The sequence below is a fragment of the Nocardiopsis sp. CC223A genome (genome assembly GCF_030766825.1).
Lineage (GTDB): Bacteria > Actinomycetota > Actinomycetes > Streptosporangiales > Streptosporangiaceae > Nocardiopsis.
In genome coordinates this window covers 1-55,338 of sequence record NZ_JASFDV010000040.1, presented here as the reverse complement: position 1 = coordinate 55,338, position 55,338 = coordinate 1, and the positions used below count along the sequence as shown (strand labels likewise).

The window sequence follows — 55,338 nt, the reverse complement described above, 5'->3', positions numbered from 1 at the left end:
CGCGGGTGAGTCGTCCGGTGTCGCTCACAGCGCCATCTCCCGTCGCTCCTCGGACCGGCCCTGGGCACCGCGTACCGCCCGGACCAGGCACAGGGCGTGGAAGCGGGACCGGGCGCCGTCCGGCAGGCGGCGGACCAGGCCGCCGGACACCAGGGACATCAGGGCCCGGCCGCAGTCGGCGAGGCCGAGTCCGGCGCGCTGGGCGAGCGTGTCCGCGGGCTCCCCGTCCGGGGCCTGGCACAGGACCTCCAGCACCGCCTCCTCGTGGGGGTCGCGGTCGGCCAGGGCGCGGCGGAGGGCGGCCGCCAGGTCGTCGCCGCTCCCGGGGTCCAGCGGGGCCAGCAGGGGCAGCGGGTTCTCGCGCAGGCTCTCCAGCAGGGTGGCCGTCCCGTAGACGGCGGCCCACGACGCCACCGTGCGCAGGGCGCCGGGCAGGTGGTCGAGCAGGGCACAGATCCGCGCGGGACCGGGGTCGCCGTCGGGGGTGTCGGCCCCGGCGGCGGCCAGGAGTCCGCGCAGCAGTTCCACGGCGTCCTCCTCCCGGAGCGGGTCGACGAGGAACACCTGCTCCCCGGGGACGCGGTGCGGGCGGTGCGCGGTGGACAGCACGCGCAGGCCGGGGCAGTCGGCGAGCAGTTCGGCCAGGGCACGGGCGTCGGGCGCGGTCGGCCGGGGGGAGTCCAGGACCAGGAGCGCCTCCGCGTCCCCGATGGAGCCGGTCAGGGCCCCCAGGTGCTCGCGGGCCTCCCGGCCGCCGGCTCCGTACAGGGCCTCCGGGACCGCGGGGTGCCCCGCCCCGCCGGGGCCGACCCACAGCACCGGCAGGTCCGACCGGCGGTGCAGGCGGCCGGCGACCTCCATGGCCAGGGTGGTCTTGCCCGCCCCGGGGGCGCCGGTCAGGGTGATGATCCGGCGGCCCGCGGTGCCCAGGTCGGCGGTCAGGGTGTCCGCCTCGTCGACCCGGCCGACCGGCACGGCGCCGGCCGGGGGCGGGACGGCCGCACCGGAGGCGCCGATACGCAGATCGGTGCCGGAGGTCCGGCCCGCGGCCGCCTCCAGCCGGCCGCGGTCCCGGTCGTTGAGCCGCAGGGCGTCCGCGAGCAGGCGCACCGTGTCCCGCCGGGGCCGCTGCGCCCGGCCGTGTTCCAGGTCGCGGATGGCGCGAACGCTGATGGTGGAGAAATCGGCCAGTTCCTGCTGTGTCAGGCCGGCTCTGGTCCGGTACCGCAGGACCAGGTGGTCGAAACCCCGGTCCTCTTCCAAGCCTTCCATCGGCGTTGTCCTTTCCGCTCCGCGATACTCCGCCGTCTACGGGGACCATGGTGCGGACGGGCGTTATCGCGGCCGCACCCGTGCGGCTAACCGGGTCGGGGAAAGGGGATAGCGGCGTGATAGCGGGAACGGTCCCGCGGGGATGCCGCGCGTTCCTACCTTCGGATTCATCGAAAGAACGAACTTCCGGAGAGGACTCCCCCGATGAACACCATCCTGAAGAGCCTGGTCGCCGCCGCCGTCGCCGCCACCGCCGTCTTCGGACCGATCGTCCTCACCGGTTCCGCCGCGGCGGCCGGGACCACCGGGACCACCGCGGCCACCGCCTGCGAGAGCGGGCAGGAGAACTGCACCGCCAGCGACCCCTGGGACGCGTGACCACCCGGACACGGAACAACGGGGCCGCCCGCGGGCGGCCCCGTTCCGCGTGTACGGGGAGGGGAGGGGGCCGGCTCAGCGCGCCGCGGCCACCGCGCCGCCGCCCTCGCGCCCGGAGGTGAAGCGCGCCGCGCGCGCCTCCAGCTCGGCCGCCTGCTCGGTCTCCCCCAGGTCCGCCAGCAGCCGGGCCAGGTCCATGCTCACCTGGGCTCCGCCCTGGCGGTCCATGATCTGCTCGCGCACGGCCAGCGCCCGGCCCAGCAGGCCGCGGGCCTCCTCGGCGCGGCCGAGCCGGACGTTCGCCCGGCCGAGGTCGTGCAGGAGATAGCCCTCGCCGATCGGGTCGCCCAGGTCGCGCACCAGCTCGAACGCCTCCGTCAGGATGCGCAGCGCCCCCCGGTCGTCGCCGCGCGCCTGTGCCACCTGGCCCATCCGTCGCAGCACCTGGGCCCGGCTGCGGGGATCGCCGGTCCGCTCGTACAGCGCCAGGGCGCAGGACAGGTCGGCCTCCCCGGCGTCGACGGAGCCGGTGACCGTGTGGATGTGCCCGCTCAGGGTGAGCACGCGCCCCATGCCGACCAGGTCGTCGATGGACTCGAAGTCGCGGAAGGCCCGCGCGCACAGGGTGAGGGCGTTCTCGTAGTCCCCGTCGAACTGGTCCAGGTAGGCCAGCTCCCGGGTGCACTGGGCGCGGCCCTGCACGTCGCCCAGTTCCTCGAACGCGGCCAGTGCGTCCCGCATGGCGCCGCGGGCCTCGGCGAACCGGCGCTGGTCCAGGTAGAGGAAGCCGTAGGAGGAGATCATCGCGGCGATCCCCGGGCGGTTGTCCGCGGCGCGGACCGCGGCCATGGCCCGCTCGTTGGTCCGCTCCCAGGCCTCCGAGTAGCCGCGCCGGTTGTACATCAGGACCAGGGCCAGCGCCAGGTTCCAGCACAGCTCGTCCAGGCCGTGGTCGGCGGCCAGGCAGACGGCCGCGAACAGGTTGGTCTGCTCCGACTCCAACCAGCCCATGGGGTCGCGCAGGGCCGTCTCGGCCAGGGCCCCGGGAGGCCGCCAGCGCGGGCCGGTGCCGTGGTGGAAGAGGTGGTCCCCGCCGCGGATGCGCACGTTGGCGTCGTCGGCCAGGGCCAGCCAGCCGCCGACCAGGCGGGCGGCCGCCGCCGTGCGCTCGGGTCCCGCCTCCTCCTCGTCCAGGCGTTCGCGGGCGAAGAGGCGGATGACGTCGTGGAACCGGTACCGGGGCTCGCCCCCGGCGTCGAACCCGGTGACGTCGAGCATCTGCACGTCGACCAGGGGCTCCAGCAGGTCCGACGGGTAGCGCCGGCGGTCGTCCAGCAGGGCCCCGGCGATCCACCCCGGCTGGCTGGGGCCGTCGGCCAGGGCGAACAGCCGCAGGGCCCGGCGGGTGGCGGCGTCCATGCCGTCGTAGCTCAGCGACAGGCTGGCGCGCACGGTGAGGTCGCCGTGGGAGAGCTCGTCCAGGCGGTGGCGCTCGTCGGCGAGCCGGTTGACCATGGAGGCCAGGGACCAGTGGCGGCGGGCCGCCAGGCGGGCGGCGACGATCCGCAGGGCCAGGGGCAGCCGCCCCACGGTGCGCAGCAGCGCGGCGGCGGCCGCCGGCTCGGCGGCCATCCGCTCGGGCCCCACCACCCGGCGCAGCAGGTCCAGGGCCTGTTCCTCGGGGAGCACGTCCAGCTCGACCAGGTTGGCGCCGGGCACCCCGGTCAGCCGGGAGCGGCTGGTGACGACCAGCGCGCAGCCGGGCCCGCCGGGCAGGAGGTCGATGACCTGCCGTTCCGCGGCGGCGTCGTCGAGGACCACCAGGACGCGCCGGTCGGAGAGCAGGCTGCGGTACATCTCGGCGCGCTCGTCGCGGTGCTCGGGGATCGTCTGGCCGGGGATGCCCAGGGCGCGCAGGAAGCGGGCGAGCACCTCGGAGCTGTCCAGCGGGTCGTCGCGGCTGCCGCGCAGGTCGCAGTAGAGCTGCCCGTCGGGGAAGTGCGTGTCCGCCAGCCGGTGGGCGATGTGGGTGGCCAGGGAGCTCTTGCCGACCCCGGGGCGGCCGACGATGACGGCGACGCCGACCGCGCGCCCCCGGTTGCCGGGCCGGGTGAGGGTGGTCTCCACGGAGGTGATCCACTCCTCGCGGCCCACGAAGTCCGCGGTGTCGGCGGGCAGCTGCCGTGGGTGGGCCTCGCGGGGTTCGGACGGCGCCGCGGGGGTCCGCTCGGGTTCGGCGGCGGCGGGTGCGGGCCGGGCGGGGGGCGCGGGCCCGGGTTCGGGCCCCGGCGCGGAGAGCGGTTCCCCGGCCAGGATCGCGGCCTCCAGGGCGCGCAGCTCCTTGCCGGGTTCCAGGCCGAGTTCGTCGATGAGCAGCTCCCGGCCCCGCCGGTAGACCTCCAGGGCCTCGGCCTGGCGGCCGGAGCGGTAGAGGGCGAGCATGAGCTGCCCGCGCAGCCGCTCCCGGAGGGGGTGCTGCCGGACCAGGCCGTCGATCTCCCCGATGAGCCGGTCGTGGCGGCCCAGCCCCAGCTCCAGTTCCAGGTACGACTCGATGGCGGAGACCCGGTTCTCCTCCAGGCCGGCGGCCTTGGGGCTGAGCAGCGGGCTGGACAGGCCGCTCAGCGCGGGACCGCGCCACAGCCAGGCGGCGCGGCGCAGCAGCGCGACGGCGTCCGCACCGCGGCCCTGCGCGGCCGCCTCGTCGGCCCGGCCGACGAGGAGTTCGCACAGGTGGACGTCGACCTGCTCCCGGTCGGCCCGCAGGAGGTAGCCCGGGGGCGAGGTGACCAGGGCGACGTCGGTGGCGGCCAGGCTCTTGCGCAGCCGCGAGACGCAGATCTGGACCTGGGTGCGGGCGGTCTCGGGCGGGTCCTCGTCCCAGATCGCGTCCACGAGATAGTCCGTGGAAACGATCCGGCCCGCTTCGAGGAGGAGTGCGGCGAGGATGACCTGTTGTCTGCCCGGAGGAATACGGACCTGCCCGGAATCCACCTCGACCTGAAGAGGTCCGAGAAGGCGGAAGAAGACGCGGGGGAGGTCGCCTCCATCGCTCACGAGATTGATCCGAGCCCTCCGTCGTCGGGTTCCGTCATCAGGGTGATCCTAGGGGAGGGCGCTTTGGGGCCGCCACACTCCGTTTACCGGCCGCGAAAAACGCGAACACGAATACCGATCACCCGAACACGGATAGTGAGAACTGCGGGGAAAAGTCATCCGACGAATTTCGGCCCGCGCTCCCCGGCCGGAAAAACGGCCCGGCCGACCTCAATGTTCACGGGACCGCAATTTTCACGGTAAACCGGATCCCATACGCACCACGACGGAACGCACTTCCCCGCTGACCGGTTCCGGCCACGGTCCCCGGCCCCCCGGACCGCGTTCGACCGGGACGTTGGATAAAGTTCCGGGCACGGTCCCCGTTCCGACGGTCACCCTCCCCCGAGAGCCGCCGGGGACCGGACGGACACGAAGGAGCGTGACCCGCGTGGGGCTGTTTCTCAGCACGGCCTTCGGCTTCCCGACCGTACTGTTCACCCCCATGCTCCTCGTCATCGTCGTCTACTGGATCGTGGCCGCCGTCGGCCTGGCCGACGCCGAGATGCTCGACTCCGTGGACGCCGACGGCGATCCGGTGGGCGTGAGCGCCGCCCTGGGGCGGGTGGGGCTGGGCAAGGCCCCGGTGGCCGTGGAGATCACCCTGCTGGTGCTCTCCGCCTGGTTCGTGAGCATGATGGGCGGGATCGTGACCAGTCTCCTCGACCCCGACGGCGCCTTGCTCTGGGCGCTCGGCGCGGTCGTCCTCGTCATCGCCGTCGTGGCGGCGTGGGCGTTCACCAGCGGCGCGGTCATGGCCGTGCAGCGGTTCCTGCCCAAGCCCAGGGGTTCGTCCGAGAACGAGCTGGTGGGCCGGACCTGCGTGATCCGGATCGGCGCGGCCGACGGGGGCTTCGGCCACGCGGAGATCACCACCGCGGGCGGGGCCGCCATCACCATCCCGGTGCGCACCATCGGCGGCGAGGTGCTGCCGCCGGGCAGCACCGCACTGATCTTCGACCGCAGCGACGACCAGGACGTCTTCCTGGTCACCCGCTTCGACCCGGCCCTGGACCCCGGCCAGGACTGAACGCGCGCCTCAGTGCGGGGGGGCGGCCGTGGTACGCGGTGAAGACCTCCGCGTGGAGGCCGTCGGCCGCCCGCGTGCGCTCATGGCCGGGACCCCGGCGGGTGTGCGCCTCGCGGCGCAGCCCGTCCAGGAAGGCCAGCGCGCCGGGGGCCTCGTAGTAGGCGATCACGCGGGCCGTCTCGACCCGGAACCCCGCCCGGGCCCCGAACCGGGCCGCCCACCGGCGGAAAGCCATCGTAGTGAGACCCTTCACCGCGGGTCGCGAAGCGACCACCGGACGTGATCCCCCCGGGGACCCGGAACCGTCGGCCGGGGTTCCGCGTCCCACCCCACGAACCCTCCTCCCGGGAGCACCGCGGACTCCGCGCACCCCGCTCCCACCGCCCCGCCCGGCCACTCGGCCCCGCCCGGTCGATCGCAGAAAGGCCCCCATACGTGTTGCTGAGCGCCCCGTCCACCGGAGAGGCCGCCGACGCGGCGTTCCTCACCGTCGGCATCTCCCTGGGTATCGCCCTCCTCGTCCTCGTCCTCCTGCTCTTCTTCATCCTGAAGATGTTCAAGAAGGTCAAGCAGGGCGAGGCGCTGATCATCTCCAAGACGCGCCACGTCCAGGTCACCTTCACCGGTGCCGTGATCCTGCCGGTCCTGCACAAGGCCGAGTACATGGACATCTCGGTCAAGACCCTGGACCTGGACCGCCGCGGCCGCGACGGTCTGACCTGCAAGGACAACATCCGCGCCGACATCAGCGTGAAGTTCTTCATCAGGGTCAACGAGACCGAGGAGGACGTCAAGCGGGTCGCCAAGGCCATCGGCACCGAGCGCGCCAGCAACCCCGAGACGCTCCAGGAGCTGTTCAACGCGAAGTTCGCCGAGGCCCTCAAGACCGTCGGCAAGCGCTTCGACTTCGAGGAGCTGTTCACCCAGCGCGAGGAGTTCCGCCAGCAGATCGTCGAGGTCATCGGCCAGGACCTCAACGGCTACGTGCTGGAGGACGTGGCGATCGACTACCTGGAGCAGACCCCGCTGCACCAGCACGACGCCAACAACATCCTCGACGCGCAGGGCATCTCGAAGATCACCGAGCGCACCGCCACCGAGCACAAGCGCACCAACGCCTTCGAGAACGACCGCAAGAAGGAGATCGACCGCCAGAACACCGAGACCTCCGAGACCCTCGCCGAGCTGGAGAAGCGGCGCGAGGAGGCGGCGGCCAAGGCCAAGCGGGAGATCGAGATCATCAAGGCCCGCGAGGAGGCCGAGACGGCCCGCGTGCAGGCCGAGGAGCGTCTCAAGTCCGAGACCGCCAACATCCGCACCTCCGAGTCGCTGGGCGTCCAGCACCAGAACCAGCAGCGCGAGATCGCGGTCGCCGAGAAGAACCGCGAGCGCGTCATCGCCATCGAGACCGAGCGCATCGAGAAGGACCGGATGCTGGAGGTCATCGGCCGCGAGCGCGAGACCGAGCTGAGCCGGATCTCCAAGGACAAGGAGGTCGAGGCCGAGAAGCGCGAGGTCGCCGACGTCATCCGCGAGCGGGTCGCCGTGGACCGCACCGTCGCCGAGCAGGAGGAGGCCATCAAGCGTCTGCGCGCGGTCGAGGAGGCCGAGCGCCAGCGCCAGGCCATCATCATCCACGCCGAGGCCGAGGCCCAGGAGCGCCTGGTCAAGGACATCAAGGCCGCCGAGGCCGCCGAGGCCGCGGCCAAGCACAAGGCCGCCGAGGAACTGACCCTCGCCGAGGCCCGCCAGCAGGCCGCCGAGCTCGACACCCGCGCCAAGATCCGCCTCGCCGAGGGCATCCAGGCCGAGGCCGCCGCCCAGGGCCTGGCCGACGTCCAGGTCCGCGAGCAGGACGCCGCGGCCATCGAGAAGGTCGGCACCGCCGAGGCCGAGGTCTCCCGCCTCAAGGCCGAGGCCGACGCCAGGGCCGTCCAGGCGAAGATGCTCGCCGAGGCCGAGGGCATCGAGGCCAAGCTGCGCGCCGAGGCCGCGGGCCTCACCGACAAGGCCGGGGCCATGGCCGCCCTGGACCAGGTCAGCCGCGAGCACGAGGAGTACCGCCTGCGCCTGGAGGCCGAGAAGGAGGTCCGCCTGGCCGGGATCGACGTCCACCGCCAGGTCGCGGAGGCCCAGGCCACCGTGCTGGCCACCGGCCTGGAGAACGCCGACATCAACATCGTCGGCGGCGACGGCGTGTTCTTCGACCGCATGGTCAACTCCATCGGCCTGGGCAAGGCCGTGGACGGCTTCGTCGGCAGCTCCGAGACGATGCAGACGCTGGGCGGCAGCTGGCTGAACGGCGAGGGCGACTTCGTCCGCGACATCAAGAAGGTCGTGGCGTCGCTGGACACCGAGGACGTCAAGAACCTCACCGTGTCCGCCCTGCTGCTCAAGCTCATCAACGGCGGCCAGGGTGACAGCGGCAGGCTCAACGGCCTGCTGACCACGGCCCGCTCCATGGGCCTGGACCAGCTGCCGGTGACCGCACTCGCCCCCGCCAACGCCGTGAAGCAGTGAGGTAGCCGTCCGTGACCGAGGCCCCCGAGACCGCAGGCCCCGGGCCGGACACCGTCGACGAGCAGGCGCTGGACGCGGGCACCTACGAGGTGCTCCGCGCCCGGCTCCGCGAGCAGACCGGTGAGCTGGCCCGCCGTACAGAGGAACTGAACACCCGCCGGCTGGAGGTGTTCGGCGGGACCGAGCTGACCCTGCTCGGCACCGAGCGGATCCGCACCGAGCACAACTGCACGCCGCGGGACATCGTCAGCGTGGGCGGCTCCCTCGGGGGCCCCGACGGGGCCGGTGGCAGCGGCGACACCATCCTGTTCGGGTACAACGTCTTCATCGGCATGCAGCGGGAGACGCACGTCTCCGACGTGTTCTCGCTGCACCGCTACGAGCACGACGGTGACGGGTTCTCCTTCACCGACGCGCCCGCCGGGACCCTCCCGGGCCTGCTGGAGGACGCGCGGTTCCGGCAGGACTTCGGTCAGCTCTACCGCTACTACCGCGACGCCCGCCTCCTCCAGCTGCGCAAGGTCGAGGACCGGCTGCTGGCCGTGTTCCAGATCGGCCCGCAGACGGAGGACGTGCGGGTGCTGCGGTGGACGGTGTCCCCCACCGGTGAGATCGCCTACCTCGACGAGCGCGGCGAACGCGACCACGTGTTCCCGCCCTCGCACGAGTTCTCGTGGGTGGAGACCACCCGCGAGGACCACGTGCCGGGCCGCCACCCGCACATCTCGATCCTCGACGAGCTGTTCGTGGAGACGGTCGGCGGCGACCTCACCATCAAGATCGAGAACAACACCGAGGTCGGCGAGGGCATCTACAGCGAGCCCGTCGACGAGGCGTTGCAGAGCCTGGCCGACGCGTCGGTGTTCTACGCCGAGGTGGGCCCGCTCATCCTGCTGCGGGTCCGGCCCTACAACGAGACCGAGTGGCGGCACCTGGTCTTCAACCGGCACACCAAGGACGTCCTGCGCCTGGACGGGATCGGGCAGTCCTGCCAGCGGCTGCCCGACGACCAGGGCCTGATCTTCCCCGGCGGCTACTACCTGGCCACCGGGGTGGCGCGGACGTTCGACACCGACGTCGCCGACCTGGAGTTCGAGCGGGTGGTGCGCTCGCCCAACGGAGAGGACGTGCTGTACGTCTTCCACTCGCGGGCGGACGGCCGCAGCCTGCTGCTGTCGTACAACACCATCCGCAAGGAGGTCGCGAACCCGATCGTCTGCCACGGGTACTCGCTGTTCGACGACGGCACCATGACGGTGTTCCGGGAGGCGTCGGGCGAACCCACCCGGGTCCACCCCATGCAGGTGTGGCAGACCCCGTTCGTGTCCGACGAGTACGCGGCCGCCCAACCCGTGGGCAACGGCCCGCTGGAGCGGGTCGGCAACGCCGAGCTGGTGCGGGGCGTGTCGGACTGCCTGTCCGTGGCGCGGATGGCCCAGGACATGAGCCCCTCCACCGAGGTGTTCGAGGCGCTCATCGCCGCCTGCCGCCGGGTGTCGGACCGGTTCCACTGGCTGGGCGAGGAGGAGCTGGGCGACCTGGCCGGGCCGCTGGCCCAGGTGCGCGCCACCGCCGAGCGGGTGCTGGAGGAGTTCGAGACCGTCCAGGCGCTCACCGCCCAGGCCGCGGAGGCGCTGGCCGCGGCGCAGGAGAAGGCGACCGCGCTCATCCGCACCTCCCGGGGGGAGGCCCCCCGGTCCGCGGAGGGCTGGATCAGCCGGCTCACCGAACTGCGCCGCTCCCAGGGGCAGGCGGCCACGCTGGGCGAGATGCGCTACGTGGACGCCGACCGGCTCGCCGAGCTGGACCGCTCCCTGGAGGAGGAGATCGGCTCCGTGGGCCGCCGCACCGTGGCGTTCCTGGAGCAGGAGGACGCCTTCGACGGCTACCACTCCGAGGTGGAGCGGCTGGTCGAGGAGGCCGAGACCATCGAGGCGGTCAGCGCGGCCACCGCCGTGGGCGAGCGCATCGCCGCGCAGACCGAGGGGCTCCAGACGGTCACCGAGGTCATCGGGTCGCTGGAGATCGGCGACGCCCAGGTGCGCACCCGCATCCTGGAGCGGATCAGCGAGGTGCTGGCCGGGATCAACCGGGCCCGCGCCACGCTGGAGGCCCGGCGCAGGGAACTGCTGGCCCTGGAGGGCCGGGCCGAGTTCGCGGCCGAGTTCGCGCTGCTCGGGCAGGCCATCACCGGGGCGCTGGCGGCCGCCGACTCCCCCAAGCGCTGCGACGAGCAGCTGGGGCGGATCATGCTCCAGCTGGAGAACCTGGAGTCGCGGTTCGCCGAGTTCGAGGACTTCCTCGGGGAGCTGTCGGACAAGCGCGAGGACGTGTACGAGGCGTTCTCCACCCGCAAGCAGTCGCTGGTGGACGAGCGGTCCCGCCGCGCCGACCGGCTGGCGGCCTCCGCCGAACGCGTGCTGGAGGGCGTGCACCGCCGGGTGGCGTCGCTGTCCACCCTGGAGGACGTCAACACCTACTTCGCGTCCGACGCGATGGTGGCGCGGCTGCGCCGCACCGCCGACGAGATGCGCGAGCTCGGCGACACCGTGCGCGCCGAGGAACTCCAGGGCCGCATCCTGGCCGCCCGGCAGGAGGCGGGGCGGGCCCTCCAGGACCGCACCGACCTGTACGACGGCGAGACCATCCGGCTGGGCAGGCACCGGTTCGCCATCAACACCCAGCCGATCGACCTCACCCTCACCCCCTTCCAGGGGGAGATGGCGGTGGCGATCACCGGCACCGACTTCCGCGAGCCGGTGACCGACCCGGAGTTCGCGCGGACCCGGCACCTGTGGGACCGGCTGCTGGTGTCGGAGAGCCCCGAGGTGTACCGGGCCGAGTACCTGGCCACGTCGATGCTGGCGGCGGCCGAGGAGAGCGCGGACGGGCTGGCCCGGCTGCACGAGGCCGAGCTGCACGGCGAGAACGGGTCCTCCCTGTTGGCGCTGGTGCGCGAGGCGGCCGAGTCCCGCTACGACGAGGGGTACGAGCGGGGCGTGCACGACCACGACGCCGCGAAGATCCTGTCGTCGCTGCTGCGCCTGCACACCGGTGCCGGGCTGCTGCGCTACCCGGGGCACGCGCGAGCGGTCGCCCAGCTGTTCTGGGCGTTCGGCGCCGACCCGCAGCGGCAGACCGCCTGGGCCACCCGGGCGGCGTCGCTGGCCCGCGCCCGCGCGGTGTTCGGGGCGCGCAGGTCGTCGGCGATCGACGCGCTGCGCACCGAGATCGCCGGGGCCGTGGACGCGTTCCTCACCGACACCGGGCTGTACCAGGACGCCGACCTGGACCTGGTCGGCGACTACCTGTTCGAGGAGCTGGCCGCCGACGGGCCGACCGAACGCGGCTTCGTGTCCGGGGCGGGTGCGCGCACCCTGCTGGACCGGTTCTCCCGGGCGCTGGGCAGCACCCGCGAGACCACCCGCAAGTCCTTCGAGGAGGACCTGCGCAGGCTCGGCGACGACCTGGCCGCCCGGCACCAGCTCGTCGGCGCGTGGCTGGAGGCGTACGCGGCCACCCGCGACGACGTCGACCCCGGCGACCTGCCCGAGGCGACGGCGATCGCGCTCGCCAAGGTGGACCGGTACGAGTCGTCCGCGGCGGTGCACGAGACCGTCACCGGCCTGCTCGGCTCGCACCCCCGGGTCCGGGACCGGTCCCTGGACGTGCGGCTCGACGAGATCCTGCCGCGCACCCGCCGGTTCCGGCTGGAGGAGGTGCCCGCCTACCGGGACTTCCAGAAGCGGCGCAACGCCCTGGTGGCCGCCGAGCGCGACCGGCTGCGGCTGGAGGAGTACAAGCCCAAGGTGATGAGCGGGTTCGTCCGCAACAGGCTGCTGGACGAGGCGTACCTGCCGCTGATCGGCGACAACCTCGCCAAGCAGCTCGGCGCCGCGGGCGACGACAAGCGCACCGACCAGAGCGGCCTGCTACTGCTCATCTCCCCTCCCGGTTACGGCAAGACCACCCTCATGGAGTACGTGGCCAGCCGCCTGGGGCTGGTGTTCGTCAAGGTCAACGGGCCCGCCCTGGGGCACGGGGTCACCTCCCTGGACCCGGCGGAGGCGCCCGACGCCACCTCCCGGCAGGAGGTCGAGAAGATCTCCTTCGCCCTGGAGATGGGCACCAACACCCTGCTGTACCTGGACGACATCCAGCACACCGACCCGGAGCTGCTCCAGAAGTTCATCTCTCTGTGCGACGGGCAGCGCAAGATGGAGGGCGTCTGGAACGGGCGCACCCGCACCTACGACCTGCGCGGCAAGCGGTTCGCGGTGTGCATGGCCGGCAACCCGTACACCGAGCAGGGCAAGCGGTTCCGCATCCCGGACATGCTGGCCAACCGCGCCGACGTGTACAACCTGGGCGACGTGCTGTCGGGCAAGGAGGAGCTGTTCTCGCTGAGCTACATCGAGAACGCGCTCACCTTCAACCCCACCCTGGCGCCGCTGTCCACCCGGGACCGGGAGGACATCTACCGGTTCGTGCGGATGGCGCGGGGGGACGAGTCGGTGACCGTCGACCAGATGAGCCACCCGTACTCGGCGGTCGAGGTCGAGCGGATCGTGTCGGTGCTGCGCAAGCTGCTGCGGGTGCAGGAGGTGGTGCTGGCCAACAACCAGGCGTACATCGCCTCCGCGGCGCAGTCGGAGGACGCCCGCACCGAGCCGCCGTTCCGCCTCCAGGGCTCGTACCGGAACATGAACCGGCTGGCGGAGAAGATCGTGCCGGTGATGAACGACGCCGAGGTGGAGGCCGTCATCGACGACCACTACCTGGGCGAGGCGCAGACGCTCACCTCGGGGGCGGAGGCCAACCTGCTCAAGCTCGCCGAGCTGCGCGGGACCATGACCCCGGAGCAGAAGGACCGGTGGGCGCAGGTCAAGGCGGCGTTCCGCCGCAGCCGCGCCCTGGGCGGGGCCGAGGACGACCCGATGACCCGGGCGATCGGCGCGATCGGCCTGCTCGCCGACCGCGTCGGGGAGATCGGCAGCGCCCTGGACCGGGACTGACCCGGACCGGTGGTGGACACGGCTGCGGGGCCGGGCACACGCCCGGCCCCGCGGCGCGTCCGGTCGCCGCTCCGGGACCGGACGCGGCGACCGGGGTGCGGGCGGTGCCCGGACCGACCGCGGTGGGTGGACCAGGCGTTCCGGGACCGTGTCCGGGAGGGGCTCGCATGAAGGCGGTCGTGGACCGGGACTCGGTGTCGATGGGCGACGACGTCCACCCGCACGCGCAGGTCCGGGAGCTGCCCGACGACACCCGGGTCGGCGAGGTGGTCGCCCGCACGGCCGAGGAGTACCCGCCCCGCGGCCGCCCGGTCCCCCTGGCCGACTACCGGTCCGGCATCCACACCCGGACGCCTTGAAGGCACAAATGCCTTCATGCCTACTCCTACGCCGTGCTCACACGACGCCTACGAGCCCGCCTTGGCCGACGCCGTGGAGGCGGCCCGCCGCACGGCCCGGGCCGACGCCACCGTCTCCGACGCCCTGGACGCCGTCGACGAGGGCCGGGCCGGGCGCTGATCGCCGCGGCGGCCTCCCTCCCCGGAAGGCACGGGTCGTTCGGCCGCGTTCGCGTGCGCGCCGACCGCTGATTCAGCGTGCGGGGGTGGAGGCGGCCCGGGTGCCGGGATCACCGAAGGGACCGGCGCCCACCTCGTCACCTCATCGCCGCGTACAGCCAGTCCAGCGACCCCTGCTCCAACACCGCGTCCGCCAATGCCTTCCCCGACGCGGTCTTGATCCGCCCCAGACTCCCGTCGATCCAACGCTGCGCCGCCGTGTACCCCTGTGCTCGATACTCCACCCCTTGCAACAGGCACTCCAGTTTGTCGGCGTCCTTGGCACAGCGCGCCTCCGGAGAGTCCTGCTCCTCATAAGCGGCGACAGCGGAGCGCACCACCTCCCCCACCCGCCCGGGCAGCCCCTCCGTCTGGTCGACAGCGATGCCCCGAGGGTCGGGCTTGGACTCCAAGTACCTCTGCCCCAGATGGTTGATGTCCCCTGAGCGGGTCTCCCCGGTGTCGTGCCACACCGCGATCAGCGCGGCCTTCGCCGGGTCGGCGCCCTCCATCGCGGCGATCACCGAGGCGATCAGCGCGGTCCGCCAGGAGTGCTCGGCCACCGACTCCGGATCGCGCACACCCGCCATCCACCAGCCGGTCCGGCGCTGGTTCTTCAGGGTGCCCACCTCGTAGAGAAGGTGAGCGGCCCGGGTGGTCTCATCGCTCATGATCCTGTCCTTCTACGCCTTCGCGAGGCGGATCGCATACCGGATGCCGTCCAACTCCCGGCGTGTCTGCGCCGAGGTATCAGAGCCATCCAACAACACCCCGACGGCGACGGCCAGGCGTTCCGATGAGCCGGGTTCGGAGGCCAGCAGGCGGGGACGTGCGGCCAGCAGAGACCACAGGGTGTGCGCGTACAGATCCAGGTACCCGTGGCCGGGAGCGAGCCGGTCCATCAGATGCCGCAATAGGCGACGGCCCTCCCAGGCACCGGTGCGGCCGGACGCCATGAAGCCGTCGGAAAGTTCCAGGTCGGTTTCGCCGACCCAGTACGCCCAGTAATTGAGGTTCGCGGCCTCTCCTCGGTCGTCGTCCACCAGGGTGGAGCCGATGAAGTGGGCGAGCCGGTCGGTGTCCCCGTAACGGGTGGCGACAGACGCCACGGACCGGGAGGCGAGCCAACGGGACAGCCAATCATCGGGGGACGGACGGCGCTGCTGCTCGGCAAGCCAGAAGGCGGCATCGGAGCTGTGGTCATATCCGGCCAGGTAAAGGGCTTGGCGGCGCAGTAGAAAGTCGTGATCGGTGGCGTTCTCGGCGGCGCGGCGCAGGTTGGCGAACAACCGTTCTCTATCGGTTCGAGTGATCTCAGGCCCGCCGGGGACCGGTCCCCGGCGCGGCCGTCGTGGAGGAGGGACGTCGCGCAGCGGTTCCGGTGGGATCCCAGTGAGCGGCCAGGCAAGTATCTCCACGAGGTCACGCTGCATCACCCACGCACCCAGGGGTGAACCGTTCGTGTCTTCGTCGATGGCGCTGGCGAGGAGGACGTCCGCCTCCATCGCTTTGTCCAGTACATCGACGAAGGTCGGTCGCGCACCCATACGGAGAAGTCGGTGGCGGTGAACGAGCATCTGCCCCACGGGGACTGCGGTCAGTGCACGTCGCCCGGTTTCCCATCCGGAAACGGTGTCGGTGGAGACACGCAGGCGCTCGGCCATCTCGTCCTGGGACAGGTCGAGTTGTTCGCGGACGACCCGGAGGACATACCCGGAGATGATGCCGCCGCGCGGCTTTCCCTGACCGGTGGTCGGGGTCCGGGTAGGGGGCATCGGCATCGGAGCCTCCTCGCGGGCGGGATACCCGTACTGGCGGTCACTACTGGCGTGCGAGTGCGGTGCGTAGCGTCGTATCCACAGTACAGAAGGGGCTTCGTGGTGAGAGATGCAAGAGCGGAACCGACGTCGGTCGTCAGACGCCGCCCGATCGGAAGCTCTCGAACGGACTTGAGGAGCAGTTGTGAACGCCGACGAACCCCTCACCTGGGCCGAGTTCCTCCGCCTCACCCGGCCTCGTACGCCGCAGACCCCCCGGCCCCGCCCTGCGGAACGACCCCCGCTGCCCTGCCGCAGCCGAACATCCGAACACCCCGAGAAGGAAACCGTGATGACCGCCCCACACGGGTACCCGTCCACTATCGAGATCGCGGCCGACCACCCCGACTGGGAGATCAACCGCGACGGGCACCGGCACGGCCCCTGGCACGCCACCCGCGGTGAGACCGAACTGGCGGCCAAGACCCCGGCCGGGCTGCCGGCCGAGCTCGAATCCCAGGAACTCGCGCGTCTCCAAGCGGAGTTCATCGGCAGGTGGCGGGTGTGGCGGACGGAGCAGTACTGGATGGCCACCTCCCTCCTCGACGGTGTCAAGCCGCCCCTGTTGGAGGAGACGCCCGGAGCACTCGAAACCCGGATGCGCAACCCCGAAGGCTGGGACGGTCGGCCGTTGAAAGGCCAGGAGGACGCTCGATGAGCAGCGCCCGGTACACCGACCCGGCCGACGACCCCGTTCCGGACGACCTCACCGAGGAGGAGAAGGCCGCGGTCCGCCGCCAGGGTGAGCGCATCGCCGCCCAGCGCGCCGCCGGGGTGCCGCTCCTGGGAGACCGGCGCCGCGGCATCGACTACGACTTCGGCGACTGACCGACCCCGCCCACGCGAAAGGCCGACGACCATGACGACCCCCCTCGAAACTCCTACCCCGGCCGTTCCGCCGCCTCTGCGGTTCGTCTGGTTGGAGATCACCGGGAAGTGCCAGCTGGCGTGCACTCACTGCTACGCCGACAGCGGCCCCGAAGGTACCCACGGCGCCATGACCGCCGACGACTGGCGGCGCGTGATCGGCGACGTCGCCGACGCGGGCGCGAGCCTGGTGCAGTTCATCGGCGGCGAACCCACCCTGCACCCGGACCTCGCCGACCTGGTCGCCCACGCCCTCGATCAGGGACTTGAGGTAGAGGTGTTCAGCAACCTCGTCCACGTCCCCGAACGCCTGTGGGAGGTGTTCGCGCGTCCCGGCGTTCGATTGGCGACGTCCTGGTACTCCGACGACCCCGCCGAACACGCGGCCATCACCAAGCGGCCCGCACATGCACGCACGCTCTCCAACATCACCGAGGCGCGTAACCGGAACGTCCCTTTGCGGGCCGGTGTCATCGGTGTCCTGGAGTCTCAGCGCAGCGATCGGGCACGCGCCCAACTCGGCGCTCTGAACCTCGGCGAAGTCCGGTACGACGACCTGCGCGGGGTCGGCCGCGGCGCCTCGGCCGGCACCGAGCCGGACACCTCGGTTCTGTGCGGCCGATGCGCCCATGGCAACCTGGTCGTGGCCCCGGACGGACAGGTGTGGCCGTGTGTCTTCACCCGCTGGCTTCCGGTGGGGAACGTGCGCGAACAGTCCCTCGGCGAGATCATGGCCGGCGACCGAATGGTCGCCGTCGTGGGGCGGCTCCAGGTGGACTTTCGGACCATCCCGTGTGTACCGAACATGTGCGACCCTCAGTGCGGGCCCTCATGCAGTCCGGCCTGTACTCCGACCGGCTGTACCCCGACCGGCGGTTGCGCGCCCGATTACCAGGGATGAGGAATACGCGTGTTCGTCCAAGGCATCGACATCCCCGAAGGACCCGACCCTCAGGATCCGAACGTCTGGCCCTACACGGTTCCGGCCGTCGGCCGCCTGCTCTCCGAACCCCTGGAGTTCCGAGCACCGGTGACGTTCCTGGTCGGCGAGAACGGGTCGGGTAAGTCGACCCTGGTCGAGGGGATCGCCGAAGCCTACGGTCTGGACGCGCGTGGTGGCCGCGCCGGGCGGAAGTACGCCAACAACCGTCCCAAGACGCCCTTGGGCGAGCGGTTGCGCCTGGACCTGACCCATCGCGGTGCCCGGCAGATGAGCGCCGGGCGCCGCGCCCGCACGGGCTACTTCCTCCGAGCGGAGACGACGTTCGGGTTCGCCGAGGCGGTCTCGGGCATGCACGGCTACTGGGACGAGGACCTTGCCGAGCACAGCCACGGTGAGGGCTTCCTGATCATCCTGAACGCCATGTTCGACAAGCCGGGCCTGTACCTGATGGACGAGCCGGAAGCGGCGTTGTCGTTCATGTCGTGCCTGCGGCTGGTCGGGCTCATGCACGATCTCGCCGAGTCCGGATCACAGATCATCTGCGCCACCCACAGCCCGATCCTGTCCGCTCTTCCCGGTGCGGACGTGGTCGAGGTCGGCGAGCACGGCGCCCGTCGGGCGAAGTGGGAGGACCTGGAGATGGTCGACCACTGGCGCCGTTACATGGCCGACCCGGGGCGGTACCTGCGTCATATCGTCGACCCATGACCACAGCTCTGGAACTCGCCGACCAGCGCCATCGCGACCATATGCGGACCCTGCTCGCGCAGGCGGTCGAGAGGTTCGGTCTCGATCCGGTCGGCGAAGCCGTGTTCGGGTGGCGTGATCGCACCATCGGCGCAGCCGCGCGCGGCCCGCACGGCGACCTGTGGGTACGGGTCACCACCGAGTTCCCTCGTTGGGCGCACGGGCGGGTCTGGACCGGCAACGCCGATGCCTCGGCCCTCTCCGGGGTTCCGCGACCCGAAGTCGTCGAGGTCGCCGAATGGGACGACCCGCCCCGACGGGTGCGGGCCGAGGCGGCCACACTGCTTCCGGGACACGTCTGCTCACCCACCCCGTTCCTCCACCGACGACCCGAGGTGGGAGACGGCTGGTGGGCGGACCTGCTCGGCGCACTCGACCGGTTGGCCGAACAGGACACGACCCGGGTCGCCGTCGACCAGGACACCGTTACGCGGCGCCTGTCGGTGTTCTTCGGTGACGCCGTCGACCCGACCGTCAACCATTGGCGGACCGCCCACGCGGACCTGCACTGGAACAACCTCCTCGGCCCCGAACCGGGCATCCTGGACTGGGAGCTCTGGGGGCGCGCCCCGGCCGGACTCGACGCCGCGACGTTGTACTGCCACAGCCTCACCCATCCCGAGACCGCCGAACAGGTGTACCGAGTGTTCGCCGATCAACTCGACACCCCCGACGGGGTGCGAGCGCAGTTGTTCGTCATCGCCCGTTCGCTGCTCCGGATCGAACGCGGGGACGACCTCGCGGTCGCACCCCTGTTGCACCAGCGGGCGCGAGAACTCCTGGGTCGAACCACGGCTCACCCCGGATGATCAGGAACGATTTCACGTCGGCGGCACCACGCCCATGTGCCCGGCCGCCCTACTCGAAGCGGTTCCGTACGCGGTCCACGCCCGGATCCGGCAGTGCGGAACCGGGTGCGCGGACCGGCCGTCACAGTGGACACCGGCCCCCGCACGCGAGGAGCGACCGTGCCCCTGAACGGTTCGACCGACGAGCACCGCCACACCCCTGAGGAGACCGCCGCACCGCGGCGGGGACACGCGACCGGCCCCGGCCGCGCCGCGGGGAGCGGCGACCCGGGGGCGGGCGGATCCGGCGGGACGGCGTTGGCCGGACGAACGCAGCTCGCCGGGCTCCGGCGGGCGGTGGCCGCGCACCGGCTGGTCAACCTGACCGGCCCGGTGGGCTCGGGCAAGACCCGGCTGGCCGCCCGGCTCGGCTCCGTGGTCCGCGTCGAACTGGACCGCCCCGGCGCGCTCGACGACCTCTCCCGTGCGCTCGCCGAACCCTCTGCCGACCTCCTGGTGGTCGACAACGCGGACCGGCGCGGCGACCTCGGTGCGCTGCGCGACACCCTCGACCGCCGGACCGGCCACCACCCGCCCGTGCTCGTGCTCAGCCGCAGACCGCTGCTCGCTCACCCGGCCTGGACCGACTCCGAGACGGCCGCCGTCACCACCCGCCCGCTGCCGGACACCGAGATCGAGGCGCTGGCCACCGCCGCGGGGATCGACGACCCGGCCGGGCGCGCCCTGGTGACCTCGCTGGCCGCCGGTGTCCCGCTGCTCGCCGCGGCCGCCTGCCGCGCCCTGCACGACGGGGCGCCCGCCGAGGTGCCGGGCGCGGTGGCCGACCACGTCACCGGCGAGATCCTCCAGCGGCTCGGCCGGGAACTGCCGGGACGCCGCTGGCAGCACGCCCTGCGGCTGCTCGCCACCGTGGGCGCGGGCGACGAACGGCTGCTGAACACCGGGCCCGAGCTGTTCGGCGCACTCGCCGGGCTGAGCCTGGTCCGGCGGACCGTCCTCGGCCTGGCCCTGCCCGACCCCTACCGCGAGGTGATGGAGCTGGCCTACCGGTGGCGCCGCCCCGTGGACCACGGCGCCCTGCGCGGCCGCGCCGCCGGCTACCGGGCCGCCCAACTGCGGGCGGCGCGCACCCCGGCCGAACGCGCCCACCTCGTGGAACAGGGCCTCTTCCTCGCCGACGACCCGTCCGTGCGCCGGACCCTGCGGCCGATGGCGCCGTCACCGGCCGTGATCCGGCCCGCCGGGGCCGCCGACGCCGACGACGTCGGGCGGCTGATGCACCAGTGGGCGCTGCACAGCGGCTTCGACACCCGCCGCTCCGACCGCCTGGCCGAGCGGTGGCTCGGCGAGGGCACGGCCGACTTCGTCATCGCGCGGGACGACGAGGGCCGACCGGTCGGGGTCGCGAACCTCACCGTGATCGGCGAGCGGACCCTCGCCGGTGTCGAGCCGCTGCTCCAACAGCACGCGGAGGGGGCGCTGGGCGACGGGGAGCCCGCTGGCCTGTTCGTAGGCGCGGCCTTCTGCCCCGATCCGATGGTCCACGCCCAGCTCCTGCGGCACACCCTGACGCTGGGCGTCGAGCACGGCCGGGTCGTCGTCTCCACCGCCAGCCCCGACTACCGGCGGCTCCTGGGCGGTCTGCGGTTCCGTCCGCACGGGGCCGTCCGCGACGACATCTATGGATGCGGACAGCACCCCCGCGTCTTCAGCAACGACATGGCCGCCGAGGACCTCCCCATGTGGCTCGACCGGCTGGCCGACCAGGGCGCGGCGGCCCCGACCGCCGCGCCCCTCCCCGATCCACGGCTCATCGGCCGTGCCCTCCGGCACATCGGCGACCCCGTGGCCCTGGCCCGCAGCCCGCTGCTCGCCGCGCCGCACATGGCGGACGCCGCGGGCCTGCGCGCGTGGCTGCACGAGGCCGTGCGGGCGCTCACCGAGAGCCCCTCGCCCACCGACGCCGAGGCCGGGCGGGTGCTGCGGACCTACTACCTGGAGCGGTGCGACGGACACGTGCAGGCCGCGGCCCGCCTGCACCTGAGCCGGGCCACGTACTTCCGGCGGCTGCGGCACGGACTCGCCGTCCTGGCCGCCGGGTTCGCCGCGCAGGCGGCGTGACGGGGGTCAGGCCGCCGACTCCGCGATCATCCAGCCCGCACCCGCCGAGTTGGAGCAGAGGTGGATCCAGATCATGCTGTCGGCGCGCCGGATGACGTAGGTCTGCACCGGGTCGTTGTAGATGTCCCCGAAACCGTCGACGTAGTCGACCCTGAGGTCGTCGGGGATCGTCTCGACGAGGGTGCCGGGGATCGGGGAGTCGGCGACGAGGACACCGCCCAGCTCGTCGACCGCGGACTCGACCGCGACCAGCAGGTTCGGCCGGGAGAACTCACCGCTCCCCTCCCCGAAGATGGGTGACTGGTAGACCTTGCCCTCGACCCACTCCAGGTCGTCGCCCGTCCAGAACGGGACGCTGTCGGAGACGGAGATGGGGATCTCCGTGTTCGTGTTCTCGAAGCCCTCCGGGATCTCCAGGTAGGGGAACTCCCCCAGGGGGACGTCGGAGACGGGTATCGCCTCCGGGTCGAAGGCCGACATGCCCTCCGGCGCGGCGGGGGGCGAGCTCTCGGCGATCTCCTCGGGTGTGCCGGTGTCCCGGGCCACCCCGGGGGGCGAGGACGCCGCGGGGGCCGATGCCGCGGTGTCGTCGGCCGCGTCCCCCGTGCCGCAGGCGACCGCGGCGGGCAGGAGGAGTGCGGCGACCGCGGCGGCGCGCACGGTGAGGGTGAGGCGGTGGAGCGTCAACGGTTCTTCCTTCTGCGATGGCTCGGTGTCCGGGTGGTGGGGTCCGGGGTCAACTCGGCGGGGCCTCCGGCATCTCCACCGGCTCGCCCCAGTCCTCGTAGTCCTGCTGGCCGGTCTGGGTGACGCCCATCATGGTCACGGTCGCGACGATGCGGGTCGGCAGGTAGTCGTCGTCGATCCATATCTCGTAGGAGTCGAAGGTGACCTCCCCGAACACCGGGTCGCCGGAGTAGCGGATGGCCTGGAGTCCGTTCACGGTCTCCGGGTCGGCGGTCACCGGCTCCCACTCCGTGGTGGCGAAGAACTGCTCCTGCACGCGCGGGTCGGTGAACCCCAGGTACGCCTGCACCACGGCGTCGGCCATGACCTGCTCCGGGGTGCCGCCGGCGTTCGCCTCGACCCAGCCGCCGCCGGGGACCTTCATCCAGCCCTGCTCATCCCTGATGAAGACCTCCGCCCCGTCGGTGGCGGTCAGGTACACCTCGAAGGTGTCGCCCATCCTGAGCGGCCCGGTGGCGGAGGAGTCCGGGTACGTCGTGGTGTACCGGGAGGTCTGCGCCACCCTGGTGGCGTCCACCAGGCACTCGGCGAACACCTCCCCCGGGATCGGCTCGTCCGGCTCCACCAGCCGTTGCGCGCACGCACCGGACGGTTCCGGTGTTCCCGCCTCCCCGCCCCCGGCGGGGGAGGCGGACACCCCGGCGTCCGGGGTGTCCGGGGCGGTTCCGGGTTCGCCCGCGTCCGCCGAACACCCGGTCACCGCGCCGACGGCGACCACGGCCGCCGAGGCGAGCGCGGTCAGACGCGGTGCGCGTCGCCTGCCCATGTGGATTCCCCTCCGCTGATCACGACTCGGTCCCCCGTGTGCGTCCCGCCCACGGCGATTCCCGAAGGTATCCGCCTTTCCCGCGCCGGGAGTCTCAAAAGCGTCTCAACCCGGTGGGCGGGCGGTCGGCCTCCCCGGAAAGGGACACGACCTCGCGGACCGCCCCGGGACGACATCGGGCAATGCGGCCGGGACCACGTGACCGGAGTGGGAGAAACGTGGGCTGCAAGGGGAGAACCGAAACACGAATTCCGTAGCCGCTTTCTTCACATCCGCCGAACCTCGGCGAGAACGCGAAGCAGCCGGTCGCCGCTTCCATGCCCTACAGGATTTATAGGCCTGCCGAACGAGCGCTACCAGGCGACCTCCGCCAAGCTCCAGGGTTTCCATGCCCTACGGGCTTTATAGGCCTGCCGAACAGGCGGATGAATTCAAGACGCTCTACGAGGACTGTTTCCATGCCCTACGGGCTTTATAGGCCTGCCGGACTCTTTCGAGGCCTTCGGCCGCACCGACAAAGAACTGACCGCACACGTTACGGTTTCCATGCCCTACGGGCTTTATAGGCCTGCCGAACCCCTCCCTGTTTTCAGGGGTCGTGACCTGCGACGACACACCCCCTCCGCACGCAACCACCCCCCTTGGCGCGCTCCAACCTATGACCCAGGCCACTTTCAACCCTCACAGGCTTTTGACCAGAACGAACACTCTGCACGCAATCCGGGGTTCCCGCACCCGAACCAGATTCGGTGTACACGCCCCCGCTCACACGGTTCAAAGACCCTCTCGTTTCTCCGACCTACGCTCCCTCAACACCACCGCCCTGTCCAGATCCGGAACCCGCATCCGAGGGCGGGTTCCGGCTGCTGGGGCGCAGCCTCCCCAAGGAGCTGGACCTGCTCGCCGCCAAGCGGGACGGAGACCTCGTCACCGTCAAGGACGACCCACACCCTGATGCTCTTGGAGGAGCGCCGGACTGCCTCCCGGGCAATGTCCGCCACCCTCACTCCGGTCATGACCGGGAAGGGCAACGACTACGACTTCCGGGGCTGAGGGCGCGCGGGCTCCCCGGCACGCCGGGGAGCCCGCGCACGGGGTCACCGTGCGAGGGTGAAGGCGGCCCAGGTGTGGGTGCCCAGGTCACCGAACGGACAGACGGGCGAGTATCCCCAGGCTGTGGACAACTCCTGGACCATGAGCAGCCCGCGCTGCCCCTCGGCGGTCTCCCAGTCGCCACGGGTGCGCTCCGTCGGGATGCTCGGAACACCCCCGCCGAGCCCGTCGTCGGTGAACCCCAGGATCAGCGAACGGCCATCCACCGACCACAGGGTCCGGACCACCTGCCCCGTCTCCTGGCCCGAGGCGGTGTACTTGACGCAATTCGCAAAGAGCTCACTGCCGCAGAGGATGAGGGTGTCGGCGAGGTCGTCGTCGAACCCGGCCAGGTCGGCGCGCAGGTCCCGGCGCACGGTGGACAGGCGGGACAGGTCGCCGGAGTAGAGGCGGTGGGTCCACAGCCGGGTCGGGGTCATCATGCGCCCACCCCCGCCGTCTGTTTCTGCTGCTGTTCCTGCCAGCGGCGCACGGCGTCGGCCAGGTCCTCGAACGTCACGGGCGGCGGGGTGGGGGCGAGCAGGTCGCCCTCCCCGAGACGCGGCTTGGGGATGCGGGGCGCGGTCCACTGCTGAAGGCGTGCGGTGGCGGCGGCCTGGATGCGGGCCTGTTCGTGGGCGGTGTAGTAGGGCCGCACGAGCGCGATGTCGTCGGCGGGGAAGGTCTCGCGCGGCTCGGCCAGGCGCGGGGCGGCGGGCGACAGGGGCCGGACGGCGGGTGCGGGGTTCGCGGCGTAGCGGCGGACCCGGGAGGCACGGCGCCGGTGGTGACGACCGCGCGGGGAAGTGAACAGCGCTCGCAGCAGGGCGAAAGCAGCCCTGAAGAGCGCGGCAGTAAACTGGCTCACGCTGGCATTCCTTGTGTCTAAGGGTTGGATGCTGGCCACGACCCCGGGCGCTGGACAAGCGTCGCGGGGTCACGAGTTTTTTCGGTTGTGGGGCCAGGATAAGGCAATCCGAGGGCTGCGTGCACATTTTTCGGACGGATCTCCGAAGAAGATCCACACCCGCATGTTTCGCCAGGTCAGGGCGTTGGAAATGGAGAAGTCGAGTGGCTTTTCCAGGAAAAAGAACCATAAGTTCGATTTGGTGGATTTGGTGCGATCAGCGGAGTTCCGTGCCCGTGTTTCTGCATGACGAAGGCCCCGAGCGACGCCCGGAGCCTCGTGCGGTCAGGGTTACTTCTCGGTCGCCAGGGCCGCGACCCACTCCGAGGAGGAGAAGGTCAGGTGCCCGGCCTCGCGGTTCTGGGTGTCGCGGACGTCCGTACCAGAAGTGTGCTCGCGGGTCTCCACGCAGTTCGAAGACGAGCCACTGTAACTCGACTTGTGCCACTCAGTCGAGATGGTCATCACCACTCCCAAGGTGAAGGGTCATGCGGAACTGTCCGGAGCCTTCCCTCCCCGGCGGACGCCCACGCATAACAAAGGCTCTGGGATGCCGTCCGGGGTCTTGTGCGAATGTGGTTACTTGGCGGTCGCCAGGGTCGCGATCCACTCGGAGGAGGAGAAGGTGAGGCATCCGGCGTCCTGGTACTGGGTGTCGCGGACGTCGACACGCTCGGGGGACTCGCGGACCTCCACGCAGTTCGCGGAAGCGCCACTGTAACTCGACTTGTGCCACTCGGTACTCACGACACCATCTCCCGGAGACGCTGCATGCTGATCATCGGTGGCAACGATACCGACAGGGCATCCCTTAAAAGTTCTCGTGCCCGGCCGAGAAGCGCATCGTTGTACACCTGGTTTCCTTCTAGCTGATCGGCTGCAACTATCTCCTGACCGTCGTGGAGGCGGAAGAGCATCATCGGACCGGGGATGCCCATCAGCAGGGTCCCCTCCGGGAGTAGGTGGACGGCCACCCGCTCCGGAAGGTTCAGCAGGTGCTCGACCTGCTCCGTCCGGACCGGCTCGGGCACACAGGTCAGCGCCGTCACGGGGAACACCGCCGCGACGGCCGCGGAGATCTGGCCCAGCTTGTTGGAGCGCATGCGCGCCAGGCGCTCCACGTCGACGACCTTCCGGCCCGCCCGGTAGACGGCCTCCGCATAGCCCGGGGACCAGAGCAGGCCGGGCACGACCACGGGGGACACCAGGTCGATTCGCGTCGCTTCGCGTTCGAGGTAGTCCACGTCCCGCAGGAACGGCGGCAGCTCCTCGTTGACGGAACTCTTCCACGCCTCCAGCAACAGCCCGTCGGTGCCGAGCGCGGCGTCCAGCGCGTCCACGGCAGGGCGGGAGGGGCGGGTCTTGCCGGAAAGGTAACGGGACAGGGACGCCTGCGAAACCCTCGAACGCGCGGAAAGCGACTTTTGCGTCATTCCCGACAGTGTCAGGTGGGTTGCGAGCACCTCACGGAAAAGAGGGGAAACCATGAAACAGGTTGTACAACAAGTTCCCCGCTCGTGTCCTCGGTATTCGGAAAGTCATCCTCCGCTGGCGCATAAATCAAGGGTGGGCGCACTCTGGGGGCATGCACGATTCGACAGAGTTGCAGGAGACCGAAACCGCAGTGTTGGCGCTGCACTCGGCCCTGCGCCGCCGGGGGGTGGCTGTGGTGGACGGCGACCTCCCCGGCTCGGTGCGGGCGGAGCACGCGGGGCGGCGGATCACCGTCCGCCTTGTGGACGGGCAGTGGTGGCGGCCGATGCCCGGCGAACCGCACGCCGCTGTCCCCCTCGCCCGCCAGGGGGGCGAGGATCTGCTCGCCCGGCAGTTGGTCTGTGAACTCCTGGGGCGGTTGTGACCGGCGACGGCCCCCTCACCTGGGCCGAGTTCATCCGCCTCACCCGGCCCCGCACACCCCAGGTCCCGCGGCCCCGCCCGGCACAACCGCCTCCGCTGCCCCGCCGCCGCTCCCGCACACCCGAACACCCCGGAAAGGACACCGCGATGCCCACCGCCCCCGACACCCGCCCCGCCCGGTGCGGCCGACCCGCCACCCGCCTCCAGCGGGAACGGGCCGACGAACTCTTCGACCTGCTCTCCTCACTCCTGCGCGAGGCCGCCGACCCCGACGCCGACACCGCCGCGCTGCTCCGCGCCGCCGACCGGGCCTTCGAGGCCCTGCACCGCCACCTCACCCGCGGCGGTGCCCTGCCCCAGCCCTGGCGCGACGCCCGCCACTGAACCCGGGCAGCCATGGCCCCGGTCCACTGAAGAAAAGGGATGAGAACTATTCCTTTACAGGCAGCAATTCCAAGAATACTCTCGAAGAGACGCGCTCCTTCTCTCCCTGAGGAGACCTCTTGGAGTTCACCAAGATCAGTGGCGGCTGCGAGGACGACCAGTGTCCCGCCGTGTACACGACCGATCGGAAGAGCTACATCGTGCAGGGATACGCGATCAGTGACCCGGACGTCCTGAAAAAGCTGGGACTCCCGCCGGGCGAAGGCGCCGTCGAGATTCCCCACGCCCTTCTGGAGGGGCTTCGTGGCGAAGCTCGATGACGACCGGTTCGAGGCCCTGTTCACCTCCTCCGTCAAGAGTGTGTTCCGCCTGGAGACCCTGCCCGTCTACAACCCGGTGTCAGAAGGGGGGAAGCTCCGCGCCTACATGGCCGGTGAACCCTGCCCCCGGGTGGGCGTGGTCACCCCGTACATGCGGAGGATCATGGATCATGTCGCGCAGGGCGTTCGCCGCTACCGCGTCCATGTCGTCCACAGTCCCCTGACGGACTACCTGCGGTACGAGATGGAGTGGGGGTACTCGTTCAACGCCCGGGCCGGGGAGGAGATCCTCATCCTCGACACCGCCGAGCACGGCCGCCCGGACGGTCTCCTGAACGAGGATTTCTGGTTCTTCGACGAATCCCACGCGGTGCGGATGATCTACCGCGAGGACGGCGAGTACCTGAGAAGCGAGCTCGTGGAGAACCCCGATCTGGCGCATTACCGCGCCCAACGTGATCTCGCTCTGGCCCAGGCCGTACCCTTCGACCAGTATTGGAGTGCCCACCCGCAGTACCACCGGGACTGATAGCCATATCTGAGTCGTTCCAACAGGACCGCGCCGAGCTGGCCGACCGCCTCCGCCGGCTTCGCGCGGTTTCCGGCCTGTCCGGGACACGTGTCGCCGAACTCCTGGACTGGAGCCAATCCAAGGTCTCCAAGATCGAGACCGGGCGGGTCACCCCCTCCGGCGACGATGTGCGATCGCTGCTGAACCTCTACCGCCCTCAGCAGGATGAACACGCCGAAACGGAGCAACTGGCGCGTGCGCTGAACGACCGTTACAGGTCCCTGAGGATGCTGCGCAAACGCGGCCTGCACCGGACCCAGGAGGACATCGGCCGAAGGACCCGACAGGCCGAGACGATCCGTTCGTTCCAGCCCACGATGGTCCCCGGCCTGCTCCAGACCCCCGAGTACGCACGCGCTGTCTTCAGCCAGCCCCTGTCGAGCGGCGGGGCCGACGTGGCACAGGCGGTGCGTGCGCGTATGGAGCGCCAGACCATCCTGTTCGATCCACGGCACTCGTTCCATTTCGTGATCACCGAGGCCGCCCTGCGCTGGCGCCTGGGCAGCGCCGCGGCCATGCGCGCCCAGATGGACCGCTTGGCCAACCTCTCCACGGCGGAGAACCTCCGCATCGGCGTCCTGCCCTGGAATGTTCCCGTCCCCCAAGTACCGAAGAACGGGTTCGTCCTCCTCGATGAGGAAGAGGTCTCGGTGGAGAGCTTCACGACCCATCGGAACATCACCGAGTCCCGCGACGTCCGCTTCTACCTGGACGTCTTCCAACTGTTCGCGGACGCCGCCGTCTACGACGACGAGGCCCGGGCGTTCCTGGCCGAGCTGGCACGCGACCACACCTGACGGCCTCTCATCGGGTTGATCTCACCGAACCGCCACAGAACTATTCCTTGATCATCTAAAGTTCCAGGAATAGTCTTCCTTCATGCGGGAGCGAAGGCCCTCGCCTCGCCCTCACCCTCTCGGAAGGACGCCCTGTGGAGCAGCAGACCGCTTACGAGCCCCCGACCGTCACCGACCTCGGTGACGCCCGCGAACTCATCCTCGGCACCGGCGCGCACGACACCGCCGACATGAACACCGCCCGGTACAACTGATCCGCACGATGACGACGGCGTCGAGCGTGGAACACGCGCTGACCGCCCCCGCCGCCCGGCACCCCGCGGTGCCGGTGCGGCACGTCGGCGACGAGCGCCGCGGGGCGATCCTGTTCGGCGAATGTCTCGCCGACCCCGCGGACGTGGAGAAGGAGTTCGCCGCCACAGGGACCGCCCCGCCCGCCAAAGCCCTACAAGCGCTTCGGGCGTTCCCCGGCCGCTACGGGGTCGTCTGCCACGACACGGACGAGACGGCGGTGACCGGTGACCTCGCAGGGGTTCTCCGGGTCTGGTTCAGAGAGGCCGGTGTGAGCGCCCCGGCCCGCTTCGCCCTGACTCCGACGGCACTCCTCAGCACGGACCGGCCCCGAATCAATTCGGGCGGCCTCGCTGCACGGTTGTTCGCCCCCGATGCCGTGGGCACCCTGCCCGGTGGCGGTCCGTTCCAGGGGATCACCGAACTCCCCCAGGACCACATGCTGGTCCTGCGCGGCGGTGCGGCGCGGGTGGAGCGGCTCCGATTCCCCTTCCGGTCGGCACCGGATGTCGATCCTGTGGAGGCGGCCCGGACCCTGGCCGCCGCACTGACCCATGCCGTGACCGCACGGTTTCCCCGTTCCGGCCGAGTGACCGCCGATCTCAGCGGGGGCATGGACTCCTCGTTCACGGCCCTGCTCGCGGCCCGGCACCACGGTGACGGCGACGTGCAGGCGATCACCTACACGGACCGGTTCGCCGACAACACCGATGACCTCGCCCACGCCTCCCGCCTGGCGAGCACGGTCCCCGGCCTGCGCCATCAGGTCGTCCACGGCGGCCCGGACACCCTGCCGTTCTCCCTGCTGGACCGTGCCTCGTTCACGGACCTGCCCAGCGCCGACGTCGTCCTGCACGCACGTACCGCGCACCGGCTGGCCCCGGCCGGCGGAACAGAGGTCCATTTCGCCGGAGACGGCGGGGACGCGGTCGTCGGCGCCCCGATGACCTACCTGGCCGCGCCCGCACGCACCCGGGAGTTCCTCCGGGAGTGCCGGGGCTGGGCGGCGCTTCGCCAGCGCCCGTTCCATCGGGTTCTCCGAGCGGTGTGGGCGACCTCCCGCCGGTCCTACGCAGAGGCTCTCCTGGATGCCGCAGAGCGCTTGTCACACCACGCCACCGCAGACCGGGCCGATGCGGTACCGCCCTGGGAGGCGGCGATCGGTTGGACGGCGATAAGCCCTCTGGCGGCCTGGGGCGCACCCCGGGCCCGGGGAGAAGCGGCGGAGCGGCTGCGCCAAGCGGCCGTGTCGGCGCACAAGGAGAACGACGGCGCCGACGCCCATGCGCTGCGGGCCGTGCGCTGGCACGCGGCCACCAGCCGGTCCTTCCTACAGGTGGCCCACGCGTGCGGGGTTCGAGTGGCGCTGCCGTTCTTCGACCACCAGGTGCTCGCCGCCTGTCTCTCCGTCCCCGCCCGGCACCGCGTGTCGACGGTGCGGGCCAAGCCCCTCCTGGCTCAGGCGTGGAGAGCGGCGTTCCCCGGCGAGCGGTTCGAGCGAAGCACCAAGGGCGACTACGGGGCGTGCGAGTACCACGGGGTGCGCCGCAACGCCAACCGGCTGCGGGCGCTGTTCCGGGAGTCCCGTCTGGGCGACCTGGGGGTGATCCGCCCCGCCCTCGTGCTGGCGGCGCTGGACGCGGCGGTCGAGGGCCGACGGGTGGCGATGGGCGCGCTGGCCGACGCGGTGGCGGCGGAGGTGTGGCTGCGCGGTCTCGACGACCGCACGGCGCCGGACGAGCACGGGGAGCGGGCATGACGGTTCGGTGGAGTGTCGCACCCGGTGTCCACTTCACGGGCACCGATGACGGTGCGGTGCTACTGGATCTGGCCTCGGGAAGGTTTCTGGCACTGAATCCGACAGCCGCAGTCGTGTGGAGAGGACTCACGTCCGGTTCCACCATCGAAGAGGTGGCGGGGGAACTGGCGGCGACCTGGGGCGTGGACAAGGAGCGGTCGCTCGACGATGTCCTGCGCCTGACAACCGACCTGCGGGAACGGGGAGTGCTCGTGGACGCGGAGACGGACGGATGAGCACGCACATGGCACTTCCACCGCTGCCCCCAACCCGCTGCGGGCCCCTACGACTGTCGGCCGGTCTGATCGGTTTCACCGTCGCGGTCACCCTGTCGGCCCTGCCGATAGGACGCGCGGTGCGGGTCGTCGGGTGGCTGCGCCGCCTGGTGCGCCGCCCCGCAGGCTTCGATGAGGCGATGGTCGCCGTGGTGGCGGCGCGCCGCGCCGGGGTGTGGTTCCCGGGGCGGGCGGCCTGCCTGGAGAACTCGTTGGCGGCGGTGTTCACCGCGGCTCTGCTGGGGCGTCGGGTCGACTGGTGTGTCGGGGCGCGGATGATGCCCTACACCGCCCACGCCTGGGTCGAGGCAGAGGGGCGGCCGGTGGGAGAAGCGGCGGCACCGGATCGGCCCTACCTGTTGATCATGCGCGTGTGACCGCGCGAACAAGAGACACAAGGGGAGACATGGAGTACGGATCCGCCGTGCGGGCGGCGTTGGCGGCCGTGGACGAGGACTTGTACACCCGCAGGCCCGATGGGGGACTGGTCACCCAGTCCACGGCGGCCTCCGCGATCACGGAGGCGCTGGCCCGGCTGGACGTGAGTCCGGGGATGCGGGTACTGGAGATCGGCACCGGGTCGGGGTTCTCCGGGGCGCTGCTGTCGGAGCTGGCGGGGCCGGCGGGCGAGGTGGTGTCGGTGGAGGTGATGGCGGACCTGAGTGCGCGGGCCGCCGACCTGCACCGCGGGCAGGGCCGGCGCAACGTGGTGCCGGTGGTGGGCGACGGGCTGCTCGGGGCGCCGGGGCACGGGCGGTTTGACCGGGTCGTGGCGTGGGCGCGGCCGGAACTGGTGCCCGGGGCGTGGGCGGCGCAGGCGGTTCCGGGCGCGCTGCTGGTGCTGCCGGTGGACGTGACGGCGCGGGCCAAGGCCGGGGCGATGCTCCGGGCCCGGGTGGACGCGGACGGGGTTCCGCACGGGGAGGCGCTCTTCGAGGGTGGCTACGTGGAGCTGCACGCCGAGGTGCTCGATCAGTGGTGGATACCGCCCCGGGGCGTGGGCGCCCTGGTAGAGCACGGGGCGACGGCGTGGTGGCTGTCCGCCGGGTGGGCGGCCGGAGACCGGGAGACGGCCGAGCGCGTGCTGCGGGAACTGGCGGCGGAGGGTACGCGAACGCCCGTGCTGGCACAGGGCGAGGGGCCGCGCGGCATCGCTCCGTACCTGTACGCGACCCGGGCCGAGGAACTGTGCACGGTGGGCGCGCAGGGCCTGGGCTGGGGGCTCGGGTACGCCGACCGGCAGGGGGCCGCGGTGTTCACTCCGGGAACGGGCGAGGTGCTGCACGCGGGTGACGGGTCGGCACTGGCGCGGCTCCGGGGGTGGGCCGCGGACTGGCGCGGGGCCGGGCGGCCCGGGTACGCGGAGCTGGTCCCCGTACTGAGCCGGGTGGGGAACGGCTGGCGGGTGCGGGCGACGATGTAGACCTGTATGCCACCGTCCGCGCTACGCTCGGGGGTAGCGGTCCGAAGCAGGAGGGCTCCCCGGCGCGGCCGGGAGTCCTTCGGTGCGCCGCCCGGGGTGGGAGACGATGGTCCGCCTGCGAACCCGGAAGCGCTCCATGCTCGCTTGAAAGCCCGGCCGCAGATGGCGTGGCCCCGGCCGTGCCGGCCCTCCCCCACCCCAGGGAGCGGGGCAAGGCGCCCCCGCGACCTCTGCCACCCAGGGGTTGGGGCAGGAGTGTCCTCGGCGCCCGCTCCCGGGAGGTGAAATCCGCTTCTGGGACGAACCGGAGGCGAACCTCAACCCCAGGACGCAGCGGGCGGTGGCCAGGGCCGTCCTCGCCCTCGCCCGCGGCGGGACCCAGGTGTTCGTCGCCACTCACAGCGTGTTCCTGCTGCGGGAACTCGAACTGCTCCTCAACGAGGAGCCCCCGGAGAGCTCGATCGAGCCCCGTTACATCGGTCTCTACCGGGAAACTCAGACGGACGAGGGTTCGCTTTCCCGGGCGGTCCGGGCCGAAGACGCCACGGACCCCGCGGACCTGAGTGCGATCGCCGCCCTGGAGGCCGAGTCGTCGCAGAGTCTGCGCTACCTGGGAGTCTGACTCCATGCCGGTGGAAGTCGAGATCGATGGATCCTTCTTCGTCTTTCCCGAGGGCTGGGAACTGGAGAGGTCGGACGAGTGGCCCGAACAGCGCAGGGCGACACCATCGCCGTTCCATTCCAAAGGCTGCGGCCTCGTGTCCGTGAAGGACGGCACCCTGTGGCTGATCGAGGTGAAGGACTATACGTATCCGGGCGCGGAGGTACCGGACGACCTCGCGGAAAAGGTCGGCCTCAAGTTCTTCCGCTCCCTGGCCGTCCTGCACATGGCCGCGCGCTGGGGGCAGGGGAGCCGGCGGGAATTCAGCCTGGCGGCACTGGCCTGCCCCGAGGCCCGTGTGCGCCTGGCGGTGGAACCGCCCGACGGAGGGCGCAGGCTGATCGGGGTGGCGACCCCCCTCGCCGGGTTGAAGGACAGGCTCAGGCGCGTCACCAAGAAGTTGAACGTCCACCGCCCCGTCGTCGGCGACTCCCACCTGATGAACGGCGTCCCGTGGGAGATCAGACGGAATCCCGAAACCCGTGACGCACACACCGACCGGTGAGGCGGCCCGCATCACGGCGGCGCCCCTCCTCAGCCCCAGCGTGACTCCCGCCGCCACTCCCGGGCGGGGCCGACGGAACCGGATCGCCCCCGGTTCTCGCCACGGCCACGACACCTCCCCTTTGCGCCGTCCGTGTACAGGTACGGGCGGCGGCCGAGTCCTTTGGGAGCGGAGCTTCCGATGGGGGTGTTCCGTGTCGAGCCGCGGATGGGGCGAGTCCCCGTCAGAATCTTTTCGATCCCGGTTGTGACACTCACGGCGGCCACGGCCATGTCCTGGGTGTCGGCATCAACCGGAGGCCGACGCACGGGAAGGAAGATCATGTCGCACACCACGGTCCGAAAGCTGTCGCTGGCAGGCATGGCACTCGCCGGAGCGCTCGCGTTCGGTCTGACCGCCTGCGCCGGCGGCGCAACGTCGTCCCCGCTGGCGGGCGGTGGCACCGGAACGGTGCCGACCGCGATCCAGGTGGGGGCGACCACACAGGACGGCACGAACATCATCGCTTCGACCAGCGTCGGAAAGCACGTGTTCCTGCTGGGCAGGAACGGGGACGACTACCGGTTCAGCGCCTTCGTGGACGGCGACCCGGGCGAGAGCTGGGAGAACTTCGACGGAACCCTGACTCCTGCTCCCGACGGGATCGCGCTGAGCGGCGCCGGGAACTTCCCCGACGCCGCGCTCGGAGGCATCGCCACCGTCCACGGCAGTGTGGGGGAGGAGGTCACCGGCGTGGAGATCCGCACGAACGGAGGCGACGACGTCACCGCCGAGGTGGCCGACGGCTACTTCATCGCCGCGTGGGAAGGGGACGACTTCTACGACCGCGACACCTTGGGCGCCGTGTTCGTACTCCGCTTGAAGGACGGCGGTACCTCCGAGATCGGCTACCTCGACGTCACCGAGGGCTGACCCGACCCATGTTCCGCCGCACGGGTGCTGAGGGCGAGGCGGTCGTCCCCGACGACCGCTTCGCCGACATGCACCGAGCCCACTACGCCGACCTCGTCCGCTACTTCGCCCGCCGGGGCGCCCTGAACGACGCCGACGAACTCGCCGCCGAGGTCTTCGTGATCGCCTGGCGCAAGCTCCCCGAGGACCTCGACGACCCCCGCCCCTGGCTGTTCGGCGTGGCGCGGAGGGTACTCGCCGGTTCGCGCCGGAGCCGGGAGCGCAAGACCGGACTCGACATCCCCCTGGACGACGACGGCAGGGAACCCGCATTGTCCGTCTCCACGCACAGCGGCGAGATCAGTATCCGCACGGACCTGCAACGGGCCTGGAACCGGCTCAAACCGGCCGACCAGGAGATCCTCGCGCTCACCGCGTGGGAGGGCCTCACCGCCGCCGAAGCGGCCACCGTGCTGGGAATCCGGCGTTCCGGGGCCGCGATGCGCCTGAGCCGCGCCCGGGAACGGCTCCGGGCACTGCTCCAGAACCCCCGTCCCACCAGGCCTCTGCTCCCGCAGGAAAAATCATGAACGACGAATACCCAGAACAGGCGCTCCTTCGCACGCTGGACCCCGCCCCCCAGGAGGTCTCGGACGCGGCCCGGGCCCGCAACTACCGCCGGGTCGTCGAGGAGGTCGCGCGTTCCCGCACCCGGGCCCGCCTCACGGTGCCCTTGCCGCGCCTGAAGATCGCCATCGCCGCCGCGTGCGCGGTCGCGGCCGGAGTCCTCGTACTGCCGCAGTACGTCCCCGACGCCCGTCTCCCCGGAGTTTCGACAGAGCAGGTCACGGTGATCACCGTCGGGAGCGTCACCGACATCGGCGTGCTCATCATCGCGAACGTCACGGTCGGGGACACCCAGTTCCTCCTGGGGCGGATGGGTGACGACCACAGGTTCAGCGTGTCGTTCAACGGCAGCGATCCCGACGACAACTGGGAGCGGTTCGAGGGATCAGTCCCCGCACCCGACGACGGGCTGCTCCTCGCGGGCGCAGGCAACTTCCCCGACGCCGCCAAGGACGGGCTCGCCTACGCCTACGGACCCGTCGGGGCGGACGTGGCCGCGGTGTCCGTCATCACCCAGAGCGGGGAAAAGGTGCCCGCGACCATCTCCAACGGGTGGTTCCTCGCCGCCTGGGAGGGCCGGGACTTCTACGACGCGGAGACCCTCGGCAGCCGGTTCACCCTCACCCTCCGGGACGGCACCACCCGCACCGTCGACTACCTCGACACCCCGAGCGTGCTCGACCACTGATTCATCCGCAAGCGGCTCCAGGTACCCCACCCACCCCGCGTTTCTCCGGCCGGCCGCGCAAGTGCGGGTCGTGTCCGTAGACCTCGTCGCCGACCGCTCACGTGTGGGGGGTGTGCTCCAGGACGGCGGCAGCGGCGATCCTCTGCCGGGCCAACTCGGGCTCGGTGGCGAAACGGGTCGTGTCGGGGACCCCGGCCGCGTGTCGACGGGTGGCGCCACCGGTCCAGGACGCGAGCAGGTAGAGGCGGTGGTCGATCAGCGCGTGCCCGGTCGGGAACTATCCCTGGTTTCCATGCCCTACGGGCTTTATGAGGTGATCTCAACGAGTTCGGAGACCGGGAGGAAAGCCACGAACAGCAGAAATGCGATACCGGGGTGTGAACCGTCGTTACCCTGACACGGGCGTGGAGCCCCAGGTAAAAGGCGAGGTGACGAAACCGTGCCGGTCCACCTGAAAGGCTCCACGTGGTTCCCTGTACTGCCACCCTCGACGTGCCCGTGGACACCGTTCGGCGCGTTTCCTCCCTCTCGGCGGCCGAGCGCCGCCGCGTCGGCACCCCCGCCCGTTCCCGGTCCTTGTCCTGCTACAAGCAGGCCGTCCTGCTCCTGCGATGGTTCTGCGATGACACCTCCATCGAGGCCCTGGCCAGGGACGACCATATCTCCCGCGCCACCGGCTACCGCTACATCGACGAGGGCGTCGCGGTCCTGGCCGACCAGGCCCCCGACCTGCACCAAGTCCTCGAACACGCCCGCACCGCGCCCGCCAGGCCGATCGTGCCGGACGGCAAGCTCTTCGCCTGTGATCGCTGCTCGGAGAAAGGCTCCGACGGCAAGAAGGACCTCTGGTACAGCGGCCACAGGCACCGCCACGGCGACAACGTCCAGTTCCTCGCCGACGCCCGCGGAGAACCCTTGTGGGTGTCCGATGTCGAGCCCGGATCGACCGCGGACATCACCGCCGCCCGCCTGCACGTGTTCCCTCTTTTGCACAAGGCCGCGGCCGAGGAGCTGGTGGTGCTCGCCGATCCCGGATACGACGGGGCGGGAACCGGTGTGCACACCCCCGCTCAAGCGCCCGCCCGAAGTGGACGAGGAGCGCTGGGACGTCGACGACCGGGCCCGCAACCTGCTGCTACGTGGTCTGCGGTGCATCGGCGAGCGCACGATGGCGGTACTGGTCGGCCGGTGGCGGGTGTTGCGGCACACCACGATGAGCCCGTGCAAGATCGGCATGATCGTGCAGGCCGCTCTGGCGTTGACCACCATAGAAAAACAAACTCGTTGAGATACCTCTGTAGACGGCGAAGGCGACGAGTTCAGCAGGCCCGTAAAGCCCTCAGGGAACGCCTTCCGCCGACTTCTCGGCTTCTCCTCCGAGGGGTTCCACCCGTTGTTCAAAGCCGGGCCGATCCGGAACCGGACCGCTGAAGGACGCTGGATAAGGTGAAGCTCGCGACGGCCGGGGCCGCCCCCGCCGCGCGATCCCTGACCCCTGACGAGGAGCCCGATGTTCACCACACCCCTCGGCGACGGTGCCGAGCTGGGCCCGCTCGAACCCTGGCACGCCCAGGAGTTCCTGGACCACATCGACCGGGGCCGGGAGTTCATCGGCCGCTACGTCGGTCTGCCCGACCTGGTCACCGACCTGGAGTCGAGCCGCGCCCACCTCCAGCGCTACGCCGACAAGACCGCCGCGGACACCGGGCGCATCTGCGGGATCCGGCTGGACGGGAAGCTGGTCGGCGGCGTGCTGCTGCCGCAACTGGACACCGCCCAGGGCACCGCCGAGGCGGGCTGCTGGCTGGAGCCCGCCGCCTCCGGCCGCGGCCTCGTGACCCGGGCCGTCCGAGTGCTCATCGACTGGGCGATCCGGGAGCGCGGGGTGCACCGCGTCGAGTGGCACGTGGACACGGAGAACGCCCCCAGCATCGCGGTGGCCCGCCGCCTGGGCATGACCCGGGAGGGCGTGATGCGCGGCAACTACCTGTACCGGGGCAGCCGCCGGGACACCGAGGTCTGGTCCGTCCTGGCCCCGGAGTGGCAGGCGGCCTGACGCCCCCGGTCACGGTGGGTGAACCGTTGGCCCGATGCCTACCATGAAGGCATGACCTTCAACGGTTCCCCTGCCCGGCAGCCCGAATCCCCCTCCCCGAACCCGGCTTGGTCGTGGATCGGCCCGGCCCTGGCCGGCCTGGCCGCCCTGGCGACCCTGGGACTCGTCACCCCCCTCCTGCTCTGGTACACCTTCATCCGGCTGCGGAACCTGCTCTCGTTCCTGTGCGCGCTCGCCGCCTCCGCGCTGCTGGCGGCCTTCGTCGTCATCGACACGGAGAGCGATCTGAACCTGCTGGTCTTCCTCGTACTGTGGCTGGGCGGGGCCGGTGCCTCCTTCTACCTCTTCCGTGTCCTGGCGGTGCGCCGGTCGATGCGGGGCGGCAACGCCGCGGTCGAGGAGCAGATCCGGCGGCGCCGGGAGCTGCGCTCCCAGGCCCGGCGGATCGCCGCCACCGAGCGCATGCACGCCATCGAGCTGGGCATCGGCCGCCCCGACCTGGGCACGGGCTTCGACGACGGCGGCCTGGTCGACGTCAACCACGCCCCCGCCGGAGTGCTGGCCCGACTGCCCAGGCTGACCCCGGAGAACCTGCGCCGCTTGGAGGAGATGCGCGCGGCAGGCGTGCTCTTCTCCTCGGCCGAGGAGCTGGCCGCCGCGGTGGACGTCGACCCGCGCCGGGTGCCGGAGCTGGCGGAGTACGCGGTCTTCCTCTGAGCACCGCAGGCCCCGCCCGCCCCGGGTCACTCGGGCACGATGCCCCGGCGGACGGCCTCCGCCCCCAGCTGGAACCGGCTGGAGCTGTCGAGCATCTCCGCGACCTCCGACACGTAGCGCCGTACGGTCCGGACCGACATGCCGAGCTTCTTGCCCACGACCTCGTCGGTGTGACCGCGGTCCAGGAGAGCGCACACCGCCCGGTGCATCGGCGAGGGCCCGTCCTGCGCCCTGGGCGGCGAGGTCCGCTCCAGGTCCTGGAAGGGGACGGCGTTCTCCCAAATCCGCTCGTACATCCGCCGGAAGAACGCCACCACGTGCGCGTCGGTCAGCACCGACGCCCCCGGCGGACCGTCCTCGCCCCGGGCGTGGGACAGCAGGACGAGGTCATCGTCGAAGACGATCATCCGGTCGAACAGCTCGCTGGACGTGCGCACTTCTCCCCCGGCCGCGACCAGGTCGTTGACGTACGCCCGGGTGGCCAGGTGAGCGCCGGACGAGTGCTGGTACAGCACCCGGACCCGGACGCCCCGGCGCACCAGGGCGAGGTCGTTCTCGCGGGCCTGGGAGATGGTCTCCGGGGGCCGGCCACCGCCGGGTTGCAGGGTGAGGACCTCCCGCTCGCACGTCCGGGACGCCACATGGATGAGGTCCCTGATGCGCCGGGGATCGTCCAGGTTCAGAACACCCGACGCGCTGCTCAGCCGGCGGGTGAAATGGTTGCGGTGCACGGGGAGGAACGAGCGGATCCGGTCTCGTCTGTGGATGAGGTCCTCGCGTTCGCCGTCCAGGATCCGCAGGCGCGAACGCACGACGTTCGACTCCGCCGTTTCCGGGCTGACCGGATACAGGCGGCCGTCGTCCCCCTCTTCGAGAAGCCCCAGGCCGACGAGGGTCTCATGGGCCCAGCGGATGTCCCGGGGATGGGAGGCGAGCCGGTCGGCGAGCCGGGATTCGTCGTATCCGCCCATCTCAAGACAGTGCTCGTAGACGTTCTCCACAAGGGACGGATCTTTGAGTCCGCTCTCGTCGCCCAGCACAAGGCCTCCCCATGGTCCCCGATCCCAGGAAGACTGTACTTTATGTATGGTTTTATGCGCTTTTCGGGCAAACACGGAGGCGTCCTCACACGTCGCGGTACTCCTGCGGGATCTCCCGGATCGAGCGCAGCGGGGACAGCAGCAGGGGCAGCCAGGACAGCCCGCACAGACCCGCGCCGATCCACAGCGCCGCGCACACCCCCCACGTCTGCGCTACCGCCCCGGACCAGGCCGCGCTCAGGGTCAGCGTCCCGGTGAGGAGGAACCTCATCGTCGCGGTCATCCGTCCGAGCATGGCGTCGGGTGTGACCTCCTGGCGCAGGCTCACCTGGACGACGTTGTGGACGCCGACCGCGAACTGGTTCAGCGCCCACCCCCCGGCCGCGACCCAGAACCACACACCCTCCCCGACGAACGGGACGGCCAGGGCCCCGGCGCCCGCGCACAGGCCGGTCGGCCACAGGCACCGCCCCCGGCCCAGACGTGCGGCGATCGGCCCGGCGGCCAGGGAGCCGAGCAGGATCCCGACCCCGCCGACCATGAAGAACAGGCCGACCCGGCCCTCTCCCCCGCCGTCCGCCAGGACCGCGACCGGGACCATGACAATGAGGGCGTTGAGTCCCAGGTTCGTGATCACCGACGCGACCGCGACCGGCCTCAGCAGGCGGTGTCCGACCACGAACCGCACACCCTCGCGGATGTCGGCCGCCAGCCGGGTCCCGGCGCGGGGCACGGACTCCGGTTCCCGGCGGCGGATCGGCAGCAGCGCCAGCGCCGAGCCGATCACGGTGAACGCGTTGAACAGCACCACGGCCGGGGCCCCGGCGACCTGGACCAGGTACCCGCCCGCCCCGCGGCCCGCGATGCTCGCCGTGGAGGAGGCCCCGGTGAGCGCCGAATTGGCACGCAGCAGCCCGCCGTCGGGGACCAGGGAGGGCAGGTGGCTCTGCTGGGCGACCCGGGTGAAGACCGTTGTCGCGCCCCCGATCAGCACACACGCGTACACCTGCCACAGTGTCAGGACGCCCGCGTACCACGCCAGCGGGATCGACAGCAGCACCAGCCCGTGGCACAGGGCCCCGGTGAACAGGATCGGCCACCGCCTGGCGCGGTCCACCCACACCCCGGCGGGCAGCCCGATGACCAGGAACGCGGCGGTGGAAAGCGCACCGATCACCCCGACCTCCCCGGGCGACGCCCGGAGCAGGACGATGGCCATGAGGGGGATCGCGATCGCCCCCATCTCGGTACCGGTGTCGGCCAGGGCGCGGGAGGCGAAGAACCATCGGAAGTCGCGCCCCAGGGCGGTCCTGTGCGCGGTGGCCCCGGGGTGCGGAGCGGAGGTACCGGACGGTGCGGGCATCGTGTGCCTTTCCAGGGCGTGCGGGTCAGAGGGTGGCGGGTTCCGGTGCGGGCCGGGTCCGCACGGTGATCGAGGCCGCGGCCGACGCGGCCTCGGCGGTGGCCGACGCCGCGTCGGGGCCGATCGCGATCACGTACCCGGGCCGGTCCCAGGAACTGGTGGTGCCGCGGACCGTGTCCCCCTCCCGGGCTCCGACCCTGACGTCGCGCACCGCGGGCCGATCGGCCACTCCGGACACGCCCTCCACCGCCTCCACCAGACCGGGCTCCACGTCCAGGAAGCGGATCGCGGCCGCGCCGTCGGCGGTGCGGCCGGTGCGGTCGACGACCGGCCCGCCCTCCTCCAGCACGTGGACCAGGTCCCGGACCAGATGGCCGCCGTAGACCAGGTCGACCAGGTCGGTGAGCCGGTCGCCGGGCGGCCGCCCGGCGCACTCGATCAGGTGCGGGTGCGCACCCGCGTCGAGGATCCATTCGGCGTGCAGGATGCCCGAGCCGAACCCCGTGGCCCGGATGAGGCCGTCCATCGCCTCGGTGAGTTCCGCGGCGACCGGGACGGGCAGCGGTGCGGGGAGCACATGGCCGCTCTCCACGGGGTACAGCGGGTCGTCCTGCACGGACTTGGCGGTGATGTTGGTGAACAGTGCCCGGCCCCGCCGCACCAGCACCTCCACACTGACCTCGGGGCCGTGGACCCGCTCCTCCACCAGGTAGCGGGGGCGCAGGGCGCCGGGGGCCCGCATCCCGGCCTCGTCGGCGGTCGTGGTGTGCGCCCAGGCCGCGGCGGCGTCGGCGGGTCCGTCGAGGATGCGGACCCCCACGCTGGCCTGCCGGTTGGCGGGTTTGAGGACGCACCCGCGCGGCGCGGACGCGGCGAAGTCCCGCACCCCGTCGGCGTCGCCGACCTCCGCCCACCGGGGCTGGGGCAGCCCGGACCGGCCCGCGGTCCGGCGCAGCTCGACCTTGTCCCGGAGGCGGCGGGCCGCGGCGAGCGTCGCACCGGGCAGGCCCCACGCCTGGGCGAGGGCCGCGGCGGCGACCGCTCCGTATTCGACGGAGGGGACGACCGCGCGGACACGTGGCGGTCGGGGCACCGCGTCCGCGAACCGGTCGGCGGCCGCCTCGTCCTGGCAGGGGGCGGACATGAGCAGCGCGGCACTGGGGTGGGCACCGATCCGGTCACGCACCCCGCGCTTCTCGATGACCTCGGGTTCCTCCAGGACCAGCACCGACCCGGGCGGGAGGAAGCGGTCCAGGTCGGAGAGCACGGACCGGCTGTAGCCGACGAGCACGTGCGTCGCGGAGTCGAACGGGGAACGGGACGGTGCGGGCATCTCCACCTCCGGTGGGAGCGGGGTCGGGGATCAGGCGTCCGCGGGCGGGCACAGGGCGCGCAGGGCGGTGTTGGCCGCCACGGCGGCCTGCGGGTCCGGGGCGGTGAAGTGGACCTCGGTGTTGGGGGAGCCGTTCTCGCCGGGGGTACGGACCTCGATGACGCCGGGGACCGTGCGGGCCGCATCGGCCGTGCGGGCGTCCCCGGGCAGATGCGTCCAGCAGAAGACCCGCCCGGGGTGGGGACCGGGCACGGGGGGACGTTCCCCGAGGGAGGCGGCGACGAAGCCCTCCCACAGGTCGAGGCCGAACGCGTGCGCCCACATGCGGGGGACGCCGAGTCCGGCGGGCCGGGTGGTCACCTCGCCCACCACGTGGCCGTCGGGGGTGGCGAAGACCTCCAGGTGGGTGACACCATCGCGCAGCCCCAGCGCGCGCACCACCCGTTCGTGCAGGTCGCGGACGGCGTGCGCGTGCGGGTCGGCGGGGTCGAGCAGGCGGCTCCCCTGGAGTCCGCCGGGGGCGTCCAGCGGCGGGGCGAAGTAGCACGAGGCCGCCGCGGCGTGGATCTCCCCGGCGTGGAGGAGGCCGTCGCAGTGGTACTCGTCCAGGACCGTGAGCCGGCGTTCGACGAGGATCGGCACCCCGCGGGCGGCCAGGTCGTCGAGTTCCCCGGCGGCCGCGCGTTCGGCGGCGTCCCGGGGTGACGCCAGCCGGTGGGTGGCCCGGGACCCGGAGCCGAACACCGGTTTGACCACCGCGGGGCCGCCCAGGCATGCGACCGCGTCGGGGACCCCGGCGAGGTTCGGCACCTGGACGAAGTCGGCGACGGGAATCCCGGCGGCGCGCAGGCGCTCCTTCATGGCGCGTTTGTGGGAGGTCCACACGGCCTGGTCGAGGGACGTTCCCGGGACCCCGAGCAGGGCCCGGACGAGCGCCGCGGCGACGATGCCCTTCTCGGTCGCGGCGATGACGGCGTCCACGGGCCCGCTCTCGGCGACCCGCCGCGCGGCCTCGCCGACGGCGGTCAGGTCCTCGAAGCCGGGCAGGGGGACGGTCTCCCAGCCCGAATGGAAGTCGGCGTAGCGGTCCCGGGCCAGGACCCGCACCCGGACGTCGGGGCGGCGGCGCAGGACCCGCAGGACCTCGGGCTTGTCGGAGTTGAGCAGCAGGACGCCGCGGGGTTCAGTGGTCACGGGTGGTCTCCGACTCGGTGGTGGGTGAGCACGGACGCCTCCTCGTCCAAGACGGCCCAGGCCGGTCGGGGTCCGCGCACGGGGCCGACGTTGACGACGTACCGCCGTCCGGGCTCCAGCGGGATCTCCCTGCCGAACCCGAAGGGCACCCGGACGCAGTCCTCGTCACCCGGGCCGACGAGGTGCAGGGCGCTGCGGTGGTGGTGGCCGTGCAGGAGGAGGCGCGGGTCGCCCGGTCCGGGGACCGGCGACCACACACCCGGTTCGGGCTCGCGCCAGCGCATCAGGTGGCCGTGGCGGTACAGGGCGCGGTCGGTGCGGATCTCGGTGTCCGCGAACAGCAGGGGCAGGGCCCAGTCGGGCAGCTCCGATGGGGGGACGAGGCCGGTGATCCGCTCCTCCTGGTTCCCCCGCACCGTTCGGGCGTCCGCCAGGAGGGTCCCGAGTTCGGGATCGGCGTCGAAGACCCCGTCCAGGGAGCGGAACACGTGGCGGGGTACGTCGGCCTTGCCCACCAGGCAGTCGAACACGTCGCCCAGGCACAGGAGGGCGTCCACCCCCTGGCGTTCGATCCCGGCCAGGACCGCGCGCAGGCCAGGCGTGTCCCCGTGGATGTCGGTGACGACGGCGTAGCGCACGGCTCAGCCCTCCGCCCCGGCGGTCACCGCGCCGGTGTCGATCCGCACCCGGGCCAGGGTCTCCTCGCAGAGCCGCTCCGCCTGGTCGGGCCCGGGGCCCTCGGCGAGCACGTACCCGGCGCGGTCCTCGGACCGCCGGACCTCCCGCACCCGGTCGCCGGGGCGCACGTCCACGGACACCACCGTGCCCGGGGCCGCCGGTTCTGGCGGGGAGACCGATCGGACCACGCCCGGCGGGGGGCACAGGAAGCGGATGGCCGCGCCCGCACGGGCGGGCACCGGGCCGGCCGGTGCGGGGAGCAGGCCCAGGGGGACGCCCACCGTGAGGGCGGCCAGGTCCACCCCGTACGCCCGCAGGACCAGTTCCCGGATCTTGTCACCGCCGATGCGGTCGTGCGACTCGATGATCCGGGGGCCCGCGGGGGTGAGGCGCAGCTCGGTGTGGGTGGGGCCCTCGCGCAGACCGATCAGGTCGAGGAAGGCCAGAACGAGGTCCACCGCGCGGTCGCGCTCAGCGGCGGGCAGCCGGCTGGGCACGGTGTGGCCGCGTTCGACGAAGTGGTCGCCCAGGAGCTTGTCGGTGACCGCCACCGGTGTGTGCCGGCCTCCGGCCGAGAAGCACTCGACGCTGATCTCGGTGCCGTCCAGGTATTCCTCCGCGATGGCGTCGGTTCCGCCCGCCGCGGTGAACCGCCGCCAGGCCGTCCGCGCCCCGCCCGGGCCTTCGACCCGGACGACGGCGTGGCTCCCGGCCCCGGTGGCGGGCTTGAGCACGGCCGGACCGCGGAGGACGGCGAGGAAGTCGGCCAGGTCGGCGGCGGAGTCCACCGCCCGGTGGCGGACGGTGCCCAGGCCGTGCGCGGCGAGCAGTGCCCGCATCCTCCGCTTGTCCTTGAGGAGCCGCACGGTACGGGCCGGGTTGCCGGGGACGCCGAGCCGTTCGGCGGCCTCGGCCGCCGGAACCAGTCCGGACTCGGTGAGCGAGAGCACTCGTGCCAGACCGCGTGTCCGGTGCGTCCGCTCCAGGGCGCCCCGGACCGCATCGTGGTCGTCCAGCGAGGGGACGGCGACGGTCTCGGCATTCCCTGCGGCGGCGGGGATCCCGTCCTCCTCGGCGTGGACGAAGACCGCGTCCACGCCGAGGGCGTGGACGGCCCGCAGCAGCGGGGCGGTCCCCGCCACCACGGCGACGACCGGCCGGGCGGTCACCGGGGACACGTGTCCGCCGTCCCGCCGTCCGGGACCGCCCCGGTGCCGGGGGCCGCGCCCTCCGGTTCCGGGGACGCCCCCGGAGTGCCGAACCGGCGCTCCAGGTAGGCGATGATCTCGGCGTTCTCCCGGAGCCGGCCGGGGATCACCGTGTCACCGTCCACCAGCGCGGGGATGTACTTGGTCCCGGTCACGCGGATGAGTTCGTACCGCTCCTCCCGCGGTTTGGGCACGTTGACGTTGACGTAGGAGACCTGGAGCCGGGTGAGCAGCTCACGGACCGGTTTGCAGTCGGGGCAGGTCTCGCGCTGGAAGAGAACGAGCATCAGGAGTGCGCCTCCCGGTAGGTCCGGACGGCCTCCCCGACGCCGGCCCCCGGGGTGAACCGGTGGCCGAGGTCGGCGAGGGACAGTTCGACGGCGGTGAGGATCGCGCTCAGGTCCAGGATGTCGACGGCGCCGACGTGCCCGACCCTGATGAGGCGGCCCTTGAGGTGGGCCTGCCCCCCGGTCATGCTGACGCCGTAACTCTCGGAGAGGACCCTGAGCAGCCGGGTGGTGTCGATCCCCTCCGGGGCCAGCGCCGACGTGATCACGTGCGAGCGCCGGTGCGGTTCCCGCACGAAGGGGGTGAATCCGAGGGCGTCCAGAGCGCGTCCGGCCGCCCGGGCCAGCACCGCGTGCCGTTCCCGGAAGGCGGGCAGTCCCTCCTCGGCCAGCATCGCCAGCGACTCCTCCAGCGCCTGGACGAGGGAGACCGCCGGGGAGGAGGACGACAGGGGGTGGAAGCGGCGGAGGCGGTCGAACGACCAGTAGTAGCTCGGCCCGGAGGCCTTCTCCACGGCCCACCACGCCCGGTCGGAGACCGAGACGAACGCCAGCCCGGGCGGGAGCATGAATCCCTTGTGGGAGGCGGCGAGCACGACGTCCAGCCCCCAGGCGTCGGCCTCCAGCGGGTGGACCAGCAGACCGCTGATCGCGTCGACCACGACCACGACGTCCGTGCCGCGGAACAGGTCGCCGATCGCGGCGACGTCGTTGAGCACACCCGTGGACGTCTCGCTGTACACCACCAGGACGCCCTTGACCCCCGGGTGCGCGGCGTGGGCCGCGGCCACCCGCTTCGGGTCGGCGCCGGTCCCCCAGCCGCTCTCCACGACGTGCGGCACCAGGCCGTAGGCGGCGGCGATGTCCCGGAAGCGTTCACCGAAGTAGCCGTTGCTGACCACCAGGACCTCGTCCCCGGGGGAGAAGCAGTTGGCGACCGCCGCCTCCATGACGCCGGTACCGGAGGACGCCACGGTGTACACCGGGCCCTCGGTGCCGAACAGCGGGGGCAGGCCCGCGTTGACCCGGTCGAACAGCGCCTCCATCTGGGGCGAGCGGTGGTGGACGATCTCCCGGGCCCCGGCCAGCAGGAGTCGTTGGGGCACCTCGGTGGGTCCGGGTGTGGCGAGGCGGAGCCTCATCGGTCCTCTCCCTTCAGGCGGGCGTCCACCAGCACCGTGCGGGTGGCCGGTTTGAGGTCGAAGTCGAAGAGCACCACGCGGTGCGAGGGGGAGATGTCCAGGGCCCCGTCGCGGAACGGCACCAGCAGACCGGTCCCCAGCAGGGAGGACCGCAGGTGCGAGAACCCGTTGGGGTCCCCCGTGGTCAGCTCGTGCATGTAGCGGACGCCGTCGTGGGGGGCGGCCCGCTCCAGCGCGCGCAGCAGGTCCTGCACCGCGCCGGGCTCGTAGCGCATGAGGGTCAGCCCGACGGTGCTGCCCCGCGCGAACACCCCGGCGAGTCCCTCGACGGCGCCCGCGTCCACCAGGGCGGCGGTGATGTCCGCGGTCAGGTCGTGGTGGAATCCCGGACCGGTACTGGCGACCTCCAGCCGGATCACGCGATCGCCTCCGCGGACAGGAGTGCGGGTACCCGGCCGGGGCGCAGGTCCCCGGGGCCGGTCACGGTCCAGGCGGGCACCCCGGCCAGGGACCGGACGATCCGGTCGCGCGCCGGGGCCGCCGCGTCGCGGCGGTCGTCGAGGAAACCGTGCCAGCCCGCGTGCGCACCCTCGAACGCCGACTCCACGTTGGCGGCCAGGACGGCGGCGTGCTCGGCGCGGTCGCCGCGGTAGGCGGCCACCTCGGTGTCCTGCCCCGGACCGATCGCCGGGTGCAGGATCACCGCGACCGGCGCCCGCGTCCCCAGGGGCGCCCCCGGGAACCGCTCGCGGAACCGGCGGGGGTCGACGGCGAACTTCCCCAGGGGTGAGAACGCGTGGCCGACGGGCGGGACGTGGTCCTCGCCCAGGCCCGCGATGTCCGGCAGACCGGGGTACTTGGCGATGGTGCCGTACCCGAGGTGGGGGTAGTCGGGCCAGCCGGCCGCCAGGACCCGGCCGTCCTCCTCCAGCCGGAGCACGGTCTTGTCCCCGCTCATGACCCGGTGGCCGAAGTGCTCCACGAGCTCCAGCAGGAGGGTGCTCTTGCCCGCGCCCTTGGCCCCGGTGGCCAGGACCGCCCGGCCGTCCTTCTCCGCGCAGGTGGCGTGCAGGACGGCGGCGCCCCGGTTCTCCTGGTCCTTCAGGATGACGTCGCGCAGCAGCTCGACCAGGTCCATCGCGCCCCCGGGCGGGACGGCGGCGTCGATGCGCCGGGCCGCGCGGTCGAAGCGGAACCGGGTCCCGGTCCGGGTGCAGTGGACGTACTCGCACCCGTCCTCGCGGGCCCTCCGGGCCGGGATGGTGAAGAAGTCGCTCGCGCTCTTGCGGACGTGGACGTCCTCCCAGGCGGCGTCCGCCGCGGGGGCGTGGCGCTCGCCGGGTGCGGCCGACAGGTGCAGGGAGAGCACGGGCTCTCCGAGGGCGCCGGGGGCGTCCACCGCCACGTGCGTCCCCAGGAACTCCAGGGCGCCGTCCAGGCCGGTCCCCGGTTCGGCGTGCACGTCCAGCACGGTGTCCAGGAAGGAGAGGGATTTCATTCGGCGACCTCCGCCAGCTCACGGCCCAAGGCCTCGTAGTGGTTCTGCCGTTCCAGCATCAGGGCGGTCCCCTGGAGGTCGAAGACCTCCTTGAGCGGGGCGATCTCGGGCTCGATGTGGAAGGTGGTGCCGTCGTCGATGATCCGGTGCAGGGTCTCGCGCATGGCCCGGATGGCGCTGCGCAGCGCGTGGTTGGCGTAGATCGCCATGGCGAACCCGCGCTCCTCCAGCTCGACCGCGGTCACCCGGTTGTAGGTGGTGGGCACCACCACGACCGGCAGGTCGCCGTCGTAGGCCTCGCGGAAGGCGTAGACCTCGTCGGGCTCGGCGATCTTGGAGTGGATGAGCAGGGCGTCGGCCCCGGCCCGCTCGTACACCTCGGCACGGCGCAGCGCCTCGGCCATGCCCCTCCCGGAGATGAGCGCCTCCAAGCGCGCCACCACGACCAGTTCCTCCCTGGTCTCCGTGGCCGCACGGATCTTCGCCGCGAAGTCGTCCAGGGGCGCGAGTTCCTGGTCCCCTTCGACGAAGCTGTTGAGCTTGGGGAAGCGCTTGTCTTCGACGCAGACCCCGGCGACCCCCCGGGCCTCGTAGGAGCGGACCATGTGGACGACGTTGCCCACACCCCCGTACCCGGAGTCGCAGTCGGCCAGCAGGGGGATCTCCAGCGCGGCGGCCATGTCCGCCGCCGCGCGCAGGCAGTCCGGCATGCTGAGGATGTTGGCGTCGGGCACCCCGGCGGCGGCGGAGATCTCCAGCCCGCTCGACCAGACGACGTCGAATCCGGCCTCCTGCGCCAGGCGTGCGCTCAGGGAGTTGTGCGCCCCCATCGCACGAGCGAGTCCGGGCCCTTCCAGGGTGGTGCGCAGGCGTCGGGCGGGGCTCGGTGCGGCTGTGTTCGTCATCGGTTCATGTCCTCGCAGATGGTCTCGACGGCCTCGTCCGACACCCGGTGGGGTCGGCTCTTCCCCAGCCGGCGCCCCACGTCCCACGGGTCCGACCCGTGGGCGGCGCTGATCTTGTCGACCCGCTCCTGGAAGTAGTAGTGGTGGTCGTTGATCCCTGCGGCGATCTCCGCCCGGCGCACCACCATGGGCCGGGGCAGGACCCGTTCGGCCACGTACTCGGATGCCTCGCACACGGCCGCCGGGTCCGCACCGGTGCGGTAGCGGTCCCACCGGGTGAGGAACGCGGCGGCCCGTTCCGTGGCGAGGTTCCCGGCGCCGCGGGCCATGCCGCACAGCGAGGCGTCGAGCCACCCGGCCCCGGCGTCCAGGGCGGCGATCGCGTTCGCCGCGGCCAGGCCGAGGTTGTCGTGGGTGTGCACACCGATCGGGGCGGTGATGGACCCCCGCAGGACCTCGACGCGGTCGCGCAGGCCGTCCGGGGTCAACGAGCCGAACGAGTCGGCGATGTAGAACACGTCCGGCGGTGCGGGCGCCAGGCTCTCGGCGATCCGCCGCAGTTCGTCGGTGTCGACGTAGCTGACCGCCATCAGGTTGACGCTCACCCGCAGGCCCAGTGCGCGCACGGCGTCGAGGTAGGCGGGCAGGGCATCGGTGTTCCACGGGTAGGAGGCCACCCGCACCAGCGTGACCGGGCTGTCGGGCAGGTCCGCCAGGGACCGTGCCGGGCACACGGCGGGGACTGCCATCACCGCCAGTTCGGCGTGCGAGGTCTCCGGCAGGGACGCCAGGTACTCGGGCGGGCAGTGGGCCGCGATGCCCGCGGTGGGGCTGGTCCGGCTGCCGGAACCGCCGCGGTAACCGACCTCGATGACGTCGACCCCGGCGCGGTCCAGGGTGGAGACGATGGTGTGGGCGTCGGTCTCGGTGAACCCCCAGTCGTTCTGGTTCCCCCCGTCCCTGAGGGTGCAGTCCAACAGGCGCGGCGCGATCATCTCGTCCTCTCCCGTCCTCGTTCCAGCCCTTCCCGAAAGCGGGAGACGAGCCGTTGCGGTGTGTGCCGGACCCGCCCGGCGGGGTGCCCGGTCCGGGGAGGGCAGCGGATGTGCAGCAGGGTCGGCGGGTCGGCGTCGCGCAGGGCGGCGCGGATCTCCTCCGCGGACCCGGCGGAGCGGGCCGCCGCGTAGCCCGCGGCCAGGGCCAGGGCGGCGGGGTCTCCGGTCGGGGAGGTGCGCTGGCCCCCGGTGCTCTCGTGGGAGCCGTTGTCCAGGACCACGTGGACGAGGTCCGGGCGGTGCCCGGCGATCATCGGCAGGCAGCCCGGGTTCATGGCGAAGGAGCCGTCCCCGTCGAGGACGAGGACGCGGCGGCCGGGGTGCGCGAGGGCGACACCCAGGCCGACAGGGGCGGCCATGCCCATCGAGCCGACCAGGTACAGGTTGGCGTCGGTGTCCTCGATGCCGTGGGCGTCACGGGTGATGAACCCGCAGGTGGTCACACGGAGCGAGAACGGTTCCGCGTCGAAGAGGGTGCGGATGGCCGCACGGATGTCCATCACTCAGATCCCCTCCCGAACGATCAGTACCGAGGGCCCCTGGGAGAGGCCTTCGAGGCAGGTCTCCACGGACCCGTACGGATCGCCGTGGTCGAGGACGTTCCACGGCAGGGAGAAGACGTCGAGGAGGCGGGTGAGCTCCCGGCCGATGACGTCGTGCTCCACGGCGTCGGCGGAGTGGCCGCGCCAGCTGACCACCAGGGGCGTGTGGACGTCGTAGATGAGGTTGAACGAGGTGATGACGTTGAGGCAGTAGCCGAGTCCGGAGTTCTGCATCAGCACGGCGGCCGGAGTGCCGGCCACGGCCAGCCCGGACGCCACCCCGAGCGCGGTGTCCTCACGGGGGGCGGGGAGGTATCGCACGGGTTCCGGTGCGTCCTCCAGAGCGTGGAAGAGTCCCTTGAGGAGGGAGCAGGGAACACCGGTGAAGTGATGCACCCCGGCGCGGGTGAACGCGTCGAGCACACTCTCGGCGACACCGGGTGAACCGGACGCACGGGTTCCGGCGGAATCATGGGAGGGCAATGCTCCGACCTTTTCCTGGTTCCGGTTCCTAGTTCCAGCCGGTGTCCGCCAGGAAGGGGGCCTCACCGGTGAGAAGGAGGGAAAGGACCGCGACGGCGGTGAGGGTGATGAGCGTCAGGTTCTTCATATGCCATTCCTGCACGGGAAGTTCGTGGATCGGGTACCTCTTCTCGGAGCACACCGTTGGGCTCTCACAAGGTCGAGATGCTCACACAGTGAAGAAGATCCGGACAATGCCGCCGCAATGTCCTCTTCCTGCATGACAACTTCGGGTCACTGGCGGGCGACCGGGCGTGCCGCCGGAATCCGGAGAAAACGCAGACGGGAGCACGTCCGCGGGGACGGCGGCGATCGGACCGGCCCCGGTGACCTGATCCGGCCACACCCCCGCCCGTCCCGCATCGTGGACGCCCGGTCGGGGTCGCACGGCCGCGGGGAGGCGGGTACCGGGCCCGCGGACGGTAGCCGGACCGAAACCCCGCCCGCGCTGGACCGGCAGAGCCCGCCGGGATGCTCCTTGGAATTCCGGACCATTCGGGACCCTATCCCGGTCGCCTTGCTTTGCCGCTTCCGTTGTTACAAAAGAGGAAACCCGAGGACACGCTACGGAGAATGGTCGATACGACCCCTATCGACTTTCCTGACCGCATGTTATTTTCTTGCCGCCCGGGGGACCGCGCACAAAACGAACGAAGAGGCTGACCATGCCCGAATCCACGGCTCTGGACATCGACCTGCCCGAGCTGAACTTCGACGACATGGAGGTGATGAGCGTCCGCGAGGCCGTCGCCGTTCCCGAGACCGGCGCCACCAGCGGCTCCAGCAGCTGCACCTCCACCTCCTGCTGCGGCTCCAGCAGCTGCTGCTCCGGCGGTTCCTGCGGCTGACCCCGCACGCCGCCGACAGGCCGGGGCCAGGCCCCGGCGGGTCACCGACGAGTCGCTCCACGTGCAACGCGACCCTTTTCCATCCCCCGTTCCCCGACGTCCAAACCCCCCGTTCCGCATTCGCGCTGCTTAAGCGATAAACCCGTTGACCGTTCCCGGCTCCTCCCTTCCCCGAGGGCGCTGCCGCCCCCGGGAAAAGCCCCACTTCCCAGATAGGGAAAAGCCGTGCCCGGTCGTCCGGTCAAAGCGTGAACGAATGGGTGATGTTCTCGTGTCCTCTACGAAAGGTTCCCCATGCAGGACTCTCCCGCCATCGAACTGCCCGACCTCGACTTCTCCGACATGGAGGTGATGAGCGTCCGCGAGGCCGTCGCCGTCCCCGAGACCGGCGCCACCAGCGGCTCCAGCAGCTGCACCTCCACCTCCTGCTGCGGCTCCAGCAGCTGCTGCTCCTCGGGCTCGTGCGGCTGATCCGGCCCTGACCCGGCCCTGAGCGGATCCGGGTTCGGATCCGATCCGCGCCCAGGGCGGTTCCCCACCGGTCGGGGGGCCGCCCCCACCCCGCGAACCCCACGAGAACACCGAGGGCAGCACGTGCACCGCAGCGACACCGGCGGCTCCGGCGACCCCGCGTCCGCCGCCTCCACCGACCACGCCATCGAGGCCACCGGCATCACCAAGGACTACGGCAAGGGGGAGGTCCTCCACGGCATCGACTACCGGGTGCCCACCGGTACGGTCTCCGCCCTGCTCGGCCCCAACGGCGCCGGGAAGACCACCCTCATCGAGATCCTGGAGGGGCACCGCGGCCGCACCTCGGGGCGGCTGTCCGTTCTGGGGCTCGATCCCGGGAACCGCCGCGACTTCGCCCGGCTGCGCACCCGGATGAGCGTCGTCCTCCAGCAGTCCATGCTCGAACCCGGGCTGTCGGTGCGCGACATCCTGCGCCGCCACGCCTCCTACTACCCCGACCCGGTGGGCCCGGACGAGATCCTCGACCAGGTCGACCTCGCCGAGAAGCGCGGCGCCCTGGTCAAGTCCCTCTCCGGCGGCCAGCTCCGCCGCCTCGACCTGGCGCTGGCCCTGACCGGCCGCCCCGAGCTGCTCTTCCTCGACGAGCCCACCACCGGTCTGGACCCGGTGTCGCGCCGCCGCATCCGCGGTCTGGTCGCGGGGCTGCGCGACAGCGGCACCACCGTCGTCCTGACCTCGCACGACCTCGCCGAGGTGCAGGAGCTGGCCGACCGGGTGGACGTCATCCGCGACGGCTCCCTCCTCGCCTCGGGCACTCCGGACGAGCTGGTCCGGTCCTCCTCGGCGTTCACCGTCGTGGAGTTCGCCGACCCGGGTGTGGCCGCCGACCGCCTCCCCGCCGGGGCCGACCTGGTCAACGGCCGGGTGCGCATCCACACCGACGACCAGGACGCCGTGGTCCGCGACGTCCAGGCCTGGGCTGAGCGGGAGAAGACCACCATCAGCGGGCTGACCATCGTGCCGCCCACCCTCGACGACGCCTACCTGGCGATGCTCGACGCGGGTGCGGAGAAGACCACCACCGACAGGACCAGCGCCGGGACGACCACCTCGGGGAAGGCCGTATGAGCACCACCGACACCGCGCCCGCCGCCCCCCGCGCGGGGGCCCGCGCCAACGGGCTGCGCACCTTCCTCCTGCACGTCGACGGGGAGCTCAAGGAGTTCTGGCGCTCCCCGATCACGCTGGCGTTCATCGTGCTGATGCCGGTGATGTTCTACGTCGGCTTCGGGCTGGCGTTCCGCTCCCAGGGCGACACCGTCCTGGACCTGGACGACTACTCGATCACCCAGGCCAACCTGAGCTTCGGCGGCGTCCTGGGCTTCGCCCTGATGTCGGTGGCGTTCGCGAACGTGGCGATCGGACTGGCGATCCGCCGCCACCACGGGCTGTTCAAGCGCTTCCGGACCACCCCGGTCAAGCCGGTCACGGTGATGGGCGCCTACCTCGCCAACACCCTGCTGACCACGGTCATCGTGCTCGCGGTGATCGTCGGGATCGGGATGTTCATGGGCGTGAGCGTCCCCGCGGACCGCGTCCCGCTGTTGCTGGCCGCGGTCGCGCTCGGGTTCGTGTGCATGGCCCCGCTGGGCGCGGCGGCCTCCCTGCTGCCGCCCAGCGCCGACGCCGCGGTACCGATGATCAACGGCGTCTTCTTCCCCACCGCCTTCCTGGCGGGCGGGTTCATCATCCTGCCGCTGGGCGACACCCTGGGCGCGATCGTGGACGTGCTGCCCGGGCGCCCGCTGACGATCCTGTTGCACGGGGCCCTGTCGGAGAGCGGCCGGGTCTGGCACTGGCCGTCGGTGTGGCTGCTGCTGGGCTGGTCGCTGCTGGGCACCGTGGCGGCGCTGCGCTGGTTCCGGTGGGCGTCGGAGCGGGAGCCGCGCGGGTTCGGTTCGGGCAGGCGCAAGGCCGCGGACGCGGGCACGGAGGGCGCGTGAGCACACCCCGTCCCGCCGACCGCTTCGACCTCGTGGAGGGGCCCTACCTGGTCTCCCGCGTGAACCTGTACCCGTACCGCCCGCTGCGCTCGGACCGCGCGGACCTGGAGCGGGACCTGCTGCGCACCCTCGCCGAGGAGGAGGTGCACCGCGAGCGCATCCGCGAGCACCTGCTCCAGGCCCTGCACCTGCTCGCCCCGACCCTGGAGGACGAGGCCGACCGGCGGACCGCACTCGCCGTCAAACGCGACGTCTTCAACCGGCGCCCGCCGCGCACCCCCCTGGTCGGCGACCCGCTGGCCTGGCGGATCGGGGCACTGGGCGAGTGGGCCGACAGCTGGGAGCGGACCCGGGCGGCGACCGCCGCCCTGGACGACGCGCACCCGGCCGTGCTGGCCGCCGAGCGCGCCGAACTCGCCGCGTGGGCACGCGACCCGGCCACCGACCGCAGCACCGCGCTGTCCAGCCCGGACCTGCACCGGGCGGTGGCGGCGCGGGCGGCGGCCCCGGCCGGGCGGGCCCCGGACAAGCGGATGCGCAAGGCCGAGCCGTCCCTGGTGCGCTACCACTCCCGGTCCACGGTCAAGGTGAGCCCGTACTCGCTGTACACCGGTGTGTTCTTCGACGACCTGGAGCACCCGGTCTCGCCGGCCCGGGACGGGGAGCCGCTGCGCTCCGCCACGGTGGCGGGGCTGCGCCGG

General features: G+C 71.8%; 61 protein-coding genes and 2 pseudogenes (1 of these 63 only partly in view). 35 read left to right on the top strand and 28 right to left on the bottom strand.

From position 1 onward, the window contains the following. Together argH and QJS33_RS17290 are read right to left on the bottom strand one after the other, a co-directional pair. The coding region annotated (gene argH / locus QJS33_RS17295) for an argininosuccinate lyase (protein WP_306369027.1) crosses the window boundary (this coding region is incomplete at its 3' end): on the bottom strand, positions 1-28 show 28 of its 1,280 nt. Its footprint begins 1,252 nt before the window's first position. Beyond that, on the bottom strand, positions 25-1,272 hold the full coding sequence (locus QJS33_RS17290; protein ID WP_306369026.1) for a helix-turn-helix domain-containing protein: 1,248 nt from the start codon (positions 1,270-1,272) through the stop codon (positions 25-27). The genes argH and QJS33_RS17290, both read right to left, overlap by 4 nt. 204 nt (positions 1,273-1,476) lie before the next feature. Between QJS33_RS17290 and QJS33_RS17285 the strand changes: the two genes are divergently transcribed. Beyond that, positions 1,477-1,650 (top strand): hypothetical protein, encoded by a 174-nt coding sequence (locus QJS33_RS17285; protein WP_306369025.1) that lies wholly within the window; start codon positions 1,477-1,479, stop codon positions 1,648-1,650. A gap of 75 nt (positions 1,651-1,725) precedes the next feature. Here the strand turns inward: QJS33_RS17285 and QJS33_RS17280 are convergent, their stop codons facing one another. Next, positions 1,726-4,707: a BTAD domain-containing putative transcriptional regulator gene (locus tag QJS33_RS17280; RefSeq protein ID WP_306369024.1), complete on the bottom strand. Its 2,982-nt coding sequence runs from the start codon at positions 4,705-4,707 to the stop codon at positions 1,726-1,728. Between the two features lie 430 nt (positions 4,708-5,137). On the opposite strand from QJS33_RS17280, the gene QJS33_RS17275 reads away from it, so the two are divergent. Continuing rightward, a complete protein-coding gene (locus tag QJS33_RS17275) occupies positions 5,138-5,776 on the top strand; it encodes an OB-fold-containig protein (protein ID WP_306369023.1) in 639 nt (212 codons plus the stop codon). Here QJS33_RS17275 and QJS33_RS17270 read toward each other — a convergent pair. Continuing rightward, positions 5,736-6,011: a hypothetical protein gene (locus tag QJS33_RS17270; protein WP_306369022.1), complete on the bottom strand. Its 276-nt coding sequence runs from the start codon at positions 6,009-6,011 to the stop codon at positions 5,736-5,738. The two genes, QJS33_RS17275 and QJS33_RS17270, sit on opposite strands and share 41 nt — an antisense overlap. A 200-nt stretch (positions 6,012-6,211) precedes the next feature. Here QJS33_RS17270 and QJS33_RS17265 point away from each other — a divergent pair, with 200 nt between their 5' ends. The 4 genes from QJS33_RS17265 (at position 6,212) to QJS33_RS17250 (ending at position 13,830) form a co-directional block, all read left to right on the top strand. After that, positions 6,212-8,296 (top strand): SPFH domain-containing protein, encoded by a 2,085-nt coding sequence (locus tag QJS33_RS17265; RefSeq protein ID WP_306369021.1) that lies wholly within the window; start codon positions 6,212-6,214, stop codon positions 8,294-8,296. Between the two features lie 11 nt (positions 8,297-8,307). Then, positions 8,308-13,311, top strand: coding sequence for a DNA repair ATPase (locus tag QJS33_RS17260; protein WP_306369020.1), 5,004 nt, complete (start codon positions 8,308-8,310; stop codon positions 13,309-13,311). Between the two features lie 167 nt (positions 13,312-13,478). After that, positions 13,479-13,670 (top strand): hypothetical protein, encoded by a 192-nt coding sequence (locus QJS33_RS17255; RefSeq protein ID WP_306369019.1) that lies wholly within the window; start codon positions 13,479-13,481, stop codon positions 13,668-13,670. 16 nt (positions 13,671-13,686) lie between these two features. Then, a complete protein-coding gene (locus tag QJS33_RS17250) occupies positions 13,687-13,830 on the top strand; it encodes a hypothetical protein (RefSeq protein WP_306369018.1) in 144 nt (47 codons plus the stop codon). Positions 13,831-13,966: 136 nt separating this feature from the next. Here QJS33_RS17250 and QJS33_RS17245 read toward each other — a convergent pair whose 3' ends face one another. Together QJS33_RS17245 and QJS33_RS17240 are read right to left on the bottom strand one after the other, a co-directional pair. Beyond that, a complete protein-coding gene (locus tag QJS33_RS17245) occupies positions 13,967-14,539 on the bottom strand; it encodes an HD family hydrolase (RefSeq protein WP_306369017.1) in 573 nt (190 codons plus the stop codon). A 12-nt stretch (positions 14,540-14,551) separates the two neighbouring features. Continuing rightward, positions 14,552-15,649 carry a DNA-binding transcriptional regulator gene (locus QJS33_RS17240; RefSeq protein WP_306369016.1) on the bottom strand — a complete coding sequence of 366 codons (1,098 nt, stop codon included), beginning with the start codon at positions 15,647-15,649 and terminating at the stop codon, positions 14,552-14,554. A gap of 328 nt (positions 15,650-15,977) precedes the next feature. On the opposite strand from QJS33_RS17240, the gene QJS33_RS17235 reads away from it, so the two are divergent. The 6 genes from QJS33_RS17235 to QJS33_RS17210 all read left to right on the top strand — a co-directional run bounded on the left by QJS33_RS17235 (position 15,978) and on the right by QJS33_RS17210 (position 21,172). Next, on the top strand, positions 15,978-16,343 hold the full coding sequence (locus tag QJS33_RS17235; protein WP_306369015.1) for a hypothetical protein: 366 nt from the start codon (positions 15,978-15,980) through the stop codon (positions 16,341-16,343). After that, a complete protein-coding gene (locus QJS33_RS17230) occupies positions 16,340-16,513 on the top strand; it encodes a hypothetical protein (RefSeq protein ID WP_306369014.1) in 174 nt (57 codons plus the stop codon). The genes QJS33_RS17235 and QJS33_RS17230 overlap by 4 nt, the downstream gene beginning before the upstream one ends. 31 nt (positions 16,514-16,544) lie before the next feature. Continuing rightward, a complete protein-coding gene (locus QJS33_RS17225; protein ID WP_306369013.1) occupies positions 16,545-17,453 on the top strand; it encodes a radical SAM protein in 909 nt (302 codons plus the stop codon). Positions 17,454-17,462: 9 nt separating this feature from the next. Further along, complete coding sequence (locus tag QJS33_RS17220) at positions 17,463-18,203, top strand: AAA family ATPase (protein ID WP_306369012.1); 741 nt, start codon at positions 17,463-17,465, stop codon at positions 18,201-18,203. Then, positions 18,200-19,051, top strand: coding sequence for an aminoglycoside phosphotransferase (locus tag QJS33_RS17215; protein ID WP_306369011.1), 852 nt, complete (start codon positions 18,200-18,202; stop codon positions 19,049-19,051). Before QJS33_RS17220 ends, QJS33_RS17215 begins: the two co-directional genes overlap by 4 nt. A gap of 159 nt (positions 19,052-19,210) precedes the next feature. Beyond that, positions 19,211-21,172 (top strand): hypothetical protein, encoded by a 1,962-nt coding sequence (locus QJS33_RS17210; protein ID WP_306369010.1) that lies wholly within the window; start codon positions 19,211-19,213, stop codon positions 21,170-21,172. A gap of 6 nt (positions 21,173-21,178) precedes the next feature. On the opposite strand, the gene QJS33_RS17205 is transcribed toward QJS33_RS17210, so the two are convergent. The 7 genes from QJS33_RS17205 to QJS33_RS17175 form a co-directional block, all read right to left on the bottom strand. Continuing rightward, the gene (locus tag QJS33_RS17205) at positions 21,179-21,859 is read right to left on the bottom strand and encodes a hypothetical protein (RefSeq protein ID WP_306369009.1); all 681 of its coding nucleotides are present in this window, start codon (positions 21,857-21,859) and stop codon (positions 21,179-21,181) included. 49 nt (positions 21,860-21,908) lie between these two features. Continuing rightward, complete coding sequence (locus QJS33_RS17200) at positions 21,909-22,685, bottom strand: hypothetical protein (RefSeq protein WP_306369008.1); 777 nt, start codon at positions 22,683-22,685, stop codon at positions 21,909-21,911. Positions 22,686-23,782: 1,097 nt separating this feature from the next. Continuing rightward, complete coding sequence (locus tag QJS33_RS17195; protein WP_306369007.1) at positions 23,783-24,220, bottom strand: ATP-binding protein; 438 nt, start codon at positions 24,218-24,220, stop codon at positions 23,783-23,785. Then, complete coding sequence (locus QJS33_RS17190) at positions 24,217-24,645, bottom strand: hypothetical protein (RefSeq protein WP_306369006.1); 429 nt, start codon at positions 24,643-24,645, stop codon at positions 24,217-24,219. Before QJS33_RS17190 ends, QJS33_RS17195 begins: the two co-directional genes overlap by 4 nt. 330 nt (positions 24,646-24,975) lie before the next feature. Beyond that, complete coding sequence (locus tag QJS33_RS17185) at positions 24,976-25,149, bottom strand: DUF397 domain-containing protein (protein ID WP_306369005.1); 174 nt, start codon at positions 25,147-25,149, stop codon at positions 24,976-24,978. 114 nt (positions 25,150-25,263) lie between these two features. Next, positions 25,264-25,431, bottom strand: a complete 168-nt coding sequence (locus tag QJS33_RS17180; protein WP_306369004.1) for a DUF397 domain-containing protein — start codon at positions 25,429-25,431, stop codon at positions 25,264-25,266. Then, complete coding sequence (locus QJS33_RS17175) at positions 25,428-26,117, bottom strand: Scr1 family TA system antitoxin-like transcriptional regulator (protein WP_306369003.1); 690 nt, start codon at positions 26,115-26,117, stop codon at positions 25,428-25,430. The genes QJS33_RS17180 and QJS33_RS17175 overlap by 4 nt, the downstream gene beginning before the upstream one ends. 152 nt (positions 26,118-26,269) lie before the next feature. On the opposite strand from QJS33_RS17175, the gene QJS33_RS17170 reads away from it, so the two are divergent. The 15 genes from QJS33_RS17170 to QJS33_RS17100 all read left to right on the top strand — a co-directional run bounded on the left by QJS33_RS17170 (position 26,270) and on the right by QJS33_RS17100 (position 35,772). Continuing rightward, on the top strand, positions 26,270-26,542 hold the full coding sequence (locus QJS33_RS17170; RefSeq protein WP_306369002.1) for a hypothetical protein: 273 nt from the start codon (positions 26,270-26,272) through the stop codon (positions 26,540-26,542). Between the two features lie 146 nt (positions 26,543-26,688). Then, positions 26,689-26,925 carry a hypothetical protein gene (locus QJS33_RS17165; protein WP_306369001.1) on the top strand — a complete coding sequence of 79 codons (237 nt, stop codon included), beginning with the start codon at positions 26,689-26,691 and terminating at the stop codon, positions 26,923-26,925. 119 nt (positions 26,926-27,044) lie between these two features. Next, the gene (locus QJS33_RS17160; protein ID WP_306369000.1) at positions 27,045-27,245 is read left to right on the top strand and encodes a hypothetical protein; all 201 of its coding nucleotides are present in this window, start codon (positions 27,045-27,047) and stop codon (positions 27,243-27,245) included. Continuing rightward, positions 27,229-27,774 carry a DUF6879 family protein gene (locus tag QJS33_RS17155; protein WP_306368999.1) on the top strand — a complete coding sequence of 182 codons (546 nt, stop codon included), beginning with the start codon at positions 27,229-27,231 and terminating at the stop codon, positions 27,772-27,774. Before QJS33_RS17160 ends, QJS33_RS17155 begins: the two co-directional genes overlap by 17 nt. Beyond that, positions 27,741-28,613: a helix-turn-helix transcriptional regulator gene (locus QJS33_RS17150; RefSeq protein ID WP_306368998.1), complete on the top strand. Its 873-nt coding sequence runs from the start codon at positions 27,741-27,743 to the stop codon at positions 28,611-28,613. Before QJS33_RS17155 ends, QJS33_RS17150 begins: the two co-directional genes overlap by 34 nt. Before the next feature lie 134 nt (positions 28,614-28,747). Beyond that, entirely contained in the window at positions 28,748-28,867 is a 120-nt protein-coding gene (locus QJS33_RS17145; protein WP_306368997.1) for a lasso RiPP family leader peptide-containing protein, read from the top strand. A gap of 8 nt (positions 28,868-28,875) precedes the next feature. Beyond that, a complete protein-coding gene (locus tag QJS33_RS17140) occupies positions 28,876-30,663 on the top strand; it encodes an asparagine synthase-related protein (protein WP_306368996.1) in 1,788 nt (595 codons plus the stop codon). Continuing rightward, entirely contained in the window at positions 30,660-30,938 is a 279-nt protein-coding gene (locus QJS33_RS17135; protein WP_306368995.1) for a PqqD family peptide modification chaperone, read from the top strand. Before QJS33_RS17140 ends, QJS33_RS17135 begins: the two co-directional genes overlap by 4 nt. Before the next feature lie 8 nt (positions 30,939-30,946). After that, positions 30,947-31,354 carry a lasso peptide biosynthesis B2 protein gene (locus tag QJS33_RS17130; protein ID WP_306368994.1) on the top strand — a complete coding sequence of 136 codons (408 nt, stop codon included), beginning with the start codon at positions 30,947-30,949 and terminating at the stop codon, positions 31,352-31,354. Positions 31,355-31,383: 29 nt separating this feature from the next. Beyond that, the gene (locus tag QJS33_RS17125; protein WP_306368993.1) at positions 31,384-32,400 is read left to right on the top strand and encodes a protein-L-isoaspartate O-methyltransferase; all 1,017 of its coding nucleotides are present in this window, start codon (positions 31,384-31,386) and stop codon (positions 32,398-32,400) included. 244 nt (positions 32,401-32,644) lie between these two features. Then, positions 32,645-33,022, top strand: a complete 378-nt coding sequence (locus tag QJS33_RS17120; RefSeq protein ID WP_306368992.1) for an AAA family ATPase — start codon at positions 32,645-32,647, stop codon at positions 33,020-33,022. 10 nt (positions 33,023-33,032) lie between these two features. Then, positions 33,033-33,566 carry a hypothetical protein gene (locus tag QJS33_RS17115; protein WP_306368991.1) on the top strand — a complete coding sequence of 178 codons (534 nt, stop codon included), beginning with the start codon at positions 33,033-33,035 and terminating at the stop codon, positions 33,564-33,566. 321 nt (positions 33,567-33,887) lie between these two features. Further along, positions 33,888-34,478 (top strand): hypothetical protein, encoded by a 591-nt coding sequence (locus QJS33_RS17110; protein ID WP_306368990.1) that lies wholly within the window; start codon positions 33,888-33,890, stop codon positions 34,476-34,478. A gap of 8 nt (positions 34,479-34,486) precedes the next feature. Next, a complete protein-coding gene (locus tag QJS33_RS17105; protein ID WP_306368989.1) occupies positions 34,487-35,047 on the top strand; it encodes an RNA polymerase sigma factor in 561 nt (186 codons plus the stop codon). Further along, a complete protein-coding gene (locus tag QJS33_RS17100; RefSeq protein WP_306368988.1) occupies positions 35,044-35,772 on the top strand; it encodes a hypothetical protein in 729 nt (242 codons plus the stop codon). The genes QJS33_RS17105 and QJS33_RS17100 overlap by 4 nt, the downstream gene beginning before the upstream one ends. Before the next feature lie 97 nt (positions 35,773-35,869). On the opposite strand, the gene QJS33_RS17095 is transcribed toward QJS33_RS17100, so the two are convergent. Next, positions 35,870-36,028: a hypothetical protein gene (locus tag QJS33_RS17095; protein WP_372339675.1), complete on the bottom strand. Its 159-nt coding sequence runs from the start codon at positions 36,026-36,028 to the stop codon at positions 35,870-35,872. Between the two features lie 209 nt (positions 36,029-36,237). Here QJS33_RS17095 and QJS33_RS17090 point away from each other — a divergent pair. The 3 genes and pseudogenes from QJS33_RS17090 to QJS33_RS17080 all read left to right on the top strand — a co-directional run bounded on the left by QJS33_RS17090 (position 36,238) and on the right by QJS33_RS17080 (position 38,545). Further along, positions 36,238-37,060: pseudogene (locus tag QJS33_RS17090) on the top strand (transposase family protein). Between the two features lie 222 nt (positions 37,061-37,282). After that, positions 37,283-37,828: a GNAT family N-acetyltransferase gene (locus QJS33_RS17085; RefSeq protein WP_306368987.1), complete on the top strand. Its 546-nt coding sequence runs from the start codon at positions 37,283-37,285 to the stop codon at positions 37,826-37,828. A gap of 51 nt (positions 37,829-37,879) precedes the next feature. Then, positions 37,880-38,545 carry a hypothetical protein gene (locus tag QJS33_RS17080; protein WP_306368986.1) on the top strand — a complete coding sequence of 222 codons (666 nt, stop codon included), beginning with the start codon at positions 37,880-37,882 and terminating at the stop codon, positions 38,543-38,545. A gap of 26 nt (positions 38,546-38,571) precedes the next feature. Here the strand turns inward: QJS33_RS17080 and QJS33_RS17075 are convergent, their stop codons facing one another. The 14 genes from QJS33_RS17075 to QJS33_RS17010 form a co-directional block, all read right to left on the bottom strand. After that, a complete protein-coding gene (locus tag QJS33_RS17075; RefSeq protein WP_306368985.1) occupies positions 38,572-39,585 on the bottom strand; it encodes a DUF6879 family protein in 1,014 nt (337 codons plus the stop codon). Between the two features lie 85 nt (positions 39,586-39,670). Further along, positions 39,671-40,948 carry an MFS transporter gene (locus QJS33_RS17070; RefSeq protein WP_306368984.1) on the bottom strand — a complete coding sequence of 426 codons (1,278 nt, stop codon included), beginning with the start codon at positions 40,946-40,948 and terminating at the stop codon, positions 39,671-39,673. 25 nt (positions 40,949-40,973) lie between these two features. Continuing rightward, positions 40,974-42,281: an ATP-grasp domain-containing protein gene (locus tag QJS33_RS17065; protein WP_306368983.1), complete on the bottom strand. Its 1,308-nt coding sequence runs from the start codon at positions 42,279-42,281 to the stop codon at positions 40,974-40,976. A 30-nt stretch (positions 42,282-42,311) separates the two neighbouring features. Next, on the bottom strand, positions 42,312-43,475 hold the full coding sequence (locus QJS33_RS17060; protein WP_306368982.1) for an acetyl-CoA carboxylase biotin carboxylase subunit family protein: 1,164 nt from the start codon (positions 43,473-43,475) through the stop codon (positions 42,312-42,314). Next, positions 43,472-44,113 (bottom strand): metallophosphoesterase, encoded by a 642-nt coding sequence (locus QJS33_RS17055; protein ID WP_306368981.1) that lies wholly within the window; start codon positions 44,111-44,113, stop codon positions 43,472-43,474. The genes QJS33_RS17060 and QJS33_RS17055 overlap by 4 nt, the downstream gene beginning before the upstream one ends. A gap of 3 nt (positions 44,114-44,116) precedes the next feature. Next, a complete protein-coding gene (locus QJS33_RS17050; RefSeq protein WP_306368980.1) occupies positions 44,117-45,331 on the bottom strand; it encodes an ATP-grasp domain-containing protein in 1,215 nt (404 codons plus the stop codon). Continuing rightward, positions 45,319-45,648, bottom strand: coding sequence for a glutaredoxin domain-containing protein (locus QJS33_RS17045; RefSeq protein ID WP_306368979.1), 330 nt, complete (start codon positions 45,646-45,648; stop codon positions 45,319-45,321). Before QJS33_RS17045 ends, QJS33_RS17050 begins: the two co-directional genes overlap by 13 nt. Further along, positions 45,648-46,790: an alanine--glyoxylate aminotransferase family protein gene (locus tag QJS33_RS17040; protein ID WP_306368978.1), complete on the bottom strand. Its 1,143-nt coding sequence runs from the start codon at positions 46,788-46,790 to the stop codon at positions 45,648-45,650. Before QJS33_RS17040 ends, QJS33_RS17045 begins: the two co-directional genes overlap by 1 nt. Continuing rightward, positions 46,787-47,209: a YjbQ family protein gene (locus QJS33_RS17035; protein WP_306368977.1), complete on the bottom strand. Its 423-nt coding sequence runs from the start codon at positions 47,207-47,209 to the stop codon at positions 46,787-46,789. The genes QJS33_RS17040 and QJS33_RS17035 overlap by 4 nt, the downstream gene beginning before the upstream one ends. Continuing rightward, a complete protein-coding gene (locus tag QJS33_RS17030; RefSeq protein ID WP_306368976.1) occupies positions 47,206-48,288 on the bottom strand; it encodes a hypothetical protein in 1,083 nt (360 codons plus the stop codon). Before QJS33_RS17030 ends, QJS33_RS17035 begins: the two co-directional genes overlap by 4 nt. Next, positions 48,285-49,193, bottom strand: a complete 909-nt coding sequence (locus QJS33_RS17025; protein ID WP_306368975.1) for an isocitrate lyase/phosphoenolpyruvate mutase family protein — start codon at positions 49,191-49,193, stop codon at positions 48,285-48,287. Before QJS33_RS17025 ends, QJS33_RS17030 begins: the two co-directional genes overlap by 4 nt. After that, a complete protein-coding gene (locus tag QJS33_RS17020; protein WP_306368974.1) occupies positions 49,190-50,188 on the bottom strand; it encodes a hypothetical protein in 999 nt (332 codons plus the stop codon). The genes QJS33_RS17025 and QJS33_RS17020 overlap by 4 nt, the downstream gene beginning before the upstream one ends. Beyond that, complete coding sequence (locus QJS33_RS17015) at positions 50,185-50,748, bottom strand: thiamine pyrophosphate-dependent enzyme (protein WP_306368973.1); 564 nt, start codon at positions 50,746-50,748, stop codon at positions 50,185-50,187. Before QJS33_RS17015 ends, QJS33_RS17020 begins: the two co-directional genes overlap by 4 nt. A gap of 3 nt (positions 50,749-50,751) precedes the next feature. Further along, positions 50,752-51,213: a thiamine pyrophosphate-binding protein gene (locus QJS33_RS17010; protein WP_306368972.1), complete on the bottom strand. Its 462-nt coding sequence runs from the start codon at positions 51,211-51,213 to the stop codon at positions 50,752-50,754. Between the two features lie 764 nt (positions 51,214-51,977). Here QJS33_RS17010 and QJS33_RS17005 point away from each other — a divergent pair. From QJS33_RS17005 to QJS33_RS16985, 5 genes and pseudogenes are all read left to right on the top strand, one after another. Further along, on the top strand, positions 51,978-52,160 hold the full coding sequence (locus QJS33_RS17005) for a thiazolylpeptide-type bacteriocin (protein WP_220564355.1): 183 nt from the start codon (positions 51,978-51,980) through the stop codon (positions 52,158-52,160). Between the two features lie 294 nt (positions 52,161-52,454). Further along, positions 52,455-52,631: a thiazolylpeptide-type bacteriocin gene (locus QJS33_RS17000; protein ID WP_306368971.1), complete on the top strand. Its 177-nt coding sequence runs from the start codon at positions 52,455-52,457 to the stop codon at positions 52,629-52,631. Between the two features lie 123 nt (positions 52,632-52,754). Beyond that, positions 52,755-53,762, top strand: a complete 1,008-nt coding sequence (locus QJS33_RS16995) for an ABC transporter ATP-binding protein (RefSeq protein WP_306368970.1) — start codon at positions 52,755-52,757, stop codon at positions 53,760-53,762. Continuing rightward, on the top strand, positions 53,759-54,637 hold the full coding sequence (locus tag QJS33_RS16990) for an ABC transporter permease (RefSeq protein ID WP_306368969.1): 879 nt from the start codon (positions 53,759-53,761) through the stop codon (positions 54,635-54,637). Before QJS33_RS16995 ends, QJS33_RS16990 begins: the two co-directional genes overlap by 4 nt. After that, a pseudogene (locus tag QJS33_RS16985) lies at positions 54,634-55,338 on the top strand (lantibiotic dehydratase); the annotation flags it as partial. The gene QJS33_RS16990 and the pseudogene QJS33_RS16985, both read left to right, overlap by 4 nt.

Bases quoted from the DNA above. Each gene is read 5' to 3' on its own strand.
- QJS33_RS17290 (WP_306369026.1), bottom strand. From the start codon at position 1,272: ATGGAAGGCTTGGAAGAGGACCGGGGTTTCGACCACCTGGTCCTGCGG.
- QJS33_RS17285 (WP_306369025.1), top strand. From the start codon at position 1,477: ATGAACACCATCCTGAAGAGCCTGGTCGCCGCCGCCGTCGCCGCCACC.
- QJS33_RS17270 (WP_306369022.1), bottom strand. From the start codon at position 6,011: ATGGCTTTCCGCCGGTGGGCGGCCCGGTTCGGGGCCCGGGCGGGGTTC.
- QJS33_RS17255 (WP_306369019.1), top strand. From the start codon at position 13,479: ATGAAGGCGGTCGTGGACCGGGACTCGGTGTCGATGGGCGACGACGTC.
- QJS33_RS17250 (WP_306369018.1), top strand. From the start codon at position 13,687: ATGCCTACTCCTACGCCGTGCTCACACGACGCCTACGAGCCCGCCTTG.
- QJS33_RS17245 (WP_306369017.1), bottom strand. From the start codon at position 14,539: ATGAGCGATGAGACCACCCGGGCCGCTCACCTTCTCTACGAGGTGGGC.
- QJS33_RS17240 (WP_306369016.1), bottom strand. From the start codon at position 15,649: ATGCCGATGCCCCCTACCCGGACCCCGACCACCGGTCAGGGAAAGCCG.
- QJS33_RS17235 (WP_306369015.1), top strand. From the start codon at position 15,978: ATGACCGCCCCACACGGGTACCCGTCCACTATCGAGATCGCGGCCGAC.
- QJS33_RS17230 (WP_306369014.1), top strand. From the start codon at position 16,340: ATGAGCAGCGCCCGGTACACCGACCCGGCCGACGACCCCGTTCCGGAC.
- QJS33_RS17225 (WP_306369013.1), top strand. From the start codon at position 16,545: ATGACGACCCCCCTCGAAACTCCTACCCCGGCCGTTCCGCCGCCTCTG.
- QJS33_RS17215 (WP_306369011.1), top strand. From the start codon at position 18,200: ATGACCACAGCTCTGGAACTCGCCGACCAGCGCCATCGCGACCATATG.
- QJS33_RS17200 (WP_306369008.1), bottom strand. From the start codon at position 22,685: ATGGGCAGGCGACGCGCACCGCGTCTGACCGCGCTCGCCTCGGCGGCC.
- QJS33_RS17195 (WP_306369007.1), bottom strand. From the start codon at position 24,220: ATGATGACCCCGACCCGGCTGTGGACCCACCGCCTCTACTCCGGCGAC.
- QJS33_RS17185 (WP_306369005.1), bottom strand. From the start codon at position 25,149: ATGACCATCTCGACTGAGTGGCACAAGTCGAGTTACAGTGGCTCGTCT.
- QJS33_RS17175 (WP_306369003.1), bottom strand. From the start codon at position 26,117: ATGACGCAAAAGTCGCTTTCCGCGCGTTCGAGGGTTTCGCAGGCGTCC.
- QJS33_RS17170 (WP_306369002.1), top strand. From the start codon at position 26,270: ATGCACGATTCGACAGAGTTGCAGGAGACCGAAACCGCAGTGTTGGCG.
- QJS33_RS17165 (WP_306369001.1), top strand. From the start codon at position 26,689: ATGCCCACCGCCCCCGACACCCGCCCCGCCCGGTGCGGCCGACCCGCC.
- QJS33_RS17140 (WP_306368996.1), top strand. From the start codon at position 28,876: ATGACGACGGCGTCGAGCGTGGAACACGCGCTGACCGCCCCCGCCGCC.
- QJS33_RS17135 (WP_306368995.1), top strand. From the start codon at position 30,660: ATGACGGTTCGGTGGAGTGTCGCACCCGGTGTCCACTTCACGGGCACC.
- QJS33_RS17130 (WP_306368994.1), top strand. From the start codon at position 30,947: ATGGCACTTCCACCGCTGCCCCCAACCCGCTGCGGGCCCCTACGACTG.
- QJS33_RS17125 (WP_306368993.1), top strand. From the start codon at position 31,384: ATGGAGTACGGATCCGCCGTGCGGGCGGCGTTGGCGGCCGTGGACGAG.
- QJS33_RS17110 (WP_306368990.1), top strand. From the start codon at position 33,888: ATGTCGCACACCACGGTCCGAAAGCTGTCGCTGGCAGGCATGGCACTC.
- QJS33_RS17105 (WP_306368989.1), top strand. From the start codon at position 34,487: ATGTTCCGCCGCACGGGTGCTGAGGGCGAGGCGGTCGTCCCCGACGAC.
- QJS33_RS17100 (WP_306368988.1), top strand. From the start codon at position 35,044: ATGAACGACGAATACCCAGAACAGGCGCTCCTTCGCACGCTGGACCCC.
- QJS33_RS17085 (WP_306368987.1), top strand. From the start codon at position 37,283: ATGTTCACCACACCCCTCGGCGACGGTGCCGAGCTGGGCCCGCTCGAA.
- QJS33_RS17080 (WP_306368986.1), top strand. From the start codon at position 37,880: ATGACCTTCAACGGTTCCCCTGCCCGGCAGCCCGAATCCCCCTCCCCG.
- QJS33_RS17070 (WP_306368984.1), bottom strand. From the start codon at position 40,948: ATGCCCGCACCGTCCGGTACCTCCGCTCCGCACCCCGGGGCCACCGCG.
- QJS33_RS17065 (WP_306368983.1), bottom strand. From the start codon at position 42,281: ATGCCCGCACCGTCCCGTTCCCCGTTCGACTCCGCGACGCACGTGCTC.
- QJS33_RS17045 (WP_306368979.1), bottom strand. From the start codon at position 45,648: ATGCTCGTTCTCTTCCAGCGCGAGACCTGCCCCGACTGCAAACCGGTC.
- QJS33_RS17040 (WP_306368978.1), bottom strand. From the start codon at position 46,790: ATGAGGCTCCGCCTCGCCACACCCGGACCCACCGAGGTGCCCCAACGA.
- QJS33_RS17030 (WP_306368976.1), bottom strand. From the start codon at position 48,288: ATGAAATCCCTCTCCTTCCTGGACACCGTGCTGGACGTGCACGCCGAA.
- QJS33_RS17025 (WP_306368975.1), bottom strand. From the start codon at position 49,193: ATGACGAACACAGCCGCACCGAGCCCCGCCCGACGCCTGCGCACCACC.
- QJS33_RS17020 (WP_306368974.1), bottom strand. From the start codon at position 50,188: ATGATCGCGCCGCGCCTGTTGGACTGCACCCTCAGGGACGGGGGGAAC.
- QJS33_RS17015 (WP_306368973.1), bottom strand. From the start codon at position 50,748: ATGGACATCCGTGCGGCCATCCGCACCCTCTTCGACGCGGAACCGTTC.
- QJS33_RS17005 (WP_220564355.1), top strand. From the start codon at position 51,978: ATGCCCGAATCCACGGCTCTGGACATCGACCTGCCCGAGCTGAACTTC.
- QJS33_RS17000 (WP_306368971.1), top strand. From the start codon at position 52,455: ATGCAGGACTCTCCCGCCATCGAACTGCCCGACCTCGACTTCTCCGAC.
- QJS33_RS16990 (WP_306368969.1), top strand. From the start codon at position 53,759: ATGAGCACCACCGACACCGCGCCCGCCGCCCCCCGCGCGGGGGCCCGC.